Annotated in this window: 45 protein-coding genes and 22 pseudogenes (2 of these 67 cut by a window edge); 16 read left to right on the top strand and 51 right to left on the bottom strand. The window is 71.8% G+C overall.

Annotation, left to right across the window (positions count from 1 at the left end):
• Positions 1–1,230, top strand: part of the annotated coding region (locus tag UG55_RS08920) for a CoA transferase (protein WP_242424025.1) (this coding region is incomplete at its 5' end). Its footprint begins 613 nt before the window's first position; 1,230 of its 1,843 annotated nt are in view.
• 260 nt (positions 1,231–1,490) lie between these two features.
• Positions 1,491–2,711 carry an amidohydrolase family protein gene (locus tag UG55_RS08915; RefSeq protein ID WP_066065588.1) on the top strand — a complete coding sequence of 407 codons (1,221 nt, stop codon included), beginning with the start codon at positions 1,491–1,493 and terminating at the stop codon, positions 2,709–2,711.
• Here the strand turns inward: UG55_RS08915 and UG55_RS27085 are convergent.
• Together UG55_RS27085 and UG55_RS08905 are read right to left on the bottom strand one after the other, a co-directional pair.
• Positions 2,645–3,175, bottom strand: coding sequence for a septum formation family protein (locus UG55_RS27085; protein WP_199865084.1), 531 nt, complete (start codon positions 3,173–3,175; stop codon positions 2,645–2,647). The two genes, UG55_RS08915 and UG55_RS27085, sit on opposite strands and share 67 nt — an antisense overlap.
• A 338-nt stretch (positions 3,176–3,513) precedes the next feature.
• Positions 3,514–3,699, bottom strand: a complete 186-nt coding sequence (locus UG55_RS08905) for an AlpA family transcriptional regulator (RefSeq protein WP_066065580.1) — start codon at positions 3,697–3,699, stop codon at positions 3,514–3,516.
• Positions 3,700–4,003: 304 nt separating this feature from the next.
• Here UG55_RS08905 and UG55_RS08900 point away from each other — a divergent pair, with 304 nt between their 5' ends.
• Positions 4,004–4,210: a cold-shock protein gene (locus tag UG55_RS08900; protein WP_066065576.1), complete on the top strand. Its 207-nt coding sequence runs from the start codon at positions 4,004–4,006 to the stop codon at positions 4,208–4,210.
• 395 nt (positions 4,211–4,605) lie between these two features.
• On the opposite strand, the pseudogene UG55_RS34250 reads toward UG55_RS08900, so the two are convergent.
• The 8 genes and pseudogenes from UG55_RS34250 to UG55_RS08875 form a co-directional block, all read right to left on the bottom strand.
• Positions 4,606–5,118, bottom strand: a pseudogene (locus UG55_RS34250) (amidohydrolase family protein); the annotation flags it as partial.
• 1 nt (position 5,119) lies between these two features.
• Positions 5,120–5,666 (bottom strand): annotated as a pseudogene (locus UG55_RS34245) (amidohydrolase); the annotation flags it as partial.
• A 1-nt stretch (position 5,667) separates the two neighbouring features.
• Positions 5,668–6,255 (bottom strand): amidohydrolase family protein (locus tag UG55_RS34240; RefSeq protein ID WP_242424024.1); only part of this gene is annotated, 588 nt, incomplete at its 3' end.
• 222 nt (positions 6,256–6,477) lie between these two features.
• Positions 6,478–6,681: a hypothetical protein gene (locus UG55_RS08890; RefSeq protein ID WP_066065573.1), complete on the bottom strand. Its 204-nt coding sequence runs from the start codon at positions 6,679–6,681 to the stop codon at positions 6,478–6,480.
• An 82-nt stretch (positions 6,682–6,763) separates the two neighbouring features.
• Positions 6,764–10,459, bottom strand: a complete 3,696-nt coding sequence (locus UG55_RS08885) for an indolepyruvate ferredoxin oxidoreductase family protein (RefSeq protein WP_066065667.1) — start codon at positions 10,457–10,459, stop codon at positions 6,764–6,766.
• A gap of 137 nt (positions 10,460–10,596) precedes the next feature.
• Positions 10,597–10,898, bottom strand: a pseudogene (locus UG55_RS34235) (amidohydrolase family protein); the annotation flags it as partial.
• 1 nt (position 10,899) lies between these two features.
• Positions 10,900–11,844, bottom strand: a 945-nt coding sequence (locus UG55_RS08880; RefSeq protein ID WP_242424023.1) for an amidohydrolase family protein, incomplete at its 3' end; no start/stop codon positions are given.
• A gap of 81 nt (positions 11,845–11,925) precedes the next feature.
• Complete coding sequence (locus UG55_RS08875; protein ID WP_066065567.1) at positions 11,926–13,002, bottom strand: Zn-dependent alcohol dehydrogenase; 1,077 nt, start codon at positions 13,000–13,002, stop codon at positions 11,926–11,928.
• 235 nt (positions 13,003–13,237) lie between these two features.
• Between UG55_RS08875 and UG55_RS34230 the strand changes: the two are divergent.
• Positions 13,238–13,775 (top strand): annotated as a pseudogene (locus UG55_RS34230) (SDR family NAD(P)-dependent oxidoreductase); the annotation flags it as partial.
• Position 13,776: 1 nt separating this feature from the next.
• Positions 13,777–14,053, top strand: a pseudogene (locus tag UG55_RS34225) (short-chain dehydrogenase); the annotation flags it as partial.
• 102 nt (positions 14,054–14,155) lie between these two features.
• Here the strand turns inward: UG55_RS34225 and UG55_RS08865 are convergent.
• The 7 genes and pseudogenes from UG55_RS08865 to UG55_RS34200 form a co-directional block, all read right to left on the bottom strand.
• Positions 14,156–14,572, bottom strand: coding sequence for a nuclear transport factor 2 family protein (locus UG55_RS08865; RefSeq protein WP_066065565.1), 417 nt, complete (start codon positions 14,570–14,572; stop codon positions 14,156–14,158).
• Positions 14,569–14,871, bottom strand: a pseudogene (locus UG55_RS34220) ((2Fe-2S)-binding protein); the annotation flags it as partial. The gene UG55_RS08865 and the pseudogene UG55_RS34220, both read right to left, overlap by 4 nt.
• Before the next feature lies 1 nt (position 14,872).
• Positions 14,873–15,462 (bottom strand): annotated as a pseudogene (locus UG55_RS34215) (SRPBCC family protein); the annotation flags it as partial.
• Position 15,463: 1 nt separating this feature from the next.
• A pseudogene (locus UG55_RS46900) lies at positions 15,464–15,750 on the bottom strand (Rieske 2Fe-2S domain-containing protein); the annotation flags it as partial.
• Between the two features lie 71 nt (positions 15,751–15,821).
• Positions 15,822–15,900 (bottom strand): annotated as a pseudogene (locus UG55_RS45225) (hypothetical protein); the annotation flags it as partial.
• 1 nt (position 15,901) lies between these two features.
• Positions 15,902–16,246, bottom strand: a pseudogene (locus tag UG55_RS34205) (amidohydrolase); the annotation flags it as partial.
• A 1-nt stretch (position 16,247) separates the two neighbouring features.
• Positions 16,248–17,027: amidohydrolase family protein (locus UG55_RS34200; protein WP_242424022.1), on the bottom strand; the 780-nt coding region annotated here is incomplete at its 3' end.
• A gap of 312 nt (positions 17,028–17,339) precedes the next feature.
• Here UG55_RS34200 and UG55_RS08850 point away from each other — a divergent pair.
• Positions 17,340–17,933: an excalibur calcium-binding domain-containing protein gene (locus tag UG55_RS08850; RefSeq protein WP_066065555.1), complete on the top strand. Its 594-nt coding sequence runs from the start codon at positions 17,340–17,342 to the stop codon at positions 17,931–17,933.
• A gap of 61 nt (positions 17,934–17,994) precedes the next feature.
• On the opposite strand, the gene UG55_RS08845 is transcribed toward UG55_RS08850, so the two are convergent.
• The 6 genes and pseudogenes from UG55_RS08845 to UG55_RS34185 form a co-directional block, all read right to left on the bottom strand.
• A complete protein-coding gene (locus UG55_RS08845; protein WP_066065552.1) occupies positions 17,995–19,182 on the bottom strand; it encodes an acyl-CoA dehydrogenase family protein in 1,188 nt (395 codons plus the stop codon).
• Positions 19,179–20,399: an acyl-CoA dehydrogenase family protein gene (locus tag UG55_RS08840; protein ID WP_066065549.1), complete on the bottom strand. Its 1,221-nt coding sequence runs from the start codon at positions 20,397–20,399 to the stop codon at positions 19,179–19,181. Before UG55_RS08840 ends, UG55_RS08845 begins: the two co-directional genes overlap by 4 nt.
• Positions 20,396–21,469 (bottom strand): acyl-CoA dehydrogenase family protein, encoded by a 1,074-nt coding sequence (locus UG55_RS08835; RefSeq protein ID WP_083986590.1) that lies wholly within the window; start codon positions 21,467–21,469, stop codon positions 20,396–20,398. Before UG55_RS08835 ends, UG55_RS08840 begins: the two co-directional genes overlap by 4 nt.
• A pseudogene (locus UG55_RS34195) lies at positions 21,466–21,952 on the bottom strand (acyl-CoA dehydrogenase family protein); the annotation flags it as partial. The gene UG55_RS08835 and the pseudogene UG55_RS34195, both read right to left, overlap by 4 nt.
• 1 nt (position 21,953) lies before the next feature.
• Positions 21,954–22,379: pseudogene (locus UG55_RS34190) on the bottom strand (acyl-CoA dehydrogenase family protein); the annotation flags it as partial.
• A gap of 1 nt (position 22,380) precedes the next feature.
• Positions 22,381–22,620: acyl-CoA dehydrogenase family protein (locus tag UG55_RS34185; protein WP_242424021.1), on the bottom strand; the 240-nt coding region annotated here is incomplete at its 3' end.
• A gap of 73 nt (positions 22,621–22,693) precedes the next feature.
• Between UG55_RS34185 and UG55_RS08825 the strand changes: the two genes are divergently transcribed.
• Entirely contained in the window at positions 22,694–23,566 is an 873-nt protein-coding gene (locus UG55_RS08825) for a FadR/GntR family transcriptional regulator (protein WP_128422909.1), read from the top strand.
• A gap of 103 nt (positions 23,567–23,669) precedes the next feature.
• Here UG55_RS08825 and UG55_RS08820 read toward each other — a convergent pair whose 3' ends face one another.
• Positions 23,670–25,373 (bottom strand): amidohydrolase family protein, encoded by a 1,704-nt coding sequence (locus UG55_RS08820; RefSeq protein ID WP_066065539.1) that lies wholly within the window; start codon positions 25,371–25,373, stop codon positions 23,670–23,672.
• Between the two features lie 83 nt (positions 25,374–25,456).
• Here UG55_RS08820 and UG55_RS46175 point away from each other — a divergent pair.
• The 8 genes and pseudogenes from UG55_RS46175 to UG55_RS08790 all read left to right on the top strand — a co-directional run.
• A pseudogene (locus UG55_RS46175) lies at positions 25,457–26,091 on the top strand (TetR/AcrR family transcriptional regulator); the annotation flags it as partial.
• Between the two features lies 1 nt (position 26,092).
• Positions 26,093–26,389, top strand: a pseudogene (locus tag UG55_RS34175) (TetR/AcrR family transcriptional regulator); the annotation flags it as partial.
• Between the two features lie 237 nt (positions 26,390–26,626).
• Positions 26,627–28,090, top strand: coding sequence for an aldehyde dehydrogenase (locus UG55_RS08810; RefSeq protein WP_066065533.1), 1,464 nt, complete (start codon positions 26,627–26,629; stop codon positions 28,088–28,090).
• Positions 28,091–28,490: 400 nt separating this feature from the next.
• Positions 28,491–29,588, top strand: a pseudogene (locus UG55_RS08800) (aldehyde dehydrogenase family protein); the annotation flags it as partial.
• 1 nt (position 29,589) lies between these two features.
• Positions 29,590–29,793 (top strand): annotated as a pseudogene (locus UG55_RS34165) (aldehyde dehydrogenase family protein); the annotation flags it as partial.
• Position 29,794: 1 nt separating this feature from the next.
• Positions 29,795–29,993 (top strand): aldehyde dehydrogenase family protein (locus UG55_RS34160; RefSeq protein WP_242424020.1); only part of this gene is annotated, 199 nt, incomplete at its 5' end.
• Between the two features lie 117 nt (positions 29,994–30,110).
• Positions 30,111–31,292, top strand: coding sequence for a cytochrome P450 (locus UG55_RS08795; RefSeq protein WP_066065658.1), 1,182 nt, complete (start codon positions 30,111–30,113; stop codon positions 31,290–31,292).
• 231 nt (positions 31,293–31,523) lie between these two features.
• Positions 31,524–32,978, top strand: a complete 1,455-nt coding sequence (locus UG55_RS08790) for a glycoside hydrolase family 26 protein (RefSeq protein ID WP_199865083.1) — start codon at positions 31,524–31,526, stop codon at positions 32,976–32,978.
• Positions 32,979–33,064: 86 nt separating this feature from the next.
• Here the strand turns inward: UG55_RS08790 and fdxA are convergent, their stop codons facing one another.
• The 26 genes and pseudogenes from fdxA to UG55_RS08680 form a co-directional block, all read right to left on the bottom strand.
• Positions 33,065–33,403, bottom strand: coding sequence for a ferredoxin (fdxA, locus tag UG55_RS08785; RefSeq protein WP_066065519.1), 339 nt, complete (start codon positions 33,401–33,403; stop codon positions 33,065–33,067).
• Positions 33,404–33,648: 245 nt separating this feature from the next.
• Positions 33,649–34,680: a 2-oxoacid:ferredoxin oxidoreductase subunit beta gene (locus tag UG55_RS08780; RefSeq protein ID WP_066065516.1), complete on the bottom strand. Its 1,032-nt coding sequence runs from the start codon at positions 34,678–34,680 to the stop codon at positions 33,649–33,651.
• Positions 34,677–36,665, bottom strand: coding sequence for a 2-oxoacid:acceptor oxidoreductase subunit alpha (locus tag UG55_RS08775; protein WP_066065512.1), 1,989 nt, complete (start codon positions 36,663–36,665; stop codon positions 34,677–34,679). The genes UG55_RS08780 and UG55_RS08775 overlap by 4 nt, the downstream gene beginning before the upstream one ends.
• Complete coding sequence (locus UG55_RS08770; RefSeq protein WP_066065510.1) at positions 36,619–37,848, bottom strand: cysteine desulfurase family protein; 1,230 nt, start codon at positions 37,846–37,848, stop codon at positions 36,619–36,621. The genes UG55_RS08775 and UG55_RS08770 overlap by 47 nt, the downstream gene beginning before the upstream one ends.
• Positions 37,849–37,854: 6 nt before the next feature.
• Positions 37,855–38,658, bottom strand: coding sequence for a HesA/MoeB/ThiF family protein (locus UG55_RS08765; protein WP_066065655.1), 804 nt, complete (start codon positions 38,656–38,658; stop codon positions 37,855–37,857).
• A gap of 85 nt (positions 38,659–38,743) precedes the next feature.
• Complete coding sequence (locus UG55_RS08760; RefSeq protein ID WP_066065508.1) at positions 38,744–39,364, bottom strand: iron-sulfur cluster assembly accessory protein; 621 nt, start codon at positions 39,362–39,364, stop codon at positions 38,744–38,746.
• On the bottom strand, positions 39,361–41,307 hold the full coding sequence (gene nifB, locus UG55_RS08755) for a nitrogenase cofactor biosynthesis protein NifB (RefSeq protein WP_066065506.1): 1,947 nt from the start codon (positions 41,305–41,307) through the stop codon (positions 39,361–39,363). The genes UG55_RS08760 and nifB overlap by 4 nt, the downstream gene beginning before the upstream one ends.
• The gene (locus UG55_RS08750; RefSeq protein ID WP_066065504.1) at positions 41,304–41,702 is read right to left on the bottom strand and encodes a nitrogen fixation protein NifZ; all 399 of its coding nucleotides are present in this window, start codon (positions 41,700–41,702) and stop codon (positions 41,304–41,306) included. The genes nifB and UG55_RS08750 overlap by 4 nt, the downstream gene beginning before the upstream one ends.
• Positions 41,699–41,926: pseudogene (locus UG55_RS34155) on the bottom strand (nitrogenase-stabilizing/protective protein NifW); the annotation flags it as partial. The pseudogene UG55_RS34155 and the gene UG55_RS08750, both read right to left, overlap by 4 nt.
• Position 41,927: 1 nt before the next feature.
• Positions 41,928–42,100, bottom strand: a 173-nt coding sequence (locus UG55_RS34150) for a nitrogenase-stabilizing/protective protein NifW (RefSeq protein WP_242424038.1), incomplete at its 3' end; no start/stop codon positions are given.
• Entirely contained in the window at positions 42,097–42,342 is a 246-nt protein-coding gene (locus UG55_RS08740) for a CCE_0567 family metalloprotein (RefSeq protein ID WP_066065500.1), read from the bottom strand. The genes UG55_RS34150 and UG55_RS08740, both read right to left, overlap by 4 nt.
• Positions 42,332–42,671: pseudogene (locus tag UG55_RS08735) on the bottom strand (NifX-associated nitrogen fixation protein); the annotation flags it as partial. The gene UG55_RS08740 and the pseudogene UG55_RS08735, both read right to left, overlap by 11 nt.
• Position 42,672: 1 nt before the next feature.
• A pseudogene (locus tag UG55_RS34145) lies at positions 42,673–42,799 on the bottom strand (hypothetical protein); the annotation flags it as partial.
• Positions 42,796–43,028, bottom strand: a pseudogene (locus UG55_RS34140) (nitrogen fixation protein NifX); the annotation flags it as partial. The pseudogenes UG55_RS34145 and UG55_RS34140, both read right to left, overlap by 4 nt.
• Before the next feature lies 1 nt (position 43,029).
• Positions 43,030–43,257 (bottom strand): NifB/NifX family molybdenum-iron cluster-binding protein (locus UG55_RS34135; protein WP_242424019.1); only part of this gene is annotated, 228 nt, incomplete at its 3' end.
• Entirely contained in the window at positions 43,251–44,759 is a 1,509-nt protein-coding gene (gene nifN / locus UG55_RS08725; RefSeq protein WP_066065491.1) for a nitrogenase iron-molybdenum cofactor biosynthesis protein NifN, read from the bottom strand. The genes nifN and UG55_RS34135, both read right to left, overlap by 7 nt.
• On the bottom strand, positions 44,759–46,132 hold the full coding sequence (nifE, locus tag UG55_RS08720; protein ID WP_066065488.1) for a nitrogenase iron-molybdenum cofactor biosynthesis protein NifE: 1,374 nt from the start codon (positions 46,130–46,132) through the stop codon (positions 44,759–44,761). Before nifE ends, nifN begins: the two co-directional genes overlap by 1 nt.
• Before the next feature lie 336 nt (positions 46,133–46,468).
• Positions 46,469–48,025, bottom strand: a complete 1,557-nt coding sequence (gene nifK / locus UG55_RS08715) for a nitrogenase molybdenum-iron protein subunit beta (protein ID WP_066065485.1) — start codon at positions 48,023–48,025, stop codon at positions 46,469–46,471.
• A gap of 112 nt (positions 48,026–48,137) precedes the next feature.
• Positions 48,138–48,774: pseudogene (locus tag UG55_RS34130) on the bottom strand (nitrogenase component 1); the annotation flags it as partial.
• 1 nt (position 48,775) lies between these two features.
• On the bottom strand, positions 48,776–49,586 hold an 811-nt coding region (locus UG55_RS34125), incomplete at its 3' end, for a nitrogenase component 1 (protein WP_396230845.1).
• A gap of 42 nt (positions 49,587–49,628) precedes the next feature.
• Positions 49,629–49,736, bottom strand: a pseudogene (nifH, locus tag UG55_RS34120) (nitrogenase reductase); the annotation flags it as partial.
• A gap of 1 nt (position 49,737) precedes the next feature.
• Positions 49,738–50,492 (bottom strand): nitrogenase iron protein (gene nifH / locus UG55_RS08705; RefSeq protein WP_242424018.1); only part of this gene is annotated, 755 nt, incomplete at its 3' end.
• Positions 50,493–51,827: 1,335 nt separating this feature from the next.
• On the bottom strand, positions 51,828–53,279 hold the full coding sequence (locus UG55_RS08695) for an adenylosuccinate synthetase (RefSeq protein ID WP_066065473.1): 1,452 nt from the start codon (positions 53,277–53,279) through the stop codon (positions 51,828–51,830).
• A gap of 38 nt (positions 53,280–53,317) precedes the next feature.
• Entirely contained in the window at positions 53,318–54,337 is a 1,020-nt protein-coding gene (locus UG55_RS08690) for a hypothetical protein (protein ID WP_066065471.1), read from the bottom strand.
• A 112-nt stretch (positions 54,338–54,449) separates the two neighbouring features.
• Entirely contained in the window at positions 54,450–55,607 is a 1,158-nt protein-coding gene (locus tag UG55_RS08685; RefSeq protein WP_066065469.1) for a hypothetical protein, read from the bottom strand.
• A 2-nt stretch (positions 55,608–55,609) separates the two neighbouring features.
• Positions 55,610–56,599 (bottom strand): NUDIX domain-containing protein, encoded by a 990-nt coding sequence (locus UG55_RS08680; protein WP_083986589.1) that lies wholly within the window; start codon positions 56,597–56,599, stop codon positions 55,610–55,612.
• A gap of 181 nt (positions 56,600–56,780) precedes the next feature.
• Here UG55_RS08680 and UG55_RS08675 point away from each other — a divergent pair, with 181 nt between their 5' ends.
• The gene (locus UG55_RS08675) at positions 56,781–57,122 is read left to right on the top strand and encodes a metallopeptidase family protein (protein WP_066065466.1); all 342 of its coding nucleotides are present in this window, start codon (positions 56,781–56,783) and stop codon (positions 57,120–57,122) included.
• Positions 57,123–57,132: 10 nt separating this feature from the next.
• Here the strand turns inward: UG55_RS08675 and UG55_RS08670 are convergent, their stop codons facing one another.
• A protein-coding gene (locus UG55_RS08670; protein ID WP_206779354.1) for an effector-associated domain EAD1-containing protein crosses the window boundary here: on the bottom strand, positions 57,133–57,671 show its 3' portion. It continues 490 nt past the right edge of the window; 539 of the gene's 1,029 nt are visible here — the last part of the coding sequence; its start codon lies off the right edge, out of view; its stop codon occupies positions 57,133–57,135.

Raw genomic sequence — 57,671 nt, 5'->3', positions numbered from 1 at the left:
GTGCGGGTCCTGGACTTCTCGGCCTTCGTCGCCGGTCCGCTCGCCGCGCAGGTCATGGCGGACCTGGGCGCGGACGTCATCAAGGTGGAGCCGCCGGGCGGCGAGGCCATGCGGGCCGCCGCCTACGCGGTGGCCGCCTGCCAGCGCGGCAAGCGGAGCCTGGCCATGGATCTGGGCGCGGCCGAGACGCGGCCCGTCGTCGAGCGGCTGATCCGGTGGGCGGACGTCGTCCTGCACAACTTCCGCGTCGGGGTGGCCGAGCGGCTGCGCATCGACTCCGAGACGGTCGCCGCGCTCAACCCACGCGCCGTCTACTGCCACGCCAGTGCCTTCGGGTCCACCGGGCCGCGGGCGAAGCACCCGGGCAACGACGCGCTGATGCAGGCGCTGACCGGGCTGGAGCAGGCTGTCGGCGGAACGGGCAACGACCCGGTGGCCCCGACCTGGATCCCGCTGGACATGACCGGGGGCTGGGTGGCCGCGGCCGGCATCCTCGCCGGGCTGTACGCCCGGGAGGCCAGCGGCCGGGGGCAGTTGGTGCGCACCAGCCTGCTCGGCGCCGGGATGCTCCTGCAGAGCGGCGTGTTCTTCCGGGACGGCAGTCCGGTGCCCGCCCCGGCACTGGACGCGGCCCAGACCGGCTACGGCCCCGGCTACCGCATCTATGCAGGTCAGGACGGCCGATGGTTCGCGCTCGTCCTGCCCGACCGGGCCGACTGGGAGCGCCTGCGGACCCTGCCGGCACCGCTGCCGGCGACCGGTGGGCCGGCTGTCGGCCTCTCCGCGGTGCCGGAGGTGTACGCACCGCTGCGCGGCGGCGCCGACGACGCGGTGGCCCGGCAGGCCGAAGAGGCACTGGAAACCGTCTTCGCGACCGCGCCCGCGGCCGACTGGGTAGCGCGGCTGCGGGCCCACGGACTGCGCGCCGAGCTGATCGACGAGCTCGACCGGGACGGGTTCCGCCGAGCGGTGCTGGACGACCCGGTGAACCGCCAGCTCGGCCGGGTCGCGTCCTACGAGGTGGCCGACTGGGGCTGGTTCGAGCAGATCGGGACGCTGCTGCGCTACGGCCCCCGCTCGCTGGCGGGGCCCGGGCCGATGCTGCCGGGCATCGGTGAGCACAGCACGGAGGTTCTCGCCGAGCTCGGCTTCTCCGCCGATGAGATCAACAATCTGCTGGCCAGCAAATGTGTCCGCCAGGCCGGCGTCGACCAGATGCGCGGCGGCTGACCAGATGCGGCGGACCAGACGTGCCGGCCAGGTGTGGGCAGCCCGGCGTGGGCAGCCAGGTGTGGGCAGCCCGGCGCAGTGCGGGTACGCCGGGTGAGCGGTGATGTCTGGACCCAATACGGAAAAAGTGTATGCTCACTTACCACAGGATTGGGCGAGCCAGGATCAGGCAGGCACCGTAAGCCCGCAGCGACCGGCGCACCGACTCCAGGTTCCGGAATAATGAGCGGGTGTTCACTAAGAATCGCGGAGGTGGCTCGGTGGACTACGAGCTGATCGATGCCGACGGCCACTACTACGAACCCGACGACTGCTTCTCCCGGCACATCGAGTCCCGTTGGAAGGACCAGACCGTCCGGGTCAGGCGTGGCGCGGACGGCCTCGGCCGGGTGTTCATCGGGGATCGCCGCACGTTCATGAGCGTGATGCCCGGCGACTACGCCTCCGCGCCCGGAGCACTGCAGGGCCTGTTCGTCGGCGAGGTCGCCGACGGCTTCACCCACCGTGAGGTCCTGAACGCCAAGGACCACCCCGCCTTCATCGAGCGGCCGGCCCGGCTGCGGCTGATGGACGAGCAGGGCGTCGAGGCGACCATCATGCTGCCGACCCTCGGCGTGGCGGTCGAGCAGGACATGGTGGACGACGTCGAGCTCACCTACGCCAGCCTGCGCGCGTTCAACCGCTGGCTGGAGGAGGACTGGGGCTACGCCGCGGAGAACCGGATCTTCGCCGTCCCGATGCTGTCGCTGCTCGACCTCGACCACGCCATGATCGAGCTGAACAGGGTGCTGGCCGCCGGTGCCCGGCTGGTGCATCTGCGCCCCGGCCCGGTCGGCGGGCGCTCCCCCGCCCACCCGATGTTCGACCCCTTCTGGGCGACCGTCGCCGAGGCCGGGGTCGGGGTCGTCTTCCACGTCTCCAACAGTGGCTACAACCTGGCCTTCGGGAGCCTGTGGTCGGAGGACCCCAACAACCCGTCACACCGGCAGTCGCCGCTGCAGTGGGCCCTGTGCAACACCGAGCGGCCGATCGTCGACACCCTGATGGCCCTGACCCTGCACAATCTCTTCGGTCGCCACCCCAAGGTGAAGATCGTCTCCATCGAGAACGGCAGCAACTGGGTCCGGCACCTGCTCAAGACCGTCGACAAGGCCGCGGCCCTCGGCCGGCGCGGGCCGATGATCGGCGGGGCGCTCGACGCCCGCCCCAGCGAGATGCTCGCCACGCACCTGTGGGTCTGCCCGTTCCCCGAGGACGACGTCCACGACCTCATCAGCATCGTGGGCCCCGACCAGGTCCTCTTCGGTTCGGACTACCCGCATCCCGAGGGCCTGCGCGAGCCCGCCGACTACATCGGGCGGCTGGACACCTGCGAACCGCTGGTGACCCGCAAGATCCTGCGCGGCAACACCGCTCAGCTGCTCGGCATCGCCGACCCGCTGCCGAGCGACCAGTCCGCGCCGCAGGCCGCCCAGGCCTGACCCACGAGCCTGGCCGTGCAGGTGGTGGAGCGGGTCCCCGCCGCCCAGCTCCCAGGGTGGATGGGGTACCAGCCGACCCGCACGGTCAGGTCGACGTCCCCACCCACCCGGTAGGGCGCGAAAAGGGGCGCGCAGGCGGCCTCGGCGAACTCGCGGAACCGCTCCGTCGAGGGCGGGGCGCCCGCCAGCCGCGGCAGGGCCACCACGCCGATGCTCTCGGCGTGGTGCTCCCGCTCGCACGGAACGGGCTCAGCACCACCTTCTCCCCGGTCACCGGCGTCCCACTCCGGCCGCAGGGGTCGGATGACGCCCGTACCGAAACGTCCGCGGGGATCGAGCGGATAGCCCAGGTAAGGGGCGATGAGGGGAGCGCAGTGGCGGTCAGCTGTATCGCCCCACTGCGACGGGGTGGGGTGCGGCGCTGGACGGTCGCTTCTGTCGCCTGCTGCGGCCAGCGGTAGCACCAGCCGGGCTTGAACTCCGACAGGGGCACTGCGAGATCCGGGCCGAAGTCCTCGCCCGGCTCCCCTGAGGCCGGCGAGGCCGGTGGAGCGGCCGGCAGGGTGGTGCCCGGCCGTCGCCACCCAACGGCCTGGCGAACGTGTAAACGGTGCCGACGAGCAGGGCGACGCTGATCAGCGCGAGCGCGGTCCGACCGCTCAGGGCGGCGAATCGGCTACGTTCCGCCGCAGAGCAGGGATCAAGAGCAGGGATCAGTAGAGCAGAACCGGAAAAAGCGCCGCGAGATGGGCCGGCGACCGGCTGTGGCTGCCCGGCACCCGGCCCGGCACACTGGCCCGCGTCAGCCGTCGAGCCGGCCTTCGACCAGCCAGGCCTCGACGTCGGACGCCCGCCACAGATCGAAGAACGGCGCGGACTCGACGGGCCGGGGAAAATCAGCCCGCTGACACAGACGCCGCGCCCGCTCGGTCGAGATCGCGAGCCTGCGAGCGATGTCCGCGGTCGTCCACAGATCACCCTCGGCCATTTCTCGATGGTACGACCGACCACCCGGGCACCTGAACCACGCGCCCATGGGCCCGCGCTCCCCGCCGCCCGCTTCCCACCGTCACCGCCGCCCGCTTCGTCCCGTCCCGGCGGCGCGCCACGGGTGCCACATTGCTGTCACTCTCCCCGCGACGGCGACCGGCGGTGTACGGTGGACCCGTTGCTCTTCTACCTGGTGCTGCCGGTCACCATCAGGATGGCATCGGGACGGTCGCTAATGCGATCGTCGGCGCACGACCGGGACACCACGCGGGTGTGCCGTAGCAGGGGAACGAGGAAGAATCTTGTCCGAAGGTACTGTGAAGTGGTTCAACGCGGAGAAGGGCTTCGGCTTCATCTCGGTTGATGGCGGCGGCCCCGACGTCTTCGCCCATTTCTCGTCGATCGTCGGAGACGGCTACAAGTCCCTCGAAGAGGGCCAGCGCGTCTCGTTCAACATTGAGCAGGGCCAGAAGGGTCCGCAGGCCGCCCAGGTGCAGCCTCTCAACTGACGCACGTGGATCGTGACCAGCTCGGCCGGCGGGTGACCAAAGGTCGGGTTCCATAAGGTCGCGTAGGCTTGACGACGGCGGGGTGGCTACCGGCTCACCCCGCCGTCGGTCTGTTTCCAGACCTGTCGTTCTTCTCTTATTCCGGGCACGCCGGAGATGACCCCAATACACCGGTCATCAGGCGGGCCGTCGGCAAATGCAACGGCTCCGCCACAGGTAATCACCGTGGCCGGCAACAAACAAATGCCGCAGCTGGTTGCCAACTCTTTGAGTGGCCCGGGCGACGCCCGGCTTGTCGCTGTCCGCCGGGCGCCGCGTAATCCGCTGGGTGCCGCGTAGTCCGCCGGCCGCGGGCTGGTGGTCCGGATCGCGGCCGAGGGTGCATCCGGCCGAGGTCAGGCGCCGCGACCGCGCAGCAGGCTGCCGGGGGCCGCGTCGGGGATGTCCTTGCCGCCGAAGCGGGTGGCGACACCGTTGACCCACACATGCTCGATGCCGGTGCTGCGCACGACCAGGCGGTCCGCGCCGCCCGGTTGGTCACGCACCCGCTCCACCGGGGTCGTGCCCACGGTGGCCGGGTCGAAGGCGACGAGGTCGGCGTGGAAGCCCTCCTTCACCAGCCCGCGCTCCGGCACGCGGAACGCCTGCGCCGGATGCCCGGTCAGCCGCCAGACGGCGTCCTCCAGCGACAGCGCGGCGCGCTCGCGCACCCAGTGGCCGAGCAGGTGGGTCGAGTAGCAGGCGTCGCAGAGCTGGCTGGCGTGGGCGCCGGCGTCGGAGAGCCCCAGCAGGGTGCGCCGGTCGGCCAGCAGATCGCCGATCTCGGCGTCACCGTCGTTGTCGAGGACCACCCGGAAACGGGTCAGCTCGGTGTCGGTGAGGGCGAGGTCGAGCAGCAGGTCGAACGGNGTGGTGCCACGTTCCCGGGCCAGCCGCTCCAGCGGGATGCCGACGGCGTCGTGGTGCGCGCCGGTCTCCTCGACATCGATCTTCGGCCAGCGGTGGGCCCACGCGGCCAGGGTCGCCGGGCGGGCCCGGTCGCGCCAGGCCGCGTCCCGGTAGAGGTCGGCGCGTTCGGCGCGCGGGCGGGCCAGCACTTCCTTCCACTCGTCGATCTCGGCGAGCGGCACCGGGTCGTCCATCGTGATCTGCATGACGATCGGACGGCACGCGATCTGCGGGTACACCTCACCGGGCAGCGCGGCGCCGCGTTCGACCGTGCGCAGCGCGGCACCCGGCTTGTCGGCGCGGGCGACCAGAGCCGTCCAGGTCACGGGCACGTTGTAGCGGGTGGCGAGCTCGGAGAACTGGTCGACGAACAGGCCGGGGCCGATGGAGACCTGGACGACGCCCCGACCGAGCTCACCGAGCACCGAGACCAGGGCGTAGACCTCGTCGACCTCGGCGAAGCGGCTCGGCACCGGCCGGCCGTAGGCGCCCTGGTGTGCCGGCTGCCNGGACGTCGAGAAGCCCAGGGCACCGGCGTCGAGCGCCTCGCGGACGATCTCACGCATCCGCCCGATCTCCTCGGGCGTGGCCGGGCGCTCGTCGCCGCCGAGGACGAAGGCACGCAGCGGGGAGTGGCCGAGGAAGGCGCCCACGTTGAGTCGCTTGGGCCGGCTGTCCAGCGCCGCGAGATACTCCGGGAACGTCTCGAAGCACCAGTTGATCCCGGAGTCGAGCGCGTCCAGGGACATCCCCTCGACGTTCTCCAGGATCCGCATGATGGTGTCGCGGTGCTCGGGGCGGGTCGGGGCCACTCCGAAACCACAGTTCCCCATGATCACGCTGGTGACGCCGTGCCAGCTCGACGGGGTGAGATCACCGTCCCAGAGGATCTGGGCGTCGTAGTGGGTGTGGACGTCGATGAAGCCGGGCGCGAGGGTGAGCCCGCCCAGATCGACGACCTCGGTATCGGCCGCCGGGGTCAGCTCGCCGGGCGCGCCGACGGCGACCACCCGGCCGCCGCTGACCGCGACCTCGGCGGCGCGGGCGGGCGCGCCCGTTCCGTCAACCAACGAGGCCTGACGCAGCAACAGGTCCATCGACACTCCGATCGGTTACCAGCCAGGATCGGTCACCAGTGAGCAACGATCCCCCCGAAGATAGCAAATGCTCACTTATTTTTCGAGGCATCCGGTCGTCGGGCGGAACGCGGGATGGCAGGAGGCGGGCGGCGCGCGGCGCGCGGCAGGCAGCGCGCGGCGATGCCGGGCACCGGCCTGAGCCCGGTCCAGTCCGGTCCAGTCCGGCCCTACTCCGATCAATCAGGAGCCGAGGAGTACCTCTTCGCGGACGGCGAGGAACTCCGGCTCGGCGAACAGGTCCGTGTCGGTTCCGCCCGCGGCGGTTCCGCGGAACCACTCGACCCGCACCCGCAGCCCGTCGACGTCGTCGAAGTGGACCTCGTTGACGGCGTCGTAGGCCCACTCGCCCGTGCCCGCCGCCCGCTCGTCGGCGACGACGCACATTCCGGACCCGGGTGGCAGCGCCGACTCGATCAGCCGCCCCGCCGCCCGGCCGGGCAGGCTTCCCAGCCACTCACCGAACCGCTCAAGACCGACCAGGTCGGGGAACCACTCGATGCTGGGGACCGGATCCGGTGTCGGGATCGCTGCCCAACCGGGCGATCTCTTCGCGCCACCGCCGCACCGAGGCTTCCTTGATCTCCCCGTAGCCCTTGATCGCCAGCGGCGACCGGGCCGCCCGGACCAGCAGCTCGTATGGCGCCTCGGGGTCGCGGGCCAGCAGTTCGGCGAGGAGCCGCTCGTACTGCTCGATCACGGCCCGCTCCGTCCGCCGGTCGGCGAGGAACCCGAACGGGTCGAACGGCGTGCCGCGCAGCGGCTTCATCGAGCGCAGCACCCGGAACGCGACGGTGTAGGTCGCGCCCAGCGGGATCTTCTTCGACACGCCCATGGCCCGCAGGATCGGCGGGTGCAGGTGGTACTTCAGCTGGTACGGGCCCTCGATGCCCAGGTCGCTCGCCACCTGGTCGTAGTCGACCTTCAGGTGCAGCCGGGCGACCTCGTACTCGTCCTTGTAGGTCAGGAGCCTGAACCACGACTCGGTGACGGCGTGGGTGAGCTCCCAGCTCCGGTCGGCGCCGTCGGCGGCGGTCGTCCGCTCAAGCAGCCCGAGGAACCGGCGGGCGAGCGCCACCCCGGAGTAGTCGATCACCTGCGCCGTACGGCGGACGAGCAGGTCACGGGCTTCCACCGGCAGGGCGCGCTCGGCGACCAGCGGTACGGCCCGCTCCAGCGCCGCGGGCGACGGGTCGAAGATCGCCCCGGGTTCCGCACCGGCCCCCTTGTCCGCTGTGGCACCGGTGTCCGCCGTGGCACCGGTGTCCGCGGGCGCGGCGAGACGGGCCTCGACGGCCGCCAGATCGTGCGCGGCCCAGCGGCCCCACTCGAAGGCCTCCCGGTTCGCGGCGGCGGCGCGGCCCTGGCGGCGCAGCGCGGCCTCGAAGTCCTCCAGCGACAGCGGCAGGCCGCCCAGCTGGAACGCCGCCCCGAGCAGGACGACGTTGCCCAGCAGCTGATCGGCGAAGACCCGCTCGGCGATCTGGCGCCCGGCGACGAATGCCGTGCGCTCGGCGCCGACCCGGTCCTCGACCGAACGGCGCAGGACGTCGGACCCGGGCGCGGTCGCGCCGCCCTGCAGCATCGAGGTGGTCGGCGTCAGCTCCTCCTCGACCACCGCGATCGTCCGCCCGGGCCGGGTGCGGCCCAGGTGGGAGGCAGTGGCGGCCTGCAGGATGTCGCCGGAGAGGTAGAGGTCGGCGCTGTCGGGCCCGACCGTCGCCGAGCCGATGTCCGCCCGCGTCCGCGCGAGGTTCAGGTGGGAGACTACGGCGCCCGCCTTCTGCGACAGCCCGGTCTGGTCGACTCCGCCGACCACGAGCCCGGCCGACTCCGCCGCCGCCGCGATGATCCGGCTGGCGGTGATGATGCCGGTGCCACCGATCCCGGTGATGTAGATGCCGTACTGGCCGTCGAGGCTCGGGACGTCCGGCATGGGGAGCGTTCCCGTGGGCAGCGCCGGGCGGGTGCCGCGCCCCTTCCGGCGCCGACGCGCCCCGGTGGCCGGCGAACCCGAACCGGAGCCGGTGGCGGTGGCGGAGCCGGCAGCGGATTTCGTGAGCGCCCGCCGGAGCCGGGACACCTTCTTCGGGCGCAGCGTGACGAACGACGGGCAGTCGCCGTCCAGGCAGGTGTAGTCGCGGTTGCAGGACAGGTCGTCGATGCGGCGCTTGACGCCGAACTCGGTCTCGACGGGCAGCACCGACAGGCAGTTGCTCTTGGTGCCGCAGTCGCCGCACCCCTCGCAGACACCCTCGTTGATGACGACCCGCCGGGGCGGTTCCGGCAGCTCACCGCGCCTGCGCAGCCGCCGGGCCTCCGCCGCGCACCGCTGGTCGTAGATGATCACCGACACGCCGGGGACGTCCCGCAGCTCCTCCTGGACCTCCGGGAGCCGGTCACGGCCGTACACCCGCACCCCGGGAGCCCAGCGGGCGCGGCGCCCGTAGCGCTTCGGGTCCTCGGCACACACGACGATCCGCCGGACGCCCTCGGCCTCCAGCGCCCGGGTCATCGCGGGCACGTCCAGCAGGCCGGTGACGTCCTGGCCACCGGTCATCGCCACGGCCGCGTTGTAGAGAATCTTGAAGGTGATGGCGACCCCGGCCGCGACACTCGCCCGGATGGCCAGGATCCCGGAGTGGCTCAGCGTGCCGTCCCCGAGGTTCTGGATGAGGTGCGGCTCGTCCACGAACGGCGCCAGACCGATCCACGGCACACCCTCGGCGCCCATCGGCGTCGGCGGCATGCTGTGCATGCCCTTGTTGCGGCTCTCGAAGTACATGATCCCGTGGCAGCCGACGCCGCCGCCGACGAGCGCGCCGTCCGGGAACACGGTGGAGCGGTTGTGTGGGCAGCCGCTGCAGAAGCCCGGCGGCCTGGACGGCACGTCCAGCAGCGGCAGCGGGACGGGCCCGCGCCGGGCCGGGCCACCCCCGGCCGCACCGGCCCGGCCACCGGCACCGGTGGCCGACCTCGCGGCGATCTCGGCGAGCGCCGGGCGGACCCGGGTGAGGGCCTTCCCGATCGCGGCCGGGTCCAGCTCGCCGACCGTCGACAGCAGTGTGCGGCCGTCGGCGTCGCGCTTGCCGCGGACGGGGGTCATGACCGCCGCCGAGTGCAGGATCGACCGCAGCTGCGTCTCGACGAACGGCCGCTTCTCCTCGACGACGAGGATCTCGTCGACCGTCTCGGCGAACTCGGTGACGGTGCTCTCCACCAGGGGGTACATCATCCCCAGCTTGAGCACCCGCACACCGGCCGCGGCCAGCTCACCGGGGCGCACCCCGAGATCGGTCAGCGCCTGGATGACGTCGAAGTACGACTTGCCGCCGCACACGATGCCCAGCGGCGCGCGGTCGGCGCCGACGACACGGTCGAGTCCGTTGTGCCGGGCGTAGGCCGCGGCGGCCCGCAGCCGGTGATCGACGACGAGCGTCTCCTGGCCGGGCACCGCGTGCGGGCCGATCGTCACCTGCGGCCGGTGCTGCCACGGGACGCCGTCGATGAGCGCCTCGGCGGCCGGGGGGTCCGCCGGGTTGTGGCGACCGAGGCCCAGGTCGACGCTGCCGACGCCGTCCGCGACCGCCGTGACGATCTTCATCCCGACCCAGGAGCCGCAGTACCGGGACATCCGGTAGGCGTGCACGCCCAGGTCGAGGACCTCCTGCTGGTCGCCGGGGAACAGCACCGGCACGCAGGCGTCCTCGAAGGTGTACAGGCTGTCGCACGGCAGCGTGGACGACTTCGCGGTCGGGTCGTCGCCGCAGAACATCACGACGCCGCCGCCCGGCCCGGAGCCCATCGCGTTGGCGTGCTTGAGGACGTCGCCGCACCGGTCGAGGCCGGGGGTCTTGCCGTACCAGGCGCCGACGACACCGTCGACGTCCGAGTAGGAACTGACCGCGCCCATCTGGCTGCCCCACACGACCGCGGCGGCGAGCTCCTCGTTGAGTCCGGGGCGGTGCAGGATCCGGTGCTCGGGCAGCGCCCTGCCGAGGCGTTCGAGGGTCAGGTCGAAGGTGCCGAGCGGCGAGCCCGGGTAGCCGGAGACCATGGTCGCCGTGGTCAGGCCGTCGCGGGCGTCGAGCCGCTGGCGCACGAGGAGCAGCCGGGTGAGCGTCTCCACCCCGGACAGCAGTACCCGCTCCGTCGCCTCGCCCACCCCGGCCGCCTCGGGGACCCCGGCCGTCCCGTCCGCCCCAGCCACTTCCGGCGCTCCCGGCGCCACAGCTTCAGCCACTTCAGCCACTTCGGTCACTTCAGCCACCTCGGTCACCGGTGGGCAGTCCGCCACCTCGGTCAAGGGAAGATCCGCGGGTTGACGTAGGCGAACTCGCCGCCCTTGAGGACCGCGCGGCGGCGGTCCGGGTCCTGCAGGAGGGTGATGTCGGTGAGCGGGTCGCCGTCGACGACGAGCAGGTCGGCAAGCGCGCCCGGGCGGATCTGGCCGACGTCCAGGCCGGCGAGCGTGCCCATGTCCCGGGTGGCGGTGTTGAGGGCCTCCGCCGGGGACATCCCGACCAGCTCGACGTAGCGCTGGAGTTCGGCGGCGTAGGTGCCGTGGCGCGTCCACTGGTGGCCGAAGTCGCCGCCGGCCACGANGCGGATGCCCTCGTCGCGCAGCAGGCGCAGGCTCTCCACCTGGGCGTGGAACTCCTTCTCGTAGCCGGAGCGCTCGATCTTCGCCGGGGTGACTCCCCACGGCTCGGCGTGCCCGCTGACCATCGCGTACAGGTAGTGCAGGCCCGGGCACACCCAGACGTCGTCACGGCGCGCCCGCAGCTCGCGCAGCGCGGACTCGTCCAGGAAGCAGGCATGGTGGATCAGCCGGACCCCGGTGCGCGCCGCCATCGCGACACTCGCGGAGCCGCGGGCGTGCACGGTGATGAACGCGCCGTGCCGGTCGGCCTCCTCGACCGCGGCGAGCAGCATCTCGTCGTTCATGTACAGGTCATCGGAGGGGTACTCGGGGACGATGCCGTCCCCGGAGACGAACAGCTTGAGTGCCCGCACACCGCTGTCGCACTGGCGCGCGACGGCCTCGCGCAGCTCGCGGGCGTCGGCGACGACGGTGGTCATCCCGGTGTCGGCGCTGATCGTCCCCACTTCGGTGATCATCGTCCCGCTGGGGACGATCCGGGGGCCGGGGACGAGGCCGCGCTCGATCGCGTCCCGGGTGCGCAGGTCGTCGAAGGGCTGGGAGACACCCGCTCCGATGACGAGGGTGTAGCCGCTCTCCAGGTACGTCCGGGCGACGGCGGCGACGTCGAGCGCGTGCGGCGCGGCGGGTGCGCCGGCGACCGCGGCATGATCGAAGACGAAGTCGAGCGGCCAGCTCAGATGCGTGTGCGCATCCCCGAGCCCCGGTAAGACCGTCGCCCCGTGGACGTCGACGACGCGCGCCGCGGCGGCGTCCACGTCCAGCCGCCCGGGGCTGACCCGGGCCACCCGGTCGCCCTCGATCAGCAGGTCGCCGTCAGCGATGACGCCCGGGGCGGCGGAGCAGGTGAGGATCCTGGCGTTTCTGATCAGCGTGCGCTCGGTCATGGTCGTCTTCCCTCCCGACACGTCGGCCGCGGGGCCTCGTCGGACCGCCCGGACCGCCAGCTGGCGACACGCGCCCCAGCGCTAGACGATCACCGTGCGGATGCCCTCCGCACGGTTGAGCAGCTCGATCCCCTCGTTGATCTCTTCGAGGCCGATCCGCTTGGAGACCATCCCGCCGAGATCGAACCGACCGCTCTCGGCGAGCCGGATGAACTTCGGGATGTCCCGCAGAATCTGCGCGCCGCCGACCGCCGAGCCGGCCAGGCGCTTGCCGGAGAAGATCGCCGAGATCGCCGGCAGGGTCAGGGTCGCGCCGGTCGCCGGCATTCCCACCAGTGTGACGGCACCCTCGGCCCGTGCCATGTCGAACGCCTGCACCATCAGCGCGGGCAGCCCGACCACCTCGAAGCTGAAGTCGACCCCGCGCCCGGAGGTGAGGTCCCGTACCTGCGCCACCGGGTCGCCCTCGGCCGGGTCGATCACGTGGGTCGCGCCGACCCGCAGGCTCGCCTCGCGGCGCTCGGCCACCAGGTCGATCGCGATGATGGTCGCCGCGCCGGCGATCCGCGCGCCCTGGACCACCGACTGGCCGACCCCACCACAGCCGATCACGGCGACGGACGAGCCGGGCGTGACCCCGCCGGTGATCAGCGCGGCGCCGAGCCCGGTGGTGACCCCGCAGCCGAGCAGCGCCAGCTCCTCGTCCGCCAGATCGGTCTGCACGGCGATCACCGAGGCCTCGTCGACCACCATCGCCTCACCGAACGTCCCGCAGCCGCAGACCGCGGGGGCACGGCGCCCGTCGGGTAGCTCGTAGCGCAGCGTCTTCTTGACCGGGCCGCCCAGCTCGCAGTGGTTGGACATGCCGTTGACACACCACCAGCACGACCCACACGCCGGAGAGACTACGGCGAGCACCCGGTCACCGACCTTGACGCGCCGGACCTCCGCGCCGACCTCCTCCACGACGCCGCAGGCCTCATGGCCCGGGACGATCGGCAGCGGCAGCGGCGACAGCCCGTTGATGACGGTCAGATCGGTGTGGCAGATCCCGCTTGCGGAGATCCGCACGAGGACATCCCGCGGGCCGACGGCGGGCTGCTCGACATCCACCAGGACCAGCGGCTTCTCGGCCTCGTAGGCGACAGCGACCCGCACTGGCGATCCTCCCAGGGAGCACGGACGGGCCGAGGGCACGTGGCCGGGCATGGACCCGACAGTGCGTCAGCGCCGACAATCGATAACAGCGCCGACGATAGTTCAGTGACCGCTCACTCCACAAGACCCGCCCGAAACGCCCTAAGTATGTGAGCGCTCTGTTAGCATGCGGCTTTGCGAGTCCGCCCCCTGGACAACCGGGGCCAGCGGCGACGACGACAAGGGTGAGGTCCTCGTGGGGTCCTTGGACGGCCGCATAGCAATCGTCACCGGCGCCAGCCGCGGGATCGGCGCGAACATCGCCGAGCGCCTCGCCGCCGACGGCGCCGCCGTCGCCCTCGTCGCGCGCACCGTCGACGCCGGTGCCGCCCCGCTGCCGGGGTCGATCGCGGAGACGATCGAGCGAATCAGGGCCGGCGGCGGCCAGGCGGTCGGCATCCCCGCCGACCTCACCAACCCGGATGACGTCGAGACCATCGTCGAACGCGCCGAGAAGGCGCTCGGCCCGGTCGACATCCTGGTCAACAACGCCGGGGTCAACTTCTACGGCCCCGCCCTCGACATCAGGCCGCGGCGCTACGAACTGATGTTCCAGATGATGGTGCACGCCCCGTTCCGCCTGTGCCAGCTGGTCGTTCCCGGCATGGTCGAGCGCGGCCGCGGCTGGATCGTGAACATCACCTCGAAGCAGGCCCGCCACCCGGCCGGCCCGCCCTACCCGGACTGGTCCCGCGACGGCTGTGTGCCCTACGGCATGTGCAAGGCCGCGCTGGNCCGGATGTCCACCGGGCTCGCGGCCGAGCTGGAGGGCACCGGCGTAGCCGTGAACGCGCTCGGAACCTCCGGCCTCGTCGTCACCCCGGGCGTGGCGGTCGTCTCGCCGCACACACCCGACAACGTCCCGGTGGAGCCGGACAGCGCGATGGCCGACGCGGCCCTGCTGCTGTGCGGCGTGGACCCGGCGACCTCGACCGGAAAGATCGTCTACAGCATGGACTACCTCGGCAAGCCGTTCAAGGAAGGTCCCTGGGCACTGGCCGAGACCTTCTAGTGCCGCCGCCCCGCAGGGGGCGGCGGCAGCTGCCGATCCAACACCAGCGGTCAGCATTCCGGCGCGGGCGGCGGTGCTCCGCTCCGCGCCCCAGATCCGCGGTCAGGCCGGTTCGAGAGTGGCGAGCAGAAGAGCCGTGTCCTGTTGGAAGACCCGGATCTCCTCGACGAGGCCGTCCCGCACCCGGATCAGCTCGACGACGTCGACCGTCGCCGAGCGCCCGGTGGACGTCGCCTTCCAGGTCTGGGTGGTGACCTGTACGACCAGACCGGCGGCACCCGCACCACCGACGCACCCGTTGATCTGGGCGTCGCCGATCGTGCGGGTCCAGTGGCGGGCGAAGTCGGCGCCCATCCGCCGCACCCCGTCGTGGCCGGTGTACCAGCCACCGTGCGGCAGGGACGCCGGCTGCTCGATGCGGATCTCCGGGTGGTACAGCGCGAACGCCCCGGTCAGGTCACCGGCCAGGAAGCGCCGCCCGACCTCCGCCACCACGGCGGCCGGATCGAGGCTGGTCACGACGCTCCCGCGGGCTTCCGCTCCCCCGCCTCACCCGCAACCGCCTCCCCACCGACGCGCTCGCGGTACTCCCTGATCGCGGCGGCGAACCCGTGGTGCAGGTGCTGCGGGGCCGGTTCGTTACGGCCGAACACGACCGTGTCGAACAGGCCCACGCGCACCGCCGGCTCCGTGCGCCCGGCGACCCAGAAGTCCTCGCCGTCGACGACGGTCTCGCAGATCCACGGCGTCATGTCGACCGCCTTGGCGCGCTCCTCCGCCGACAGCCCGGGGCGCAGGTAGCTGGAGTGCACCACCTCNGAGGCCGCGCTTCCCTTCGGGAAGATCTGCCACAGCTCGACATGCCTGCTGTCGAAGGTGAGGCAGGTGTTCGGGAACAGCGAGTACTGGTAGCTGAAGTGCTGCGTGACGTCGCCCCACTCGCTCTCCGGGCGTTCCAGCAGTTCGTCGATGGAACGCAGCGCGGAGCAGTTGCGCAGGTGCGAACCGAAGGCGTCGAAGGTCAGGACGCCGCCGTAGGCATAGGTCCGCAGCGTCTTCCGGTGCAGGTAGTTGAAGTGGTAGTTCTCCCGGAAGGTGTCGAGCGTGACCTTCCAGTTGGCTGCCACCTCGTGGATGTGCGGCTCGCTGTTCGGCTCCCAGTCGGCGAAGTCGAGCATGGCCAGCTCACCCGCCAGCTGCGGGCCGAGGTAGGCGTCGACGTCGAGCGGCGGCCCCGGCCGCAGCCGGCCGATGACCAGGCCGTACCCCTCCGCGACCGGGAGCTCGACGAGCCCCTTGTCCTCCCGGCACATCCCGTCGAAGTACTGCTCGGACGGGACGCTGACCAGGTTCCCCGCCAGGTCGTAGGTCCAGGAGTGGAACGGGCAGCTGAACCTCTTCGCCTTGCCNGCGCCGTCCGCCAGCCGCACCCCGCGGTGCCGGCAGGCGTTCGTCAGGGCCCGCACCTGGCCGGATCCGTCCCTGGTCAGCAGGATCGGCGTGCCGGAGACGTCCACGGTGCGGTACGTCTCCGGGCCGGGCAGCGCACCCGAAAGGCACAGCACGATCGGCTGGTCGAGGAACAGCGCCTCGAACTCGTCGCGGAAGTGTGCGTCCGAGTAGATCTCGGTCGAGACCTCGAGAACCGACTCCGCCACATCGGTGGTGTTGTTCTCGATGTGCTCCAGCAGCCGCCGNACCAGGCTGTGGTCCAACGCCTCTCTGTCCACCGTTACAACCGTCCCTGTCCCAGTCGGGTACGTGCCTGTCAGATGCCGATGGTGGCCGGGTCTGCGGGCGTGAAGTCGTAGACGCGGGTGGCGTTCCCGATCGTGATCTTGTGCTGGNCCTCTTCGGAGAGGTGGCCCAGCCAGCCGCCGGCGAGCTTGGAGGTGTCCGGCCAGGTGGAGTCGGAGTGCGGGTAGTCGCACTCCAGCATCACGTTGTCCTCGCCGATGATGTCGAGCAGCCGGATGCCGGCCTGGTCCTCGATGAACGTGCCGAACACGTGGTCACGGAAGAGCTGGCGGATGTCGGTGTCGAGGTCGAAGCTGGCCGCGCCCTTGGCCTCGCCGCGCTCGTGGGAGGCGTTCATGTCGATGTCGAAGCGCGACGCCCAGAACCGCTGCTTGTCGATGACCTGCTCGGCCCGCTCCAGGAAGTAGGGGATCCAGCCGATCGACCCCTCCGACANGGCGATCTTCAGGTTCGGGAACTGCGTGAACTTGCCGCTGAACAGCCAGTCGAGCAACGTGCCGGCCTGGTTCGCCGCCGCCGAGTAGGCCATGAAGGCGAGCGTCGGCATGTCCGGCGAGGTGCGGATCAGGTTGGAGGACGAGCCGACGTGCATGGAGACCACGAAGCCGGTCTCGTTGCAGGCGTCCAGCATCGGGTCCCAGAACTCGGTGTGGATGGAGGGCAGCCCGAGCTTGGTCGGGTTCTCCGAGAACGCGATCGACTTGGCGCCGAGCGCCGCCGTCCGCCGGATCTCGGCGGCCGCGGCCACCGGGTCCCACAGCGGGATGATCATCATCGGGATGAAGCGGCCCGGGTAGGCGCCGGCGAAGTCGTCCAGGATGCAGTCGTTCCAGGCCTGCACGCAGGCCAGGCCGAGTTCCTTGTCCTTCGCCTCGTGGAAGACCTGCCCGCAGTAGCGCGGGAACGACGGGAACAGGATCGAGGACAGCACGAGCCCCTGGTCCATGTCCGCCACCCGGGCGGCGGGGTCGTAACAGCCGGGGCGCATGTCCTCGTACGAGATCGGCTCCGGCGAGAACTCCTCGCGGCTCTTGCCCGCGACGGCGTTGAGGCCGGTGGTGACGATCTGCCGGTCCTCGTACACCCAGAACTCGGACGTGCCCTCGCGCACGATCCGCGGCCCGGTGTCCTGCCACTTCTTGGGCAGGCGATCCTGCCAGAGCCGTGCCGGCTCGATGAGGTGGTCGTCAACCGAGATGAACCAGCCCAATGTCATGAGACCTCCCTGACGGCCACCCATCGACGGCCACGCATCTGATGCTTCGAGGCGCGTCGCCCCGTAAGAAAGCGAACGCTCACCTATATGTTAGCCAGGGCACGCCCAGGACACCAGTGCCCGTGCGGACCGCCCCCGTCGCCGGAGTGAGCGAACGGTCTCCGACCGGCTCCAGGCGGGACCCCTGATCCCAGTTCGGCATCGACCCAACCGCCCTTCGGGCGCCCGAATCCGCCCGAAAGATGTTTGTATGACATGTTCCGGCCAGCCATTACCGGCCAGTCCATGCGGATCCGGCGAGTGGGAGCACATGTGAGTCTGCCTCGGCCAGGGCGGTGGGGCACCCGGGCGGTCACCTGGACCCGCCTGCACCCGCGGGCGAGCGCCGGCCTCGGCGGGCTCGTCCTGCTCGGGCTGGTGCTCGCCGCCGCGCTGCTGCCGGCCCCGAAGGAGGACGTCGCACCGCCCGACGCCGCGAGTCGGACGGGCACGCTGACGGCCACCGGCGCGGCGGCCCCGCCGTCGTCCGCGGAGAGCGCGGAGAGCTCCGGGCCAGCGGGGGACACGCCGCCGTTGGCGAGCACGTCAGCACCGGTGTCGGTGCCGGAGGTCGTCGCCCCGGTGCCCGCGGCGCCACAGACCACGACGACCGTGGCGCGGGCAGCGGGGCCGCAGCCACCGCCCACGCCCGCGCCGCGGCAGACGCCCGCCGCGACGCGGCCAGCCCAGTCGGTGCAGCCCCCCGCCAGCGTCGCCGCGCCGGACCCGCGGCCCACACCGTCCGAGGACGTCTACTACAGCTCGTGCCTCGCCGCCCGCCTCGCCGGTGCCGCCCCCCTGCGGGAGGGGCAGCCGGGCTACCGCCGATGGCTGGACTGGGACGGCGACGGCGTCGCCTGCGAGTGACGCGCGCGGCGCGCCCGAGGTGCCTACGGCACGCGCCGGGCGCGCCGCGCACGCTGGGCCGTCAGGCGGGCTCGGCGGAGGTGAACCGGGTCGCGAGACGGGCGCGGTGGGCAGCCGGGGCGCCGAACAGCGAGCGCCCCAGCAGGGCGCGCTTCAGGTAGACGTGCACCCCGCCCTCCCAGGTGTAACCGATGCCGCCGTGCAGCTGCATCGCGGCGCCGGCGACCTCCACCGCCGCGGCGCCGACCTGGGACTTCGCCCGGGACACCGCCACCCAGGCGTCCGGCTCGTCGCCCGCCACCGCCTGGACCGCCGCGTCGAGCAGCTCCCGGCCCACGGTGATCTTCACGAACATGTCGGCGCAGGCGTGCTTGACCGCCTGGAAGGAGCCGATGGGACGCCCGAACTGCCGGCGGGTGCCCGCGTACTCGACCGTCGCCTCCAGCATCGCCTCGGCCAGGCCGAGGGCGTCACAGGCCATCGCGAGCGCGGCGCGGTCCCGCAGCCCGCGGGCGGCTTCGGCTGCCGGTGCCGGGCCGTCGCCGCGGAAGCGCCACACCGAGTCGGCGTCGACGGTGGCGTTCTCCACGGCGACCGTGCCGAAGTCGCGGGTCTCGTCGAGGACGGGACGCGCGGTGACGGTGACCCCCGGGTCGGTGGGGCGGACGCGCAGCACGACCGGTACCCCCGCCTCGTCGTGGGCGAGCAGCAGGAGCTGCTCCGCCCCGACCGCGTCGGGAACGAAGTCGGCGAGCCCGCTGACCACGACCGAGCCGGCTGTCACCCGGCCCCCTGTCCCCGGCGCGGCGGCCCCCGGCGCCGTGGCCCCCGGCGCGCTCGCGCCGACCGGCGAGGCCCGGAACACGGCGGCGTCGTCGTCGCCGGTGGGCAGCGCGAGCGTGATCCGCTCGCTGCCCGCGGCCACCGCGCGCAGCAGCTCGTCCCGCCCGGGGCCCGGCTCGAGCAGCCGCAGCGCCCCGACACCGAGCACGGCCGAGCCCAGGAAAGGCGTGCTCGCCGCGGCCCGGCCGAACTCGTGCAGAACCACCGCGACCTCGGCGAAGCTCGCGCCGGCCCCGTCGAGCTCCTCGGGGACCTCCAGCCCGAGCCAGCCGGTGTCCGCGAGCAGCGACCAGTCGACCGTCGCGTAGGTCTGGTCGGGCCCGGCCTTGGCCGCGTTGCGGCGCAGCAGATCCCGGGCCACGGCCCGCAGCTCACGGTGCAGTTCCGCCAGCTCCTGCGCGCTCATGCCGGCACCACCGGCTCCCGGGGCAGGCCGAGGCCGCGCTCACCGATGATCGTGCGCTGGATCTCGCTGGTTCCGCCGGGGATCGTCCACTCCCACGAACCGATGAAGTCCAGCACCCACGCTCCCGACTCCCAGCCGCTGGACGCGGGCTTGCGCAGTTCGGCGTGCGCCGGCAGCCCGGCGACCTCGACGGCGAAGTCCATCGTCCGTTGCAGCAGCTCGCTGTAGTACAGCTTCACCACCGACGCCTCCGCGGGGCCCGCGGTGCCCGCCTCGTGCCGTTCGACCAGGCCGCGGCACAGCGCCCGCAGCCCGGCGATCTCCGTCTCCAGCGCGGCGAGCCGGTCGGCCACCAGCGGGTCGTCGACGGGCCGCCCGCCGCCGGGCCCAGGTCTGCGGCAGGTCTCCACCAGCCACCGGAAACCGGCGTTGCCGAGACGTTCGGCCAGCTCCAGCATGGTCATCCCGCGTTCGGCGCTCAGCGTCGCCTGGGCCACCTGCCAGCCGGCGTTCACCGGGCCGACGAGGTTCTCCGCCGGGATCACCACCCCGTTGAGGAAGACCTCGCAGAAGTGGGAGTCGCCGACGGCGTTGCGCACCGGCCGGACGTCGATGCCCGGCGAGCGCATGTCCATCAGGAAGTACGAGATGCCGCGGCGCTTCGGCGCGTCCGGATCGGTACGGGCGAGCAGCAGGCACCAGTCGGCGTGCGCCGCGCCACTGGCCCACAGCTTCTGCCCGTCGACGACGAACGTCTCGCCGTCACGGCGCGCGGTCGTGCGCAGGCTGGCGAGGTCGGAGCCGGCCTCGGGCTCGGAGAAGCCCTGCACCCAGATCTCGCCGTCGAGGATCGCGGGCAGATGCCGGCGGCGCTGCTCGTCCGTCCCGGCGGCGAGCAGCGTGGAGGCGGCGTGGTGGATCGAGACGAAGCCGAGCACCAGCCGCGGCGCGTCGTGGGCGGCCAGCTCCTGGTACAGCACGACCTGCTGGGCGACGGGCATTCCGCCGCCCCACTCCGCCGGCCAGTGCGGGACGGCGTAGCCGGCGGCGCGCAGCTGCTGGAACCAGTCCTGCTGGAACGCCGCGAACTCCTCGTCGGAGGCCCCGGTCTGCGCCCGCCGCCAGTCGGCCGGCACATGCTCCCGGCACCAGCGGCGGACCTCGGCCCGGAACTCGGCGAGATCGCCCGCTTCGGTGCCGGCAGGGGTCGCCGTCACGGCCGCACCTCCGGCACCGAGGCGAACGGCCCGGCCAGGCCGACGCGGCCGACCCGGCGGGTCAGGTGATCCCGGGTGGCGGACAGCCCCAGCGGGAAGCGGCGCAGTGGCTGGCTGTACCGGGAGATCCACGACAGGGTCGTCTCGTCGCAGAACCCCATCGCCCCGTGAAGCTGGTGGCTGACGCGGAACACCAGGTCAGCCGCTTCCAGGACGGCCAGCCGGAGCGCGAGCGCGTCGTCGACCGCCTCGGGGCGACCGGTGGCCACGGACCACAGCGCGTACTTGGCCAGCTCCTCGACGCCGAGCCGCTCGACCTCGGCGTCGGTCAGCTGGAACTGCACGCCCTGGAACCGCGCGAGCGGCTGGCCGAACTGCTCCCGGGCCAGCACGTGGGCGCGGGCCAGATCCATCGCCCGGTCGAGCATGCCCAGCAGGGTCCAGCACGGCAGCACGAGGCCGAGGGCCAGGTCAGCCTGGGCGCCGGCGGCGGACGCTGTGCCCGGCTCCGGGATCAGCCCGGTGACGAAGGCGCTGTACCGGGGGGCCGCGGTGGACGGCACGGCGGTGGCGACGCCCCGGAGCCCGTCCAGGGTCACCGTCGACCACCGCTGCCCGAGCCCGGCCACCGCGGCCGCCGGGCCGGCGCCGAGCAGCCCGGCCTCCCGCGAGCCGGGGGCGGGCGAGCCGTCACCGGGAACGGACCCGGAAATGACGACCAGGCCCTCGGTCGAGCCGTCGGCGGGTCGGCACAGCCGCTCGGCCACCGGATAGGGCAGCGCCCACCAGCCGGCGGCCCGGCACAGCGCGGCCGCCGCCTCGAGCTCCTCCTCGCCACGCGGGTCCAGATCCAGCGCGCCGAGCTCGGCGAGCACGGGTTCCACCAGCTCGGCCCGCCGCGCCGGCTCCCGCTCCGCGTCCTGCACGATCTGGTCGCCGCCGGCGTCCTCGAAGGCCCGCAGGGCCGTCCGGCCGTACTCGACGGCCTCCTCGCTCAGCTCGTTCTCGACGACGCCACCCACGGCACCGGCCGGGCCGCCACCCAGGGCCGCGCCCGCGGGGCCGCTCATGACCCCGCCAGCAGGGAGCGCGCCATCAGGATCCGCTGCATCTCGACGCTGCCGGACGCGACGGTCGCGGAGACCGAGTAGCGCCGGTGGTCCTCCACGGCGCGGCGGAACCGCCGGCCGTCCTCCCCGGGCAGCGACGCCTCGGCGACGATGTCCATGAGCACCTCCGCACTCTCCTGGTCCAGCCGGGTGACGGCGATCCGGTAGGCCGCCGAGTCGTCCGGCCTGATCCGCCCGCCGGACTGCAGGGAGACGACGCGGTAGGCGAGCAGCCGGGCACGGCGGGCGTGGACGAGCATCCGCGCCCAGCGGCTGCGCAGTTCCTCGGGCAGCCGGTCCCACTCGTCACCGAGCGCCGCGGGCGCCGCCTGCAGCAGCCGCTCGCACCGCGCGTAGCGGGCGATGCCGACACGCTCGAACGCGAGCACCTCCTGGACGATCGCCCAGCCGTTGCCGACGGTTCCCAGCACGTCCGCCTCGGTGNCCGGCAGCTCGTCGAAGAAGACCTCGTTGAGGTGGTGCGGGCCGATCATGCTGGGGATCGGCCGGACCTCGATCGCCGGGTGGGACATCGGGACCAGGAACACGGTCAGCCCCTGCTGCTTGCGCTTCTCCCGCGAGGTGCGGGCCAGCAGGAAGCACCACTGCGCCATCGTGGCGTAGGACGTCCAGACCTTCTGGCCGCTGACCCGCCAGCCGCCGGTGTCCGGGTCCGGCTGGGCGGCGGTGCGCAGTGAGGCGAGGTCGGAGCCGGCCTCGGGCTCGCTGAAGCCCTGGCACCAGATCACCTCGCCGCGGGAGATCGGCGGCAGGTGGCGCTGCTGCTGCTCGGCCGTGCCGTGCCGCATGATGGCCGGGCCGACCCAGTTGACGCCCATGTACTGCGCGCCGCGCGGCTCGTGGAGCGCCCNCATCTCCTCGCGGACGACGGTCTGCTCCCACAGGCTCGCCCCGCGCCCGCCGAACTCGACCGGCCAGGCCATGCACAGCAGGCCCTGATCGGCGAGAGTGCGACAGAAGCTCTGGGCGATCTCAAGATCGGCGGGGTTGTCGGTGAAGGCGCCGAGAAAGTCCGGCGGCACATGCTTGTGGACCAGTTGACGCAGGTCGCGCCGGAGTGCTTCCACTCCCTCGCCCATGTCGTACTCCATGGTCGGCAGACAGTAGCCCGAAACCTCTCAACCTTCAATACTTATAAAGATAACGAGGGGTATGCTCACTGACGTGCCGAGTAGCCGCCAGGGACGAGTCTCGCAGGTCAGGATCGCCGAGACGGTCGCCGCGGCGCTGCGCGGGCGCATCCTGGCCGGCGGTGGCCCGGGCGGCGGAGCCGGCCCGGGCGACAGCTCCGGCACCGGCAGCACGGAGTCCGGCACCGGGGGCTACCAGCTCCCGACCCAGGACCAGCTCGTCCAGGAGTTCGGGGTCAGCTATCCGTCCATCCGCGAGGCCATCCGGATCCTGGAGACCGAGGGCCTGGTGACCGTGCGGCGCGGCAAGATCGGCGGCGCCGAGGTCCACCGGCCGGACCAGACGTCCGCCGCCTACCACCTCGGGCTCGCCCTGCAGGCCGGCCGGGTCACCCTCGGCGACCTGGCGGTCGGGCTGCAGACCTTCGAGCCGCAGTGCGCGGCCCAGTGCGCCCTGGCCCCCGACCGGCACGAGCGGATCGTCCCCGCGCTCCGGGCGAACATCGAGAACTCGGCCCGCCTCGTCGGCACCGGTGGCGCCTTCACCCACGCCGCCCGCGAGTTCCACGAACTCGTCGTCGCGCTCACGCCGAACGCGACGATCCGCCACGTCGTCGGCAGCCTGGTGGCCCTGTGGTCCGCGCAGGAACGGGCCTGGGCGACCTCGGTCACCAGCCGGGGCGAGTACCCGGCCGAGGTCGAGGCGGAACAGGTCGTCCGTACCCACCGCCGGATCCTGACCGAGATCACGGCCGGGCGGGCCGCCGCCGCCGAACGGATCGCCCGCGCCCATCTCGCCGCCTCCCAGGCCTACCTGCTGGACCTCTTCGACGACAGCGTGGTCACCGTCACCCATGCCCGGTCGCGGCAGGAACCGGGGATCCCGAACCCGCTCTGGCGGGTCTGACCAGCCGGGAACCGCCGCCGCCCGCCGCCCGCTGCCCGCTGCCCGCCGCCGGCAGCCCGGTCCGCGGGGCGCCGGGCGGCCGGGCTGCCGGGAGGTCAGCGGGTCAGCCGGTCAGGGTCCGGCCAGGGCGTTCGTCGGTGAGCTCGTCGCCCTCGATCAGGACCCGACCGTTGACGAGGGTGTAGTCGTAGCCACGCGCCCGCTGCACGAAGCGGTTCGCGCCCAGTGGGAGGTCGGCGCGCATCTGCGGCACGTCCAGGTCGAGGCGGTCGAGATCGATCACGTTCAGGTCCGCGAACGCGCCCGGCGCCACCACCCCGCGGTCGGCGAGCCCGAACAGCTCGGCGCCCTCCGCGGTCAGCTTCCGCACCGCGTGGCCGATGTCGAGCAGGCCCTGCTCACGCACCCAGTGCCGCAGCAGGAAGGTCGACTGGCCGGCGTCCATGGTCAGGGCCACGTGCGCGCCCGCGTCACCCACGCCGACGACGACGCCCGGGTTGGTCAGCATCGCGGCGACCGCGTCGAGGTCCTGGTTGAGCACCGGGTAGTAGAGCAACCCCAGCCCTCCGGTCGCCACCGTGAACTCCAGGAACGCCGCCGCCGGGCTGATCCCGCGGCGCGCAGCCTCGGCGGCGAGGCTGTTGTCCGGGTTGACGTCGTAGCGCGCCGGGCCAGGGGGCAGCAGGTACAGCTTGGCCGGGTCCTTCGGCGCGAGCGGCCCCGACAGCTCGACCGGCCGGTCGGCCTCCTCGGCCAGCGCCGCGCGCCGCGCCGGGTCGGCGAGCGCGGCCAGCCTGGCCTCCCACGGCCGCGCCATCAGCTCGGCCCAGCCGGGAAGCGCGTCGTAGGGGGTGCGCCCGACGAGCCCGTACAGGATCCCGCTGCCCCGGGCCGCGGTCTGCGGCCGCAGGTCGGCCCCCCGGCCGCGGGCGGCCGCCACCTCGTCCATCACCCAGGACCACAGACCGGGCCGGCGGTCGCTCTGCATCATCGCGAAGGTCAGCGGACGGCCGGAGTCCCGGCTGATCTGCTCCATCCAGGCCAGCTCGGCGACGGAGTTCGCCTTGTCCGGCCCGTCGCGCTCGCCGATGCGGGGCACGACCTCGATCGTGCCGCGGCCCCGGGACGCGAGCGCGCCGGCGATCGCGGCCAGCTCCGCCTGGGCCGCGAAGGTCCCCGGCACCGGCCGGCCGTCCGGCACGGTGTGCATGAAGCTGCGGGAGGTGGAGAACCCGAGCGCGCCGGCGTCGATCGCCTCCCCGACGACCTCGGCCATCCGGGCGATCTCCTCGGCCGAGGCGGGAGCCTCGTCGAGCGCGCGCGGGCCCATGACGTAGGTGCGCAGCGCGCAGTGTCCGATCATGCCCCCGACGTTCACGCCGAGCTCGCGGCGCCCCAGCGCGCGGAGGTAGTCGCCGTAGGTCTCCCAGCCCCAGTCCACCCCGGACATGATCGTCTCGACCGGGATGTCCTCGACGGACTCCATCATCTCGGCGAGGTAGCGCTGCTCGCCGGGCCGCACGGGGGCGAACGTGACGCCGCAGTTGCCCAGCACGAGGCTTGTCACCCCGTGCCAACACGAGGGGCTGGCCACCGGGTCCCAGAACAGCTGTGCGTCGAGGTGGGTGTGGATGTCGACGAACCCGGGCGTGACCAGGCGGCCACTGGCGTCGATCTGGCGGCGCCCGCGCTCCGCGACCTCACCGACCTCGGTGATCCGGTCCCCGTCGATCGCCACATCGGCACGCCGGGGCGGGGAACCCGTCCCGTCGGCCACCTCGCCGCCATAGATCACGATGTCGTGCATGGCATCCGTTCCTCAGGTCCACCTGGCGCCGGGCCGTCCCGGTACCGACGGGAGGGAAAATAAGTAAGCCCTCATTCAGCAAAATGCTAGGGACGTCGCGCGCGCCCCGTCAAGCCGCCCAGGCCGCCGGGCCGCGGGCGCCGGCGGGGCCGCGGGACGGCGCCGAGCTTGCCCCCACGCCCCCTCACCCGCCACACCTCCACCCGGACGGGCGCGCCGTACCGCGTGACGCACGCGACACGGAAATCCGAAAACTTCGGCGATTCGGCAGACCGGTGATCCACTCGGCTGACGTAGTGTACGTTCATTCACCACCTGTGGTACAAGGCGCCGGAGGAACGATGTCCGAGCAGGTAGTTCACACACCCGCCACGGAGGAGCCCCCGCGTCCCCGCCGGATGACCGCCGAGGCACGCAAGCGCTCGATCCTCAAGGCCGCCCGCCAGGCCTTCACCGAGACCGGCGACATGAACGGCACCACCATCAAGGCGATCGCGGAACGCGGCGGGATCAGCGAAGGCGTGATCTACCGCCACTTCGAGAGCAAGGACCAGCTCTTCTACGAGGCGGTCGTCGAGCCGCTGCGGGACGCCGTCGACGAGCTCGTCGCCGCCACCGAGGTGATCGATCTGGAGGAGCCGCTCACGCCCGAGCGGCAGCTGCAGACGATGAACGGTCTGTACCGCCAGCTCATCTCGACGCTGGAGGAGGTCCTTCCNCTGCTGGGCCTGGTCCTCTTCGGCGATCCGAAGGTGGGCCGGAAGTTCTACCGCAAGCACTTCGCGGTGGCGATGGACCGGCTGGCCGACGCCTGGCGCGACGTCGAGGACCGCTACGGCTTCGAGTTCGAGTCGCCGGACCTGTCCGCGCGCGCCGTCATGGGCATCGCGCTGATCCTGGCGATGGAGAGCCGCCACAACGACCTGTTCAACCGCGACCGGGCGGTGGGCCTGATCAGCGAGAGCACGATCAAGGGGTTCTTCCCCGTCCTGGAGCCCTCCCGCCGCCGCCGCTGACGCCGCGCCGGAGCCAGTACCGCACACGTCACGACGCACCGCCGCGGTCGCGGAGGGATACCGCGGCCGGCCACCGCAGTCACCGCGGCCGACTGCCTTGATTCTCAAGTGAGCACTCACATAGTGTCTCGCCCTGGATGACCAGCGCCTGATGGACTTCCGAAGATCCATTGAAGCTAGCGAGCACTCGCTCATGATGCTAGGCTCCGCGCCGGGAGCTACCCAGGGGAGGCCACTGTGCGTGATCGCCTGATGCACAGAGAAGCGTTCTACATCAACGGAACCTGGGCCGCGCCCGCGGGCTCCGAGATTCTCCCGGTCATCTCGCCGTCAACGGAAGAAGTCGTCGGCGGGGTTCCCGTCGCGACCAACGCCGACATGGACGACGCGGTCCGCGCCGCCCGCGAGGCGTTCGACCACGGGCCCTGGCCGCGGCTGTCCCCGGCCGAGCGCGCCGACATCCTCGCCCGCGCGGCGGAGGCCCTGCGCAAGCACGAGGCCGAGATCGCGCAGGTCACCATCGACGAGATGGGCTGCGCGGCGAGTCAGGCCCGCCGTGCCCAGACCGGCATGGTCGCCGCGGTCTTCGACTACTACTCCGAGCTGGCGCGCACCTACGAGTTCGAGCACAAGGTCGTCACCGGTGAGCGCGGCGGCCTGGTCACCACCGAGCCGGTCGGCGTCGTCGCCGCGATCGTGCCGTGGAACGCGCCGGTCACCCTCGCCGCGTGGAAGACCGCACCGGCGCTCGCCGCCGGCTGCACGGTCGTGCTCAAGCCGGCCCCGGAAGCCCCGCTGAGCAACTACATCCTGGCCGAGGCGCTGGACGCCGCCGGGGTGCCGGCGGGTGTGGTCAACCTCGTCCCGGGCGGCCGGGAGGTCGGCGAACACCTGGTGACGCATCCGGGCGTCGACAAGGTCGCCTTCACCGGGTCGACGGCGGCCGGCCGGCGGATCATGAGCCTGTGCGGGGAGCGGATCCGCCGGGTCTCCCTCGAACTGGGCGGGAAGTCCGCGTCGATCCTGCTCGACGACGCCGACCTCGACACCGTCGTCCCGGCGGTCGTCGGCGGGGGCATGCACCTGTCCGGGCAGGTCTGCGGCGCGCACACCAGGGTTCTGGTGCAGCGGGCCCGGTACGAGGAGGCGCTGACGATCGCCGGCGCCGCCGCGGAGGCGATCCCGGTCGGTGACCCGCACGATCCCGCGACCATCGTCGGGCCGCTCGTCGCGCGCCGGCAGCGGGAGCGGGTCGAGGGCTACATCTCCGGTGCCGTGGCTGACGGCGCCCGGGTCGTGGCCGGCGGCGGCCGGCCGGCCCACCTCCCGCGCGGCTGGTACGTGGAGCCGACGATCCTCGGTGACGTCGACAACTCCATGCGGGTGGCCCAGGAGGAGATCTTCGGGCCGGTGCTGTGCTTCATCCCCTACGACGACCTCGACGACGCCGTGCGCATCGCCAACGACTCCGAGTACGGCCTCTCCGGCGGTGTCTGGACGGCGGACCCGGCCCGCGGGGTGGCGGTAGCCCGCCGCATCCGCACCGGCAGCGTGGCGGTCAACGGCAGCTACCCCCCGTTCCCGCTGGTGCCCTTCGGTGGGTTCAAGCAGTCCGGGCTCGGCCGCGAGCTGGGCACCGAAGGGCTCGCCGAGTTCCTGGAGACCCGCAGTATCGGGCTCCCGCCGGCACTGCTTCGTTGACGACACCGGGAGGCCTGCATGCCAAAGGGCGTTTTCGTCGTCCAGTCCCGCCCCATCTCGCCTGAGCGCGAGGACGAGTACAACAAGTGGTACTCGGAGGAACACATACCCGACATCCTCCAGATTCCGGGTTTCGTCACGGCGAGGCGATACCGCCTCCGCGACGCCGCGCACATCACGGCGNATCCGTCGGCGCGCCCGTACCTGGCCGTCTACGAGATCGAGGCCGACGACCTCGCCGCCCCGCTCCGGGAGATGGCTGCCCGGTCGGCCGACGGGCGGGTGCGCCGGAGCAGCTCCGTCGAAATGGATCCGCCGCCGGTCCGGTCCTTCTACGAACTCGTCGACGAGCACTCGCGTTCCTGAGTTATCACCGTCCGCCCCACCGCAAGGAGTATCGGTGTCGACCCTCACACCCGCCGACTCGGTGGCGATCCCGTTCCTGACGGCCGGGCCGCAGCGGCTGCTGATCGGGGGCGAATGGGTGCCTGCCGTGTCCGGCAGGACCTTCCCGAGCCTCAACCCGTCCACCGGCGAGACGCTGGCCGAGGTGGCGGAGGGCGGCGCGGCGGACGTCGACCAGGCGGTCGCGGCGGCGCGGGCCGCCTTCGAAGGGCCGTGGCGGCACACCAAGCCGGCCGACCGGCAGCGGCTGCTGTGGGCGCTGGCGGAGGCCGTCGCCGAGAACTACGGGGAGCTCCGGCTGCTCGAGACCCTCGACATGGGCACGCCGATCGGCCGCCGGCGGCCGGGGCCGGAGTCGGCCTGGGAGGCCGACGTGCTGCGCCACTTCGCCGGGCTGGCCGTCAGCATCCACGGCGAGACGATCCCGAACTCGGTGCCGGGTGAGATGCTCAGCTACACCCTCAAGGAGCCGGTCGGGGTCGTCGCGGCGATCGTGCCGTGGAACCGCCCGATCAGCAACGCGATCTGGAAGATCGCCCCAGCACTGGCCACCGGCTGCACGATGGTGCTCAAGCCGGCGGAGGAGGCGAGCCTCGCCGCGCTGCGGCTCGGCGAGCTGATCACCGCGGTCGGGTTCCCGCCCGGTGTCGTGAACATCGTCACCGGGCCCGGTGAGACGGTCGGCGCCGCGCTGGCCGCGCACGCGGACGTCGACAAGGTCGCCTTCACCGGTTCGACGGCTGTCGGGCAGCACATCCTGCGGGCGGCGGCCGGCAACCTGAAGCGGGTCTCGCTCGAACTCGGCGGCAAGTCCCCCGATGTGGTCTTCGCCGACGCCGACCTGGACAAGGCCGTGCCGGGCGCGGCCCTGGGGGTCTTCTTCAACTCCGGCCAGATCTGCTGCGCGGGCACCCGGATCTACGTCGAGCGGCCCATCCACGACGAGTTCGTGGAGCGGATCTCGGCGCAGGCGGCGAAGCTGCGGGTCGGCAACAGCCTCGACCCGCAGACCAGGATCGGGCCGCTGGTCTCCGCCGAGCAGCTTGAGCGGGTCGTCGGCTACCTGGACATCTCCCGGCAGGAGGGCGCCCGCNCCACCGCCGGCGGCTCCCGGTTGACGGACGGCGACCTGGCCCGGGGGTACTTCGTCGCGCCGACAGTGCTCGCGGACGTCCACGACGACATGCGGGTCGCGCGGGAGGAGATCTTCGGCCCGGTCGCGTGTGTGCTCCCCTTCGATTCACCCGAAGAGGTGACGGCCCGCGCCAACGACACCCAGTACGGGCTCAGCGGCGGGGNGTGGACGAGGGATATCGGGAAGGCGCATCGGTTTGCCCGCGATCTACAGGCCGGTACCGTCTGGGTGAATTCCTACAACATCATGGACCCGGCCGTTCCCTTCGGCGGCTACAAGAGCAGCGGCTGGGGCCGGGAAATGGGCCGGCATTCGCTCGACGAGTACCTGAACGTCAAATCGGTCTGGATCGACACAGCCTGAGCAACGCACACAGCACGGAAGGTCGCGCGTCCGGCACTGGCCTCGACCACCGCGGCCACCGATCCTCCAGAAGGAGAGCAAGTGGACCCGACAACCGCGGCCAGCGCGACCGGAGCGATGCCCGACGAGTGGTGCCGCCAGAGCTTCGACCACCTCTCCCCCGAGCTGGCCGCCACGCTGCCGGAGACACTGGACCGGATGCGGTCGCTGTGCCCCGTCACGCACAGCGACCGGCACGACGGTTTCTGGGTCGTCACGAAATACGAGGACGTTCTCGGCGTCGCCCAGGACTGGCGGTCGTTCACCTCGACCGAGGGGCTCAACATTCCGCGGACCCCCTCGCACGTCCGCAACATCCCGGTGGAGGTCGACCCGCCGGAGCAGCGTGCCTACAAGAAGCTGATCAACACCCACTTCACGCCGGCGGCCATCGCCGGCTGGGCGGAACCGACCCGCGAACTCGTCACCAGCCTCATCGACGCCTTCGTCGACCAGGGCGAATGCGAGTTCATGGACGACTTCGCCCGGCCGTTCCCGAGCCGCAGCTTCTTCAGGTTAGCCCTCGACGCACCCGCCGAGGATCTGGACAAGGTCGCCTACCTGGCCTCGACGTCGTCCATTCCCAACGCCCCGAACGCGAAGGAGTGCTGGGCCGGCCTGTCCGAGTGGATACACGACTTCGTCGAGCGGCGGCGGCAACGGGAACCCCGCGGTGACGTAGTGGACGCGCTGTTCGGCGCCGAGTTCGACGGGCGCCCGCTGACCCCGCAGGAAATCATCGGCATCGTCCAGCTGCTCATTCTCGGTGGCCTGGAGACAACCGCCGGCGCACTCGGGCTGATGATGGCTCGGTTCTGCCGGGAACCTCATATCCCGGCCTATCTGCGCGCGCACCCGGAGCGGATTCCCGCCGCGGTGGAGGAACTGCTGCGCCTGGACTCGCCGTTCATCGCCATCGCCCGCACCGCCACCCACGACGTCGAGATCGGTGACCGGCAGGTCAGCGCCGGGGACAAGGTCCTCATCTACTGGGCGTCGGCCAACCACGACGAGGACGAGTTCCCCGCGCCCGAGGCCTTCGACCTGGATCGGGCCACGAACCGCCACCTCGCGTTCGGCGCCGGCCCGCACCGCTGCCTCGGCTCGAACGTCGCCCGGCTGAACATCCGCATCGCCCTGGAGGAACTCGTCCGCCGGCTGGGCGACTTCCGGCTGCGTGCGGACGCCGACATCCGCTACCACTCGACGCTGACCCGGGCGCCGCACAGCCTGCCGATCACCTTCACCGCCGCGTCCTGAGACCTCGCCCCCCGGGCGCTCCCACCTGGCCTTATGGAACTGGCGCAACCGACCGATAACCGCTGCCCACGGGTGGCATAGAGCGGGTGTCGGCTCGAGTGCTCCCGTAAGAGGGTTGGGAAGATAGGCCGGTGCCCGCCGGCATCGGCGTCGCACGGCAGTGCCCCTCCCTCAGGCCAGCGGACCTGACGCGGTGGTGGACGTGGGGCGAGGGCACGATGGGGGATCTACGTGCAGCGGCACGAGGCAGACAGCACCGCGGTTTCGGCGACCGGGAAGTCGCGGACGGCCGCGCTCCCCGGCCTCCCCGGGGGCGAGCCACCACCCGGCACCGCGCCGGTCTCCGGAGCGGCGGGCACCGAAGCGGCGGGCACCGGAGCGGCGGGCCGCCTGGTCGCGGAAACGGTGCCCCTCCCCACCTTCGAGCCGGGCGCGACCAACGCCGACCCGGCGCCCGCGGGCGGGCCGGAGGAGGCCGCGTCCACGGAGACCCCGGCCGAGGCTGAGGGCGGTGACCGCGGCGACGGACCGTCCGCGGGCCCGCCGCGCCAACGCCGCCGGCGCCGGCGGCGATCCGTCGTCGGCGCCGTGGCGAGCGTCCTGGTCCTGATCCTGGGGGCGCTGGGCCTGGTCATCGCGCTCAGCGGCACCGACGACCGGCGCCGCACGCCGAGCCCTTCCGTGGCCGGCCCGCGGCCCGGCCCGGCCGCCACCGCCGCGCCGGGTCCGGCCGACGAGTCCGCCGGCCCGCCGCCGCCCGCCGAAGGGCCGGCCGCTCCGGGCGTCCGGTGGCCCACCGGCACGAACGCGAACCCACCGTTGGACATCTGGGCGTGGGAACGGTGGACCGGCCGGCCCACGGACGTCGCCGTCGTCTTCACCGTCCGGAACAGCTGGCAGCACATCGTGCACTCCGACTGGCCCATGGCGGACTACCCGCGCTCCGTCTATCCGGGGCAGCTCTCCATCGCGCAGCCGCTGTTCCCGAAGGCCGGCGACGAGCGCACCTGTGCCCGTGGCCACTACGACGAGTACTGGGCCGCCTTCGGCAACACCCTGAACCGCAACGGGCGGTCGGACGCGATCGTGCGGCTCGGCTGGGAGTACAACGGAAACTGGTTCTGGTGGTATCCGCGCGACACCGAGACCTGGAAGACCTGTTTCCAGCGGGCGACGACCGCGCTCCGCTCGACGGCGCCGAACGTGCGGATCGACTTCAACGTGAGCGCCCACCGCGACCGGATGCCCAACGGTGACGGGGTCTGGGCGGCCTACCCGGGTGACGACTACGTGGACATCGTGAGCAGCGACGTCTACGACTCCTACCCACCGTCGAAAACCCCGGAGCTGTTCGACCAGCAGTGCAACGTCCCCTCCGGAACGTGCACGGTGCTGGCCTTCGCCCGGGCGCACGGAAAGCAGTTCGCCGTGCCCGAATGGGGCCTCGCCCGGGCGGACCGCAGCGGCGGCGGCGACAATCCGCTGTTCATCGAGAAGATGCACGACCTGTTCGACGCCAACCGCGACATCCTCGCCTACGAGGCCTACTTCAACACCGCCGAGGCGACGAACGTCCGCTCATCCCTGCTCAACCCACAGCTGCACCCGAACGGGGCGCGGCGGTACCTGGAGCTGTTCGGCGGCGGCGCGGCTGCCGGCGCCGGCGCGGCTGCCGGCGGCGTCTGACCTCGGGGCCGGACTCCGCACGCGGCTGGGCCCACCCGGCAGCGGCGGCGGGTGGGCTCGGTCGTCCTCGTCCCCAGAACTGCTGACTAGGAAACCTCGTAGCCGGCCACGAAGGGGGTGTCAGCCCCGACCTTGCCGACGGTCTTGGCGCCGCCGGGGTCGCCGAGCGGCTCGTCCCGGCCCGGCAGCACGGTGCTGAAGAACTCCTTCTCGCTCTTCACGAAAGCGCGCTCGGCCTTCGGCACCTCGAGGTCGAGCATGATGGCGCCGATCGGGCACGCCGACGCGCAGGCGCCGCACTCGGTGCACTCGTTGGGGTTGATGTAGAGCTTCCGGTCGCCCTCGTAGATGGCGTCGACCGGGCACTCGTCCAGGCAACCGGTGTCTTTGACGTCGATGCAGGGTGACGTGACGACGTAGGGCATCGGAGTTCCTCTTTCCGTCGACGGACCACAGCGGGTCCGGGAGAATCTCGTTGCCTGCGGCTCGTTCTACCGCCCTGGCCCGGGTTTGACAGCCCCTGGCCTGACAGGCCGTCCCGACCGTGATGCGGTCCGTCCAGTCGGTCGCGGTCAGTCGCGGCCGGTTGGACGATCGGTCGGGACGGTCCCGTCAGCTGTCTCAGCTGTGTCAGTGGGGTCAGCCTCGCGGGGAGACCACCGGTCCGGGTTCAGGACCGGGCCGGCACCGTCCAGGAGTCGGTGCCGCTGAGCAGGTCCTGCAGGTCGCCGCGGCCGCCCGCGCGCGCGTCGGCCAGCCGGCTCTGGTACTGGCTGTCGAAGCTGGGCCGTTCCACCGCGCGGTAGACGCCGATCGGCGCCAGCTCGGGGTCGGTGTCGGCGATGCGGGCCAGCGCGTAGGCGTAGGTCGGGCTGGACGAGCGCGGGTTGTGCACCACGACGCCCTTCTCCGTCGAGCGGCCGAACTTCAGGTCGCCGCTCTCGGCGTCCCGCAGGATCGCCCACTGGCTGTCGGCGCCGAACAGGATCGGCGAGCCGGCCTCCAGCCGGATGGGGCCGTCGGCCGCCGACGGCCCCGAGGCGGCGCCGCCGTCGGCCTTCGGGGTGGCGCTGAAGGTCGGGCAGTTCTGCCGGATCTCGACCAGCGCCGAGCCTTCGTGCGCGGCGGCGGCGGCGAGGATCTCCAGCATGTGCTTGCGGTCGGTGTCGACGGTACGGGCGACGAACGACGCCTCGGCGCCGAGCGCGAGCGCAAGCGGGTTGAAGGAGTGGTCGAGCGAGCCGAACGGGCTGGACGGGGTGATCGTGCCGGGCTTGGTCGCCGGCGAGAACTGGCCCTTGGTCAGACCGTAGATCTGGTTGTTGAACAGCAGGATCTTGAGGTTCACGTTACGGCGCAGCGCGTGGATCAGGTGGTTGCCACCGATCGACAGCGCGTCACCGTCGCCGGTGACGACCCACACCGACAGGTCGGGGCGGTTGATCGAGACACCGGTCGCGATCGACGGCGCCCGGCCGTGGATGGAGTGCATGCCGTAGGTGTCCAGGTAGTACGGCAGCCGGGAGGAGCAGCCGATACCGGAGATCACCACGAAGTTCTCGCGCGGGATGCCGAGCGTCGGCATCAGGTTGCGCATGTTGTTGAGGATCGCGTGGTCACCACAGCCGGGGCACCAGCGTGCCTCACCGGCGGAGAAGTCCTTGGCGGTGAGCTGCTTGCCTGTCGCGTCGGGGCTGGTCACTTGTCGCCCTCCGATCCGAGCTCGCTGCGGCCGACGTTGCCGGTACCGCCGATGGCCTTGATGTCTTCCGTGGTGAGCGGCGCCCCGCCGACCTCGGCGTCGTTGGCGAGCCGGGTGAACACCGCGGCCAGCTCGACCGCCCGGAAGGGCAGTCCGCGGGTCTGGGTGTAGCCGACCGGCTCGACCTGGCAGTGCATCCGCAGCAGGCCGCCGAGCTGGCCGAGGTTCATCTCCGGCACCAGGACGGTGTCGTAGGCCGCCAGCACCGACGCGAGGTTCGCCGGCAGCGGGTTGAGGTACCGCAGGTGCGCCTGCGCGATGGCCAGGCCCTGGTCGCGGACGAGCCGGCAGGCCGCGCCGATCGGGCCGTAGGTGGAGCCCCACCCGATCACGAGCAGCTTGGCCCCGAATCCGGGCGGGCCGGACGGGTCGTCGACCTCCAGCGGCGGGACCTCGATGCCGTCCACCTTGTTCTGGCGGGTGCGGACCATCAGGTCGTGGTTGTCGGCGTCGTGCGAGATCTCGCCGCTGCCGTCGGCCTTCTCCAGACCACCGATGCGGTGCTCCAGCCCGGGGGTGCCGGGGATGGCCAGCGGACGGGCCAGGGTGCGCGGGTCCCGCTTGTACGGGTGGAACGCCGGCTGGCCGTCCTTGCCGACGCCGTTCGGCTCGGTGGCGAACTCGATGCCCAGGTCGGGAAGCTCGCTGACGTCCGGCACCTTCCACGGCTCGCTGCCGTTGGCGATGTAGGAGTCGGAGAGCAGGATGACCGGGGTCCGCCGCTCCAGGGCGATCTGCGCGGCCTCGAAGGCCGCGTTGAAGCAGTCCGCCGGGCTCTGCGCCGCGAGCACGGGCAGCGGGGCCTCGCCGTGCCGGCCGTAGAGGGCCTGCAGCAGGTCGGACTGCTCGGTCTTCGTCGGCAGGCCGGTGGACGGGCCACCGCGCTGCACGTTGACGATGACCAGGGGCAGTTCCAGCGAGATGGCGAGGCCGATCGCCTCGGACTTCAGCGCCATGCCGGGGCCGGAGGTGACGGTCACGCCGAGCATGCCGGCGAACGAGCCGCCGATCGCCGCGCCGATCGCCGCGATCTCGTCCTCCGCCTGGTAGGAGCGGACGTCGTGCGAGATGAGCTTGCTCAGCTCGTGCAGGACGTCGGTGGCGGGGGTGATCGGGTACGCGCCGAGGAACAGCGGCATGCCGGCCTGGTGGGCGGCGGCGACGAGACCGAAGGCGATGGCCCGGTTGCCGCGCATGTGCCGGTACTGGCCCGGGGGCAGCGCGGCGGGCTTCACCTCGTAGGAGACCGCGAACGCCTCGGTGGTGTCGCCGTAGTCCACGCCCGCCCGCAGCGCCGCGAGGTTGCCGGCGAGGATCTCCGGCGGCTTCTTCGCGAAGCGCTTCTCCAGGTAGGCGATCGTGCTCTCGATCGGCTGGTTGAACATCCAGGACACCAGGCCGAGGGCGAACATGTTCTTCGTGCGGGCGGCGTCCTTGCGCTTGAGGCCGAGGCCCTCGGTCGCGCCGACGGCGAGCCCGGTCAGGTCGACCGCGTGCACGATGTAGTTGGCCAGCGAGCCGTCGGTCAGCGGGTCGGAGTCGTAGCCGGCCTTCTCCAGCGAGCGCACGTTGAACGCGCCGGAGTCGACGAGCAGCACGCCGCCGGGCCGCAGGTCCTTCAGCGTGGCCTTCAGCGCCGCCGGGTTCATGGCGACGAGGACGTCGGGCTGGTCACCGGGGGTGGTGATGTCGTGGTCGGCGACGTGCAGCTGGTAGCTGGACACACCGCCGACGGTGCCGGCTGGCGCCCGGATCTCGGCGGGGAAGTCGGGCAGGGTCGCCACGTCGTTGCCGGCCTCGGCGGCCTGCGCACCGAAACGGTCGCCGGTGAGCTGCATACCGTCGCCGGAGTCACCGGCGAACCGGATGACGACTCCCTTAAGCCGGCGTACCCGCGGGTCGGGCTGTTCGAGCTCGGTTGTCATCGCGAACCTCGTCTTGGATGGGGGTGCTCTGGGTAAGGGAGCGGACGCGCTGGACAGCGCGGGCCACCTGGTCCGCGGCGGTGCGGATCTCCTCGGGGGTGGTGGAGCGGCCCAGGCTGAAGCGCAGGCTCTCCCGGGCCTCGGTGGCGCTGCGGCCCATGGCCAGCAGCACGTGGGACGGGGTGTCCCCGCCGCCGCTGCAGGCCGAGCCCGCCGAGACCGCCACGTGCGGGAGGCAGGCCTGCACCTCGTCGGCACCCGCGCCGACGAAGCGGAGGTTGACCGTGTTCGGCAGCCTGGCCCGCACCGGGCCGTTCAGTTCGACGGCGCCGCGGCCGAGCTGCCTGACCAGCAGTTCGGTCAGCAGCGCCACCAGCGCGCGCTGGCGGTTGCCGTCGTCGGTCATCGACGCGGCCGCGAGACGGGCGGCCGCGCCGAAGCCGGCGATCCCGGCGGTGTTGAGGGTGCCGGCCCGCCGGCCGCGTTCCTGGCTTCCGCCGTGCACCCGCGGCGCGATACGGCCCCAGGCGTCCTTCGACGCGATCAGCGCACCGACGCCCTTGGGGCCGTACAGCTTGTGGGCGGACGCGACGGCCACGTCGACACCGGTCCGCTCCAGGCTGACCGGGATCCGGCCCAGCGCCTGGGTGACATCGCTGAACAGCAGCGCGCCGGCGGCGTGCACGGGTTCGGCCAGGGGCCGCAGGTCGTTCACGGCCCCGGTCTCGTTGTTGGCGGCCATCACCGCGACGAGCGCGACGTCGGGGCCCAGCCGCCGGAGCAGGTCGTCGGCGTCGAGGGTGCCGTCGGGGTGGACGGCGATCCGCTCGGCGCGCGTGCCCGGCTCGGCGGCCGCCGCCGCGGCGTCGGCCGCGCCGAGGACCGCGGGGTGTTCGGTGGCCCCGACGAGCACCCGCCGCCGGCCGGCTCCGGCGGCGGCGAGCGCTCCGCCGATGGCCAGGTTGGCGGCTTCGGTGGCACCGGAGGTGAACACGACGTCGCGGTCCCGCGCGCCGGCGAGCGTGGCGACCTCGCGGCGGGCGCGCTCGACGATCCGGGTCACCTCCCGGCCCGGGCCGTGCTTGCTGGCCGGGTTGGCGAACTGGTCGGTGAACAGCGGCAGCATCACCTCGACCACGCGCGGGTCGACCGGGGTGGTGGCGTTGTGATCGAGGTAGATCATGTCGGCTCAGCTCCTCGGTTCCGCGGCGCCGGGCACCGGCCGGGCGCAGGTCGGGCAGGTGGGGTCGGGCCGCACCCGCAGCGACCGGAAGTCCAGATCCCAGAGGTCGTACTGGAGCAGCCGGCCGCTGGCGGGCTCACCGAAACCAGCGATGATCTTGATTGCCTCGGTCGCGGCGAGGCAGCCGGCGAGGCCCGAAACCGCGCCGAGCACGGTGAAGCCCAGCGGCTGCCAGGCCGGGTCACCCTCGGTGAAGACACAGCGGAGGCAGGGCGATCCGGGCTCGACGACCAGCAGGTTCCCCTCGGTGGCGTTCATGGCGGCGATGACCGCCGGGGTCCGCGTCGCCACGCACAGGTCGTTGAGCAGGTAGCGGTCGGGGAAGTTGTGGCGGGCGTCGACGACGACGTCCGCCTCGGCCACCAGGCTGCCCAGCTCGGGCAGCTCGGCCAGCTCGCGGTCATAGCCGACGATCTCGACTCCCGGGTGGTGCGCGCGCAGGGTCTGCTCCGCGCAGGCCACCCGGGAGCCACCGATCCACTCGGGGCGCATGAGGGTCTGCCGGTTGAGGTCGGGCTCCTCAAGCACGCCCGGATGAACCAGGACCAGCCGGCCGACCCCGGCGGCGCCGAGGTAGGTCGCCGCCGCCCCGCCGACACCGCCGATGCCCGCCACCAGCACCGTCGCCCGGAGCAACCGTTCCTGGGCCGCCGGGCCGAAGCCCGGAATGCCCAGCTGGCGGTCGAAGCGACCCGGCCGGTCGCGGCCGGTGCGCACGACCGGCCGTGGATCGCACCGGGTGGCGATCATGCCGCGCTCCATGATTGCTCCCTGTGATCCCTGTGATCCGTCGTGTGGTCGGTCAGTCGGGCCGGCGGGCCGGCGGGCGCGCGGTTCAGGAGACGAGGGCGACACGCCCGATCTCGGGCAGGCTCTCCTTGATCCGCTTCTCGATCACCGCGGTGACGGTCGCCGAGGCGCTGGAGCAGCCGTTGCAGGCGCCGGTCAGGCGGATGTGCACCTCGGCGGTGCCGGGCTGCCCGTTACCGGCGAGCACGGCGACGACCTGGACGTCGCCACCGTCGCCCTGCAGGAACGGCCGGATCTCGGCCATCACGTCCTCGACCTGCCCGCGCAGCCGCGCGTCGGCCTCGGCCCGCTCCGGCTCGTCGGGGGTCCCGAAACTGTTGCCACAGCCGCAGGAGCTGGTGGCGTTCGGGTTGGTGAAGGTGAAGCCGGAGGAGGTCAGCGACTCGACGTAGTCGATCCGCAGCCCCCGCAGGTGGCCGATCATCGAGTTGTGGACGAAGACGTCGAAACCGTCCTCGTGGACCACGATGTCGTCGCTGTCCGCACCGGGAGCCAGCGCCAGCGTGTAGGTGAACCCGGAGCAGCCGCCCGCGTTCACCCCGACCCGCAGGCCGAAGCCCGCCGTCTCGGCGCTGCCGCCGATCAGGGTCCGCACCTGCTTGCGGGCGCGCTCGGTCAGTTCGATGGTGCTCGGGGCGAGGGTCATGACCGGGCAACCTCCAGGTCGGCGCCGTCCGAAGCGGCGTTCTCGGTGCGGGAGCTGTTCGTACGGGCGCTGCTGGCATGGGTGCTGCTGGCATGGGCGCTGGCAGCACGGGCGCTGTCGGCCTGGGCGCCGACGTCCGGGCGGGTCTGACCGGACCCGTCGCCAGCGGGTTCGGTCAGCCGCCCGGACTCGGCATGACCCGGGCCGGCCTCGGCGTGGCGGGAACCGCCCGAGCAGCCGCCGCCCGTCCCGGCCCCGCCGGCCTTTCCGGCGCCGCCGGAGCAGGAGCCGGGGCGGACGGTGACGGCGAACTCGAAGGGGTCCTCGTCCATCAGGTCCGGGTCGAGCAGGTCGACGTCGACCAGCTCGCCGCCCAGCACGTCGAGGTCCAGCCCGTCGACGACGTCGGTCGGGGAAGTACCGGCGTCGTCGGGGCCGGCCGCCTTCTCGGCGGCGGCCCGGGCCGCGATCCGGGCGCCGGTCGCGGCGACAGCCTTCTCGATCAGCTCGTAGACCTCGACCGGTTCGATGCCGGCCGCCGCCAGCGCGTCGAACGGACCTGGGCCGATCTTGCTGCACAGGACCGCCGCGCAGTCGGCGAGCATCTCGATGGTCTTGTCGAGCACCGAGGCGCCGTCGCCGCACTCGGACGCACCCTCGCAGTAGCGCTGCACGTCGCGGGTCTGCACGAGGCGGGCCCAGTTGCGCCCGGCCTCGTAGATCCAGAACTCGGTGGCGTGCCCGAAGTGCTGGTTCACCACACCGCTGCCCTTGGTCGCGACGGCGACCAGAACGGTCTCGTCCGGCCTGGTGCCGCTGTCGGTGATGCGCAGCGTCTCCCGCTCGGCGCGGTTCTCCTCGCGCCAGCGCTCGATCTGGGCGTGCGCCTCCTGCCGGCCGGCCAGGTCGTAGGCGATCTCCCGGCCCTGGTAGGTCTCCGGGGAGAACTCGTCGCCGCGGTCCTCACCGAGCAGGCCGACGGCGTCGGCCCGGCACTGCCGGCAGTGCCGCATCATGTTCATGTCGGCGCCGTCGACACCCTCGCAGCGGTCCTGGAGGGCCTTGAGCTCCTGGGCCGTGGGGCCCCGCTGGCCGGCGAGCCCGAAGACGGTGCCGTGCTCGGGTGCGGAGACCAGCGGCATCACGTTGTGCAGGAAGGCGCCGAGCCCGCGGACGGTCTGCGAGACCTCGACGAGGTGCTCGTCGTTGACCCCGGGGATCATCACCGAGTTCACCTTGGCGAGGATCTTGCGCTCGGCCAGCATCGCGAGACCCTCAAGCTGACGCTCGGAGAGGATCTTCGACGCCTCCCGGCCGGTGTACTTCTTCCCCTTGTAGGCGACCCAGGGGTAGATCCGCTCGCCGACCTCGGGGTCGATCATGTTGATCGTGATCGTCACGTGGTCGACGTTCAGGTCGGCGATGCGGTCGACGTGGTCGGGCAGGGTGAGCCCGTTCGTCGACAGGCACAGCTTGATGTCCGGGCAGTCCCGGGCGACCAGTTCCAGGGTGCGGAAGGTGCGCTTCGGGTTGGCCAGCGGGTCGCCCGGGCCGGCGATGCCCAGCACGCTCATCTGCTTGATCTCGCTGGCGACCAGCTTGACCTTGGCGAGGGCGTCCTCGGGGGTGAGCAGGTCGCTGGTGACGCCGGGCCGGCTCTCGTTCGCGCAGTCATACTTGCGGTTGCAGTAGTTGCACTGGATGTTGCAGCCGGGCGCCACCGCCACGTGCATCCGGGCGTAGTACTGGTGTGCCTCGGAGCTGTAGCAGGGGTGGTTGGCGATCTTCTCGGCGATCTCCGGGTCGGTCGCCGGAGCGCTGCTGCCGCAGCTCTTCTTCGACGCGCAGCCGCCCCCGGGTGTCGCCGCGGCGGCGGACTGGCTGGGTGTCTGCGCCGCCGGCGCGGTGGACAGCACCGGGAGCGCGACGGGCTCGCTGGTCACGACAGCCCCTCCTCCTCATCGGTGGTCCCGCTGGTCACGGCGGCGCTGCTGTCAGCCGCGGAACTCGTGGCGTGGACGACCTCCCCGGGCTGGGGGCGGCCGTCCCGGGCAGGTGCGGCGTCGCCGGGCACGGAACCCGCGGAGGCGGAACCGCGGGGCTCGCGCGAGGCGGCCTCCAGCTCCCTCTCCAGCGCGCCGACGACGCGGCCGTTCTCGAACGCGACGGCGTAGACGATGTGCTCCTGCAGGTAGAGACCCACGTTGATCACTTCGCCCCGGGTCCCCGGCTCGACCAGGATCTGGCCGGTCGCGATGTTCGGGTCCGGGAAGGTCCCGTCCTGGCGCAGTGCCTTGGTGGTGGCGACGACATCGCCGACGTCGAATGCCGACCTCATGAGCGCTGCTCCTTCCCGTCGGTGCCCGCGGCCGCGGAACGCTCGATCGTGATTGCCGTGGTCGGGACGAACGCCTCGGGCTCCGGCGCGCGGTCCTTGAGGACCTTGAACAGCCGGTGGTCCAGAGCCGTCGCGGTGGTGAAGGCCTCGTAGGAGCGGATGAGCGCCGCGCGGTAGTCGCGCAGCAACTCCTCGGGCGAGACGGTCGACTCCGTCGCGTCCCCNTCGCCGTGCAGGTTGGCGATCTCGCCGGCGAAGTAGCGCAGGATGTGCAGCCGGTTGACGGCCACCACCCGCGGGTCGTAGTCGACCCCGAGCAGGTCGAAGTACTGCTCGGCGGTGGAGCAGCGCCGGAACTCGGCGAGCCGCTCGGCGAGCTGGCTGGCGGACGCGCTCACTTCTCCGCCCCCTTCGCCGCGCCGTCCGCGGTGCTGGCGCGAAGCTCGTTCTCCAGCAGAGCGATCTCGGCGTAGGCGTCGTAGGTGCGGCGGGCGACGTCGAGGATGGTCTCCCAGCCGAGGGGCAGCTCCTCGGAGAGGTCGTGCAGGTCGAGCTTGAGCTGCGAGGCCTTGCTGTTCATCTTGCGCAGCCGCTGCTTGACGGCGGCGACGTCGGTGCCGGCGCTGGTGTCAGGAGTCATCGCGGGCGACCTCCCGGTACTGGTCGACGTGCTTGGCGGCGGCGGTCACGAAGGCCTCGCCGCGGGCGCCGAGATCCTCCAGGGAGTTGAATCCGAAGCGCTGGACATCCCGCAGGACGTCGGAGAGGACCACGAGGCGCCCGGCGAAGACGACCACCCGGCCGAAACCCTCGTGGTTGAGGTCGAGCACCGTCGTCGTCATGGCCCCGGTCGCCTTCTCCACCGCGGCGGCGACCGCCTGGTAGAAGGACCGCACCCGCGCCTCGATGACCGCGTCGATGTCGCAGGCGACGGAGATCTGGCGCCGCTGCTCCTTGGTGAGGACGTATNGGCTGAGCAGCGTCTCGTCGGAGAGCCGGTCCAGGTTGCCGTAGGTGTCGCCGGCGCGGAGCTGGTCGACGAGGTCCTTCAGGAACCCCTCGATCTTCCCGTTCGCCGCGGATGTAGATGCGGTCATGCCGTTCCTCCCATGGTTGTCGGGGTCGACGTGGCCGAATCCGAGGCGGACGATCCGGTCGTGGCCGGTGTCCAGGCGTGAGCCGCCTGCGGGTTGTGCGCCCGCAGGATCTTGCGCAGCCACGGCGGCGGGCTGCCGGCGAGCACGTCGACGAACTTGGTGAGCAGGCCGTCGACCGCGGTGCCCTTGGCGACCTTCATCGGGTAGATCTGGGCCTTGATGACCTTCGNGGCCGCCGTCCCCCCGATGTCGGAGACGTTGAGGATCGCGCAGTCGGTGACGGCCGCGAGCCTTGAGGCGATCTTGTCTTCCTCGTCGTCCTCCGCGGGCCCCAGTTCTCTGCTCTCGAACAGGCGGTAGCCCTCGGGGCCGACCTCGTAAACGTCGAACCGGCGGCACCAGCCGAAGTGCTGGTCGACGGCGGTGCCGTCGCCGGTCGCGAAGGCGATCTTCAACATGTGGGCTCCTCGCACAGAACGTCGAGCTCGTCGAACGGGTCGAGGCGGTGCTGGGTGGCGTTGACGTCTCGGCGCTCGGCGCGGTGTTCCCGGGGCGGGTCCGCGCGATGGTCTGCGTGCTGGTGGTGATCTGCCTGCTGGTGGTGCTCCGCGTGCTGGTGGTGGTGGTCGAGCAGCCGGTTGGCGGCGTCCACCAGGAGTCGCAGGCTGCCGCCGTACCCGGCGGTGGTGCGCAGGGCGGCTCCGAGACGGTCGTAGATCGGGAAGCCGACGGCCAGGTGCGGGGCACCGATGCGGTCGGCGACGGACCGCACGTGGCTCGACCCGATCAGCAGCTCGGCGCCGCCCTCGACCGCCCGTTCCTCCAGGTCGATCAGGTCACCGATGACGACCTCGTCCCAGGGTGCGGTGGCCAGGACGGGTGCCTCAGTGGGCGAGACCGCCGCCACGATCTGGGCCCCGGCGTCGTGGAGCAGCGAGCCGACGGCGACCAGCGCCTCGGGCTCCATCGCCAGCGCGATCCGGGCCCCACCGAGATGGAAGTGGGTGTCGAGCAGGCCATCGGCGAGCCGGGCCCGGGCCCGGCGCACCTCGTAGTCCGGACCGCGCCCGGAGCGGGCCATCAGCTCCGCGACCAGCCCGTCCACCGCGCGCAGGCCGCTGAGGTGGTCGTAGTGCACGAGGTCGGCATCGGTGCGGCTGGCCAGATCGGCCCCGGCCTCGGCCGCGGTGGCACCGGCGGTGATCACCAGGCCGGCCCGGTCGAGCCGGCGCAGCTGCGCCAGGCCGGTGCCGCCGGTGGTGGTCGGCTGCCACGCCGGTGCCAGATGCCCGTCGAGCGAGCCGGAGAGATCGGGGACGAGCACCGGCTCCAGGCCGAACGCGCGGATCAGGGCGCGCAGCTCGTCGATGTCCGCCGCCGTCAGCGACGGCCCGACCAGCACCGCGACCGTCTCGTCGCGGTGGCGGCTCCGCTCGCCGGCCCCGCCCGCGCCACCGGCTGGCTCGGGGGCGTCGAACGGGACGGTGGTGACCAGTGCCCGCAGCGCGGCCGACCAGCCGTCCGACAGACCGCCGATGAAGTCGGGGGTGGACACCCGCACGATCAGCGGTGCGCCTTCGGGAGTGGTGTGCTCCATCATCGCGATGTACTGGCGCATCTGGCCGGCGACGTCCTCGCCGCTGACCTCGGTGACCCCGGTGGTCAGCAGCCCGATGATCTCGGGGCGCTGCTTGGCGCGGATCGCGTCGAGGTGCACGACGAGCTCCTCGCCGCTGCCCAGTACCGCGGTGACCTCGGTGATCCCGGTGGTCTGCAGCGGCACCGGCTCGTTGAAGTGCCGGGTCAGCAGCGCCTTGGCGAAGGACGCGCAGCCCTTGGAGCCGTGCATCACCGGCATGGCGCCGGCCAGGCCGAGGAAGGCGAGCGCGCCGCCGAGCGGCTGGCTGAACTTCAGCGGGTCCAGCCCGGCCCGGCGCCTGGATTCGACGACCCGGGCCATCACGCCACCCCCGGCCGGTCCCAGGGGGCGGGGGCGCGGACCTGTTCCCAGACCGGGTTGGTCAGGGCCAGGTCGAGCTGACGGGCCAGTTCCACCGCGCCGCGGTAGCCCGCGTAGGGGATGTGGCGCTCCTGGTTGATGTCCAGGAAGGGCAGCCGGCCCTTCAGCGCCGTGTACATGTTGCGGCCACCGGCGACGAGGATGTCGGCGCGGGTCTCGCCGGCGATGCGCAGCAGCTCGCGCGGGCTGCCCTCGGTGACGATCTTCGCGTCCGGCCCGAGCAGCTCGGAGATCTTCTCGACGTCCCCGTCGGAGCTCTTGGTGATGCCGTTCGCGACGACCTCGACGCCCAGGTCCTGCAGCGCGGAGACGATCGACCAGCTCTTGACCCCGCCGGTGTAGAGAACGGCGCGCTTACCGGCTAGCCGCTCCCGGTAGGGCTCCAGAGCCAGGTCGACGGCGGTCTGCTCCAGCTCGATGAGCTCCTCGGCGCGCTCGGCGAGCTCGCCGCCGCCCAGCAGGCGGGCGAACTGGCGCAGGGTGTCGTTCATCGCCCGGACGCCGTAGAAGCTGCCCTCGAACCAGGGGATGCCGTAGCGGTCCTCCAGCCCGCGGGCGAGCCCCAGCAGCGCCCGGGAGCAGACGACCATCGTCGCGCGGGCCCGGTGGGCGGCGGCGACGTCGGCGTAGCGCGCGTCCCCGCTGATGCAGGCCCGCACCCGCAGGCCGAGCTTGGCGAGCACCGGCAGGACGTCCCACAGCTCGCCGGCGATGTTGTACTCGCCGACCAGGTTGACGTCCAGGTCGGTGATGTCGGGCGGCTCGACCGTGCCGATCACGTGGTCGAGCAGCGCCTCCCCGGCGAGCTTGTTGCCGAGGTTCTTGTTGCCGACGAAGCCCGGCGCGTGCACCGGGATCACCGGCACGCCGGTCTGGGCGGCGGCCGCGGCGCACACCGCGTCGATGTCGTCGCCGATCATCGCGGTGACGCAGGTCGAGTACACGAACACCGCTGGCGGTCGGTGTCGCTCGACGGCTTCGAGAATGGTGTCGAACAGACGCTGTTCGCCGCCGAAGATGATGTCCTGCTCGCCGACGTCGCTGGTGAAACCGCGCCGGTAGAGGTCAGGTCCTGACGACAGGCTTCCCCGCCCGTCCCAGGAGTTGCCGGCGCAGGCGATCGGGCCGTGCACGACGTGGGCGCTGTCTACGATGGGGACCAGGGTGATCATCGCACCGTCGAAGGTGCAGCCTCCGCTGGTGCCGCCAGGCGTGGGCTTGGGGCAACCGGCCTTGCGCTCCTTCGCCGACTTGTCGCGGTTGTGGTCACAGGCCGGTTCGGTGAAGAGCGTTGCGCGGTCAGTGGCGGCCATGTCGATCTCTCCGCTTGGGAGGGTGGTTCCCTCGGTGAGCTGGTTGAGCGGGCCGTTCGATGGACCAGGCGGTTCTCTCTGAACCGGATGCAGATGTGGGCGTGGAGGTGGGTTCGGACGTGGTGAGGCGGGGGGTGTGGCCGGCCGGCCGGGGCGCACCGGCCCCGGCAGGGGCGGGGCGCCGGCATCTCGCGACGCGGGGGGCGCGGTCCCAGCGCGCGGGCGGGGCCCCGGCCTAGCGGGGGTTTGTGGCCGCCAGCCGGCCGACCACTGGGAAGGCCGTGCGAACCGGTGCGGGGGATGCCGGATGCTCAGGAGGCATCCCCCGGCCGGGAATCAGCGCACGGCGTCGAAGCTATGGTCAGGGCTGGTGCGGTCCAGCTCGTCCAGCACGGTGTTGACCAGCTGGGTGAGCAGGTGCAGCCCGCCCTCGTACCCGACGATCGGGAAGCGGTGCAGGTGGTGCCGGTCGAAGATCGGGAACCCGACCCGGACCAGCGGGATGTTCGCCTCCCTGGAGATGTACTTCAGGTAGGTGCTGCCGATGAGCAGGTCGACTGGCTCGGTGAAGACCAGCGACCGCAGGTGCCACAGGTCCTTCTCCGGCCAGACGTTGGCGGCGTCGCCGAACTTGCTCGCCGAGAGAACCTTCTCCAGGCGGGGGGCGAAAGTGTTGTCGGCGTTGGTGCTCAGCAGGTGCACCGGCACCATGCCCAGCTCCAGGACGAACCGGGTCAGCGCGACGACCAGGTCCGGGTCGCCGGCGATCGCGACCCGCTTGCCGTGCAGGTAGGCGTGCGAGTCGGTGAGGGCGTCCACGAGGCGGCCGCGCTCGACGGTGAGCTCGGCCGGGATCTCGACCCCGGTGACCCGGGCGACCTCGGTCAGGAACTGGTCGGTCCCGCGGATCCCGATCGGGGTCTCCAGGACGACCGTCTCCTGCTTCCAGTTGTCCCTGATCAGTTCGGCCGTCTTGCGGGTGGCCGTGTCCTGGAGCAGGAACGTCGCCTTGCTGAACTTGGCGGTAGCGGCGTCCGCCAGCTTGGTGCCACCGGGGTAGAGGTCGTACTCCCCGGTCGCCGGCGAGTCGAGCGCGGCGGAGTGGTCGCCGAGAATCAGGGGGTCGACCCCCATCAGCTCGAGGATCCGCCGGTACTCACGCAGGTTGCCGATGTAGGTCTCGAAGCCGGGGACGATGCTCACCCGCGGCTTGCCGCCGGTGTTCGGCTCCTTGGCGTCCGGGGACGCCGTCAGGTTCTCCAGGATGCCCTTGAGCATGCTGTCGTACCCGGTGAGGTGCGAGCCCACGAAGCTCGGGGTGTGGGCGTAGGGGACCGGGTAGTTCTCGGAGATGGCTTCCTGGTCCCGCGCCGCGCGGATGTAGGCGAAGAGGTCCTCGCCGATGACCTCCGCCATGCAGGTGGTGCTCAGCGCGACCATCTTGGGCTTGTAGAGCGCGTTCGCGTTGCTGAGCGCCTCGACCAGGTTGCTCAGCCCGCCGAAGACCGCCGCGTCCTCGGTCATAGACGTGGAGGCCGCCGGGACGGGCTCCTTGAAGTGCCGGGCGAAGTGGCTGCGGAAGTACGCGACGCAGCCCTGCGAGCCGTGCACGATGGGCAGCGTGCCCTCGAACCCGAGGCCCGCGAGCACCGCGCCCAGCGGCTGGCACGCCTTCGCCGGGTTGACGGTCAGCGCCTCCCGGGCGAAGTTCTTCTCCCGGTACTCCCAGCCGCGGGTCCACTCGAGAACCCGCTGCACCTCGGCGGCGTCGCTGCCGTTCTCGAACTCGCCCTTGCCCTCGAACTGCTTCTGGTAGGCCTCGTCCTTGAACAGCTCGCTGTGGTCAAGAACCTTCAGCGGGATGTGACTGCCTGTCTCGGGAGTCGTCGTCACCGGACATCCTCCTTTCTACCGTGACTGATGGCCACCGGCGCTCGCCGGCGGTACCGGGGCACCGGCCGTGCCGAAGGTTCTCGGCCGTGCCGGGCTCCGGTCAGGCCTTGTCTCAGGCCTTCGACCAGGGGGTCTCCATGAGGTCCCAGGTCGGGCTGTTGATCGCGATGTCCATGTCACGGGCGAAGACCGCGAAGCCGTCGACACCGTGGTACGGGCCGGAGTAGTCCCACGAGTGCATCTGGCGGAAGGGGATGCCCATCTTGTGGAAGACGTACTTCTCCTTGACGCCCGCGCCCATCAGGTCCGGCTTGAGGTACTTCGCGAACTCCTCAAGCTCGAAGGCAGTCGGGTCGTCGTAGAGGACGGTGCCTTCCTTGAGCATTCCGTAGGTCCGGGTGTAGTCGTCCTTGTGGGCGAACTCGTAACCCGTACCGACGACCTCCATGCCGAGGTCCTCGTAGGCACCGATGGTGTGACGGGGGCGCAGGCCACCGACGGCGAGCATGACGCGCTTGCCCTCGAGCCGCGGCCGGAAAGCCTTGGTGACCTCGTCGAACCGCGCCTGGTACTTCGCGATCGCCGCTTCGGTCTTGGCCTGGATCGTCTCGTCGAACTTCTCCGCGATGGCGCGCATCGACTTGACGATCTTGGTCGGGCCGAAGAAGTTGAACTCCATCCACGGAGTGCCGTAGCGCTCCTCCATGGTGGTGCAGATGTAGTTCATCGACCGGTAGCAGTGGATCAGGNTCAGCTTCGACAGGTGCGTCGAGGCCATCTCGTTCAGCGTGCCGTCACCGGACCACTGGGCGATGACCCGCAGGCCCATGTCCTCCAGGATCCGGCGGGAGGCCCAGGCGTCGCCGCCGATGTTGTAGTCGCCGATGAGCGCGACGTCGTACGGGGTGGACTTGAAGGTGTCGCCACCGGTGCCGAGGACGTGGTCACGGACCGCGTCGTTGGCGATGTGGTGACCCAGCGACTGGCTGACACCGCGGAAGCCCTCGCAGCGCACCGGGATGACCGGCTTCTCGAGCTTCTTGGTGGCCGTGCGGGCCACCGCCTCGATGTCGTCACCGATCAGACCGATCGGGCACTCGGACTGCACCGAGATGCCCTTGGCCAGCGGGAACAGCTCGTTGATCTCGTCGCAGACCTTCTCCAGCTTGGGGTCACCGCCGAAGACGATGTCCTTCTCCTGGAAGTCCGTGGTGACCTGCATCGCGGCGAAGTTGGTGACACCCCACGGGCCACGGGCGTAGTTACGCCGGGTCGCCCAGGAGTACTGCCCGCAGCCGACGGGGCCGTGGCTGATGGTGACCAGGTCCTTCACCGGGCCCCACACCACGCCCTTGGAACCGGCGTAGGCGCAACCACGGATCGTCATGACTCCGGGGCGGGACTTGATGTTGGACTTGACCTCGCACTCCTTCGACCCCTCGGGGTCGTTGGCCTTGAGGTGCTTGGCGCGGAACTTGGCCGCCTTCGCGGGGTAGTGCGACAGGACTTCGGCGATCATCGCCTCGGTCTCGGCCCGCGGCGGGGTCGGCGTCGTCGTCATGATCGGAACCTCATCCTCGACGGAGACTGAGCGGGCGGGCTGTCAGGCGACCGAGGCGGCCTTGCCGATGACGCTCTCGTCCTCCTGCGCCATGATCCCGAACTCGATCAGGAGCTCCTCGAGCTCGTCCATGCTGATCGGGGTGGGGATNGTCTTCATGTCGTTCTCGTCGATCTTCTTGGCCAGCGCGCGGTACTCGTCGGCCTGCTCGTTCTTGGGGTCGTACTCGATGACCGTCATCCGGCGCAGCTCGGCGTGCTGCACAACGTTGTTACGCGGGATGAAGTGGATCATCTGGGTGTTGAGACGGCGGGCGAGCTCCATGATCAGCTCGTCCTCGCGGTCGGTCTTACGGCTGTTGCAGATGAGCCCACCGAGGCGGACACCACCGGAGTGCGCGTACTTGAGGATGCCTCGGGCGATGTTGTTCGCCGCGTACATCGCCATCATCTCGCCGGAGGTCACGATGTAGATCTCCTGGGCCTTGCCCTGGCGGATCGGCATCGCGAAGCCACCGCAGACGACGTCACCGAGGACGTCGTAGGTGACGAAGTCGAGGTTCTCGTAGGCACCGGCCTCCTCCAGGTAGGTGATGGAGGTGATGACGCCACGGCCGGCGCAGCCGACACCCGGCTCCGGGCCACCGGACTCGACGCACTTGATGCCCCACTGGCCCTCGACGAGAACCTCGTCGAGCTCCAGGTCCTCGACCGAACCCTTCTCGGCGGCGAGCTGGATGACCGAGGTCTGGGCCTTCGAGTGCAGGATGAGGCGGGTCGAGTCGGCCTTGGGGTCGCAGCCGACGATCATGACCCGGCGGCCCATCTCGGCCATGGCAGCCATGGTGTTCTGCTGGGTGGTGGACTTGCCAATACCACCCTTGCCGTAGAACGCGATCTGGCGCATTGCTTTCTCCTCCTGGAGCCTGGGTACGCATGCACGGTTTCGCACAGTGCGTCCCGCGGGCCGGAATTCGGTCGCGGTCGTGGCCCCGCGAACCGAATGGGCGCTGGTAGCTCGTCCACCCGGCTTGCCGCGATGTCTAGGAACCGTAGGAGGGATTCATTTCGGAAGCATGTACGTCGGTAACTGCCCCGTTAACAAGAAATCGACCGGAAGACCTGCCAGATGGGCACTCAGGAAAGGTCGAAGGATAATTTGGAGGAAAAATTTATCCTCGCGGCCCGGGCCACCGGTAATGCCTGCACGTGCGGCGGCACGGGCCTCGGCATAAGCCGCGGAACGGGGCCCGCCAGGCCCCCCCGTTCGGTGCCGCACGCGGTTTCGCGCGGATGATCGCGCGGTTAAGCGGAAGTATCCCCGCTGGTGGCCGCCCCGGATACCCCGGCCCCGATATGAGGCGAAACACAGGATTACGGAGCGCAGACCCTTGCCTACCGCCGCATCTGCGCCAACCCACACCCGACATATCCGTGTCTGCGGAAGTTTAGCACTCGCCTTGCCGTGTTTGCGGCATCTCGGGGCCGTCACCGCGAATACCGGGAGCCACAGCCCTCTGCCCGGCACCCTCCACCGAACCAGCCCGACCGCGGGCCAGGGCGGGATTTACGTCTCGGAAACCACACCCACCAGGCCGTCCTGGACCAGGTCCGGTGGGTCGGATAGCGTTGCCTCGCGCACACGGGATAAAAGCACCTGTCAACACCCCGCAACCCATCCCGCTACCAACTCGGCAACCCGCTTGGCAAACCACCGCCAGAACCACCGCCAGAACCACCGGAGCATCCGCAAACAGCTCGTGCCCATCCGCAGCGGTACCGAAAGCCAGGACGGTAGGAAGTGACGGAAGCTCAGGCCGTCGACGCCTGGTCCGGCTCGCCCATCACATGGGAAGAACTGCGCACCGCGGTCGTCGGCAACAATGGTGTCTATCGCATCGACATGGCAGTCCTGCGCGAGATCGGCGGCTACGGCCGGCTCGGCACCAATGTACGACAGATACTCAGCCGGAAACTGGCCGGAGTCGGTCTCGGCCATCTCCCCGCCGAACTGCCCTCCTACCAGGACAAGCAGGTCCTGTTGTACCAGTACGGCACCCCGGCGGCGGAGATCGTCGAGGCCCTCAGCGAGGGCGCCACCGACGGCGCGGAGTCGGCGCTGCTCCGCCTGAACTCCTCGCAGGACCTCGCCAAGGTCCGGGACGCCTCGATCAAGGCGGTCGAGCTCCTGTCCATCCTCAGTGAGCGGTGCAAGGACTGCATGGGTCCGCNGCACTGACGGCTACTGGCTGACGGCTACTGGCTGACAGCCAGGAGCCGGGCGCACCTGCTTGTCCGCGGCGCGCGGGCCGCGTGAGACCAGCGTCACCGGTGCGGCAAGCACCTCGGACACCAGATCGGGCCAGTCACCGGCGGCGGGCCGCGCGCCGAGCACCGGCTCGGCGCGCGCGAGCCGCCGGGTCAGCGCCGCCTGCCGTTCCAGATCGCCGCCGGGCCCGGCCGCAGCCCCGCCGCCAGGGCCGGCCGCGGGCCCGGCGGCCAGCCGGCGCACGGTCGCCCCGTCGATTCGGTACCCGTCGCAGAACTCCAGCGGTCTGCGCTCGGCGACGTCCAGGTGGGTCAGCGCGACAGCGTCCACCCCACCGGCCACCTCGGCGGCGTACCGGTGCGCGACCGCGTCGAAGTGGCCCACCCGGAACGGCCCCTGCCACCTGCCGGTCCCGTTGTGGACGTCCGGCAACGCGGCGGTCAGCTCCGCGTTCTCCGTCACCAGCGGCCCAGGCCCGTGGCGGGTGGTGTAGGCGCGGACCACACCCAGCCGCCAGGCCTGCCCGCCCCGGCCGGCCTCCGCCAACAGCTCCTCGGCGTTGCGCGGCGTCGTCGTCGACCAGGTCGTGTACGGGTGGAAGCCGTGCCACTCGTCGAGCAGCACCCCCTGCGCCCCCTCGAAGACCACCGGCCCGCGGTCACACAGCACCCGCAGCCATGAGCTGTCCACGATCCGGGTCGCCCGGGCGAAGGCGGCGAGGACCGTCGCGCAGTCCTCCACCGCGGGCAGCCCGGCCAGCAGGGGCGACCAGGCCGGTTCCGCGGAACCGGCGAGCGCGGCGGGTCCGGCGAGCCCCGCCAGCTCGGCGAGCCCCGCCAGCTCGGTGAGCAGCCAGTCCCGCAGCTCGCGCAGCAGCCGGCGCAGGCGGGACGGGCTCGTGCAGTCGGCGACCCGCGGCGCGGCGGCCGGCCGGGCCAGCGCGTAGGACACCGCCTCCCCGACGCCCATCCCGCACGAGCCGTGCGCGCCCGTGCCCCGGGCCAGCTCACGGGCCTGGTTCGCCGCCGCGTGGTAGGGAGTGGTGAGCAACGCGTCCCCGTCCACCGTCAGCCGGGCGAACGGGTCCGGCACGCCGACGGACTCCAGGTGCGCGGCCTCCGCCACCAGCGCGAACGGGTCGACCAGCATCGTGCGGGCCAGATGCGTGACACAGCCGGCGGTGAAACTCCCCGAGCCGAACTGGGCGAAGGTGTGATGCCGGCCGTCGTCGGTGACGACGTTGTGCGCGGCCTGCGCCCCCCCGTTGAAGCGCACCACCGCCGGCGCCCGCCCAGCGGCACCGGCACCGGCACCGTTCCGGGAACGGGCTCCGGCCCGGGCACACAGCCAGTCGACCACCGTCCCCTTCCCCGCGTCGCCGAAGCCCAGGTCGACGACGATGACGTGCTCCGCGGGCACCGCCATGGCGGTTCCTCCCCAGGTCACAGGCGTCCCTCCGCAGCTCACAGGCGCGCGACGCCGGGGCCGTCAGCAGCGGCGACCCAGGCGTCGAACGCACCCGAGCCGTGGGTGACCACCGCGCGGCCGTCGCGGTCCGCCACCGCGCGGGAGTACCGCGCGAGCGCGCGCCCGACGCTCGGCACCGCCGCCTGGGCACCGACGTCCCGCAGGTGGTCGAGCCCTTCGTCCAGGCTGATGGCCGACTCGTTCAGCCCGATCGTCAGGGCGATCGTCTCGCAGACCGCGTCGAGGTCGTCCAGCTCCAGTACCCGCTCGCCGAGCAGCCGGCGCCAGGTCGCGACCACCTCCGAATCACCGGCGTGACACGTCCCGGAGGGGAGGATGAAGTAGACGTTGTAGCGACGCTCCAGCTCGGCGACGATCGCCGTAACCGGCAGGCGCTCCGCCAGCCGGTCACCGATCACGGCGGCGACCTGGTCCGGCGCCACCTGGCCGTACGGCAGCTCGTCGCCGATGATGAACAGGTAGCCGCGCCGGCCGCGCCGCTCGTAACAGTCGAGCGAGGTGTGCCGGGCCATGAAGTACATGGCCAGCTCGTAGGACTCCCGCTTCTGGCCGCCGCCACCACCTTCCAGCATCATCGCCCCGAGCTGGCTGTCCATCCGGTTGTCCGACTCGAACTGCCCGATCTGCAGCGGCACCTGGTCGCACGTCGCGTCGCCGATGCCACCGAACAGAATCTGCGGGTGCCGGACGTAGCCCTTGCGCAGCAGCAGTCCGAACAGCTCGGGCAGCCGGGTCTGGAGGGTGCGCGGGACCTGGCGCATCGACCCGGTCACGTCGAACAGGACGGCGATCGCCAGGGTCTCGGGATGCTCGTCGCTGTCCCGGCTCTCCCGCGTCGTGACCTGCTTCGGGTCGAGGTCCGGATGCGCCTTCCAGGCGCGCCGGGGCCTGCTCGCCCGCATCGAGTCGCTGTACTGGAAGGCGCTGGCGCCGCTGCGGGCCCGATAGCCCGCCGCCGCCGCATACACGTCCGTCGACCAGTTTCCGCTGCCCATCTCGGATCTCCGCCTTTCGGAATCGAACAACTCTTCGTCGTGGTCTCGCCGGGGCCCTCCCCCGGCGCCCGCAGCGCGCGTCCCGCGGCCCCCCGTGACCGCGGGACGCGCGTCACACCCCCACCGGGGGCATGCGGAACTGCCTGAAGCGCCGCGGGCCGAACAGGCGCTCCAGCACCTCGTCCAGTTCGGCGAGCAGTCGCCAGGCATCGTGCGGCCGGCGCGCCGCGGACGGCAGGGTGCAGCCGTCGGCGAACCGCCTCAGCTGGGCCGGGGTGTCCGGACCGAGCAGATAGGTCATGCAACGGGTGGCGAGATAGATGTCGGTGGACTCGTCCGGCGGCCGCCGCGCCGGCACCTCCGGCGGGTACATCGCCTCGAACCCCGGTACCAGGGCAGGAATGAGCGACTCGCCCGGCGTGCCGCTGTAACACCAGTCGACCAGCACCAGTCCGTGCTGTTCGGGATGGACCAGCACGTGGCCGGGGACGACCGCGCCGTGCAGCACCCCGGCCCGGTGGGCGTACCCGAGGGCCACCAGCAGCCTGCGCCACATCCACGCGACGTCACGTGCGTCGACCCCCCGGGGGTGGGCCGCGCGGACGCGGGCCAGCGAGAGGAATCCGTCGAGGCGGCCGATCACGTTGACCCGCCGCGCCGGCGCGGATGCCCGCCCGGCGACGGCACCGGCCGGAGCGTGCGGGAACGACTCGACCAGCCGCGGCACGTAGGCGGCGAACCGCTGGTCACCGACGCGGGCAAGCCGTTGCAGGGCAGCGGCCTCGCGCTCCATGAGGTCGTTGTCCGCCGCCGAGCGCGGGATCTTGAGGAAGGCTCCCTGAGCCTCCCCGCCCGCCACCGGCCGGCATTCGGCCGGGTGCAGCAGGGCCACGTCACCCTCGACGACCCCACCTGCGGGCCGGTCGCGGGCCTCGGCTCCGCTGCCGCGGCGGGCGGCCAGCAGGGTGTGGATGTGCCGTCTGGTCCGGATCACGGTCTCGCCTCCGGCGGCGGGTGCGACCGGCGGCGCATCCTGCCCGCGCTGGTAGCGGCCCCACAGGTCACTCAGCCGCAGGAAAGCGGCGGTCGCGACGCCGGATCTGGCGGCCGGCACCCGGTCGGGGTGGACCAGCCGGGCCAGCCGCCGGTAGCCGGCCACTCCCGGCCCGGGGCCGAACACCCGGAGAAGGTCCGCGCGGCCGGGTTCGGACGGTACGCCGAGCAGCAGGCTCAACGCCTCGTCCAGGCTGGACGGTGCGGGCTCGGTCATGGCTACGCACCGCTCCCGGCCTCGGGCGGACCGGCGGTGGGGCCCGGCTCCGGCCCGGACGGCCGCAGCAGCGCCGGGTGCAGGAGCCGCGCCGGGCCCGCCCGGTACAGCCGGGCCCGCCGGCCGCCGCGGCTGCCACCGCGTTCCGTCATGGCGCCGGTGTCCTCCAGGAAGCCCGGCACCGAGAGGACCTTGCGGTGGAAGTTCGCCGCGTGCGGCGCCCGGCCCCACACCGTGGCGTAGACCTCACGCAGGTCGGCGATGGTGAACTGCTCGCCGACGAAGGCCGTCGCCAGCGGCGTGTACTCGATCTTGGAACGGACGCGCTCGATCCCGTCGGCGAGGATGCGGCCGTGGTCGAACGCCAGGTCGTCGAGCCGGACCACGTCGAATGCCGGCACGGCGAGTGCGGACGGGCTGAAGACCGGACGGCCCGGGGCCGTGCGCAGCGGCAGCCAGGCCGCCGCCGCCGCGTCACCGCCCGCGGTCGGGTCGGGCAGATCCGGCGCGAAGGCCAGGTAGGCGACGGAGATCACCCGCATTCGCGGGTCCCGGCCGGGGGTGCCGTAGGTGCCGAGCTGCTCGAGGTGCACGCGGGCCGGACGCGGCAGCCGGGGCCGCCGGTCCGCGGGCTCGGGGCCACCGGCCGTCGCGCCACCGGCCTCGCGGCCCTCCACTCGGCCCTCCTCGACGGCCGTCAGGCCGGTCTCCTCGACCAGCTCCCGGCCCGCCGCCTCCGACAGGTCCTCTTCCCAGGTCCGCCCGTCGTCGTCCCGCCGCGGGCGGACGAACCCGCCGGGCAGTGCCCACCGGCCGGCGAACGGCTCCTCCCCGCGCCGCACCAGCAGTACGTGGAGCTGGCCGGCCCGCATGGTCAACGCGACGACATCCACCGTGACCGCGACGGGATCGAAGGCCCGCGGGTCGTAGGTGCGCGGGTCGTAGCCGACACCCGGCCGCGGCCATGCCGTGGCACTGTCGATCTCCGCCATTCCTCACCGCCCTCCCCCTGGCCGGCCCGGGAGTTCCCGACACCTGACCGGGTTCATCTCAGAACGAGATTTTCTGTAAGTGAGATTAACTTCGGACGGACCGGCGGTACAACCCGGAGACCAGCTCTCACCACGTCCGCCACACGACAGGTGAACGGCCCGCGCACGGCAGGATGGAGGCGTGGTCACCGTCACCCCGGAGCGGTTCGAGGAACTCGTCGTCGCGGCACTGGACAGCCTGCCGCCCGAGCTGGGGCGGCAGATGCGCAACGTGGCGGTCCTCGTCGAGGACGACTCCACGGAGGGACTTCTCGGCCGCTACGAGGGCGTGCCGCTCACCGAGCGGGGCGACTGGTACAGCGGCGTGCTACCCGACCGGATCACAGTCTTCCGGCTACCGATCTGTGCCATGAGCTCGTCGGAGGAGGAGGTCGTGCGGGAGGTCCGGATCACTGTGGTGCACGAGATCGCGCACCACTTCGGGATCGACGACGCCCGCCTGCACGAGCTCGGCTGGGGCTGAGCCCCCGCCCTCACCCCCCGCCAGGACGCAGTCCGTTCGGGACGGGCGTCGAGACCACACCGGACCCGTCGGCGGGCCCGGAACCGGCAGGCCCGGAACCGACCGTGGCCTCCCGCCGGAGCCAGGCGACGCCCTCGTACTTCTCCATGTGCACGTCGACCCGGTCGAAATCCTCGGGAGCCAGCCCGCGGAACCGCTCGACGACGGTCGACCGGAAAAGCAGGTCCGAGACGATCAGCGCGCTGTGGAGCTCCGGGTGCTGCCGCAGCACCGCCCGCACCTGCGGTGCGTCGACCAGCCTCGCCGCGTCGATCGCGGGCGTACCCGACAGCCCGGTGCCGTCGACGAACACCTGACCCTGATGCAACGCGATCCGCAGCCGGACCCGACCCAGGTCATTGCGGCCGCGGTTGTACTCCCCCAGCGTGGTCTCCAGCTCGCGGACGAAGTCGGCCGCGACCGTGTAGACGGGGATCTGCCCGTCCACCACCGCCATGAAGCCGTCGCCCCGGTCGTTGAAATGCACCAGCTCGGCCGGGATCGGGGTCG

The sequence above is a fragment of the Frankia sp. EI5c genome (genome assembly GCF_001636565.1).
Taxonomy (GTDB): Bacteria; Actinomycetota; Actinomycetes; order Frankiales; family Frankiaceae; genus Parafrankia.
Note: the sequence above shows the minus strand (reverse complement) of the source record. Positions and strands in the feature narration are given on the sequence as shown.

What these genes read in the sequence shown, in the direction of transcription:
- UG55_RS08905 (WP_066065580.1), bottom strand. Translation starts at nt 3,699, where the DNA reads ATGGCCGAGGGTGATCTGTGGACGACCGCGGACATCGCTCGCAGGCTC.
- UG55_RS08820 (WP_066065539.1), bottom strand. Translation starts at nt 25,373, where the DNA reads ATGCACGACATCGTGATCTATGGCGGCGAGGTGGCCGACGGGACGGGT.
- UG55_RS08770 (WP_066065510.1), bottom strand. Translation starts at nt 37,848, where the DNA reads ATGATCTACCTCGATCACAACGCCACCACCCCGGTCGACCCGCGCGTG.
- UG55_RS08760 (WP_066065508.1), bottom strand. Translation starts at nt 39,364, where the DNA reads ATGACCCTCGCCCCGAGCACCATCGAACTGACCGAGCGCGCCCGCAAG.
- UG55_RS08775 (WP_066065512.1), bottom strand. Translation starts at nt 36,665, where the DNA reads ATGACAACCGAGCTCGAACAGCCCGACCCGCGGGTACGCCGGCTTAAG.
- nifN (WP_066065491.1), bottom strand. Translation starts at nt 44,759, where the DNA reads ATGGCCCGGGTCGTCGAATCCAGGCGCCGGGCCGGGCTGGACCCGCTG.
- UG55_RS08750 (WP_066065504.1), bottom strand. Translation starts at nt 41,702, where the DNA reads ATGAGGTCGGCATTCGACGTCGGCGATGTCGTCGCCACCACCAAGGCA.
- UG55_RS08890 (WP_066065573.1), bottom strand. Translation starts at nt 6,681, where the DNA reads ATGTGCGTCGTCGCCGACGAGCGGGCGGCGGGCACGGGCGAGTGGGCC.
- UG55_RS08845 (WP_066065552.1), bottom strand. Translation starts at nt 19,182, where the DNA reads ATGAGCGCGCAGGAGCTGGCGGAACTGCACCGTGAGCTGCGGGCCGTG.
- nifE (WP_066065488.1), bottom strand. Translation starts at nt 46,132, where the DNA reads ATGGCCGCCACTGACCGCGCAACGCTCTTCACCGAACCGGCCTGTGAC.
- UG55_RS08740 (WP_066065500.1), bottom strand. Translation starts at nt 42,342, where the DNA reads ATGACTCCTGACACCAGCGCCGGCACCGACGTCGCCGCCGTCAAGCAG.
- UG55_RS08685 (WP_066065469.1), bottom strand. Translation starts at nt 55,607, where the DNA reads ATGACCGAGCCCGCACCGTCCAGCCTGGACGAGGCGTTGAGCCTGCTG.
- UG55_RS08835 (WP_083986590.1), bottom strand. Translation starts at nt 21,469, where the DNA reads ATGAGCGGCCCCGCGGGCGCGGCCCTGGGTGGCGGCCCGGCCGGTGCC.
- UG55_RS08765 (WP_066065655.1), bottom strand. Translation starts at nt 38,658, where the DNA reads ATGATCGCCACCCGGTGCGATCCACGGCCGGTCGTGCGCACCGGCCGC.
- UG55_RS08695 (WP_066065473.1), bottom strand. Translation starts at nt 53,279, where the DNA reads ATGGCGGTGCCCGCGGAGCACGTCATCGTCGTCGACCTGGGCTTCGGC.
- UG55_RS08690 (WP_066065471.1), bottom strand. Translation starts at nt 54,337, where the DNA reads ATGGGCAGCGGAAACTGGTCGACGGACGTGTATGCGGCGGCGGCGGGC.
- fdxA (WP_066065519.1), bottom strand. Translation starts at nt 33,403, where the DNA reads ATGCCCTACGTCGTCACGTCACCCTGCATCGACGTCAAAGACACCGGT.
- UG55_RS08795 (WP_066065658.1), top strand. Translation starts at nt 30,111, where the DNA reads ATGCCCGACGAGTGGTGCCGCCAGAGCTTCGACCACCTCTCCCCCGAG.
- UG55_RS08680 (WP_083986589.1), bottom strand. Translation starts at nt 56,599, where the DNA reads ATGGCGGAGATCGACAGTGCCACGGCATGGCCGCGGCCGGGTGTCGGC.